This is a genomic window from Stutzerimonas kunmingensis, from assembly GCF_014764705.1.
Taxonomy (GTDB): Bacteria; Pseudomonadota; Gammaproteobacteria; order Pseudomonadales; family Pseudomonadaceae; genus Stutzerimonas.
In genome coordinates, this window is the sequence record NZ_JACXXG010000014.1 from 57672 (window position 1) to 109836 (window position 52165).

Annotated in this window: 47 protein-coding genes and 2 pseudogenes (1 of these 49 running past the window's edge); 33 read left to right on the top strand and 16 right to left on the bottom strand. The window is 60.8% G+C overall.

Going from position 1 to position 52165, the window contains the following annotated elements:
- Window positions 1-805, top strand: the 3' portion of a protein-coding gene (locus IEG05_RS12700) for a DUF6279 family lipoprotein (protein ID WP_191122160.1). 59 nt of this gene lie to the left of the window's left edge; the window shows 805 of its 864 coding nt (coding positions 60-864); its start codon lies beyond the left edge, outside the window; it ends in the stop codon at window positions 803-805.
- A gap of 171 nt (window positions 806-976) precedes the next feature.
- Here the strand turns inward: IEG05_RS12700 and IEG05_RS12705 are convergent, their stop codons facing one another.
- Window positions 977-5296: a DEAD/DEAH box helicase gene (locus IEG05_RS12705; protein WP_191122161.1), complete on the bottom strand. Its 4320-nt coding sequence runs from the start codon at window positions 5294-5296 to the stop codon at window positions 977-979.
- A 117-nt stretch (window positions 5297-5413) separates the two neighbouring features.
- On the opposite strand from IEG05_RS12705, the gene IEG05_RS12710 reads away from it, so the two are divergent.
- The gene (locus IEG05_RS12710) at window positions 5414-5719 is read left to right on the top strand and encodes a hypothetical protein (protein ID WP_014819807.1); all 306 of its coding nucleotides are present in this window, start codon (window positions 5414-5416) and stop codon (window positions 5717-5719) included.
- Window positions 5720-5728: 9 nt separating this feature from the next.
- Window positions 5729-6424: an SDR family oxidoreductase gene (locus IEG05_RS12715; protein WP_046619829.1), complete on the top strand. Its 696-nt coding sequence runs from the start codon at window positions 5729-5731 to the stop codon at window positions 6422-6424.
- A 2-nt stretch (window positions 6425-6426) separates the two neighbouring features.
- On the opposite strand, the gene IEG05_RS12720 is transcribed toward IEG05_RS12715, so the two are convergent.
- Complete coding sequence (locus tag IEG05_RS12720; RefSeq protein WP_046619830.1) at window positions 6427-7242, bottom strand: OBAP family protein; 816 nt, start codon at window positions 7240-7242, stop codon at window positions 6427-6429.
- A gap of 149 nt (window positions 7243-7391) precedes the next feature.
- On the opposite strand from IEG05_RS12720, the gene egtB reads away from it, so the two are divergent.
- Genes egtB through IEG05_RS12735 form a run of 3 tightly spaced genes read left to right on the top strand, consistent with a single transcriptional unit; the run spans window position 7392 to window position 11440 of the window.
- Window positions 7392-8687: an ergothioneine biosynthesis protein EgtB gene (gene egtB, locus IEG05_RS12725; RefSeq protein ID WP_014819804.1), complete on the top strand. Its 1296-nt coding sequence runs from the start codon at window positions 7392-7394 to the stop codon at window positions 8685-8687.
- Window positions 8688-8689: 2 nt separating this feature from the next.
- Entirely contained in the window at window positions 8690-9652 is a 963-nt protein-coding gene (egtD, locus tag IEG05_RS12730; RefSeq protein WP_044314594.1) for an L-histidine N(alpha)-methyltransferase, read from the top strand.
- Between the two features lie 3 nt (window positions 9653-9655).
- Window positions 9656-11440 (top strand): S8/S53 family peptidase, encoded by a 1785-nt coding sequence (locus IEG05_RS12735; RefSeq protein WP_046619832.1) that lies wholly within the window; start codon window positions 9656-9658, stop codon window positions 11438-11440.
- 6 nt (window positions 11441-11446) lie between these two features.
- On the opposite strand, the gene IEG05_RS12740 is transcribed toward IEG05_RS12735, so the two are convergent.
- A complete protein-coding gene (locus tag IEG05_RS12740; protein WP_046619836.1) occupies window positions 11447-11920 on the bottom strand; it encodes a MarR family winged helix-turn-helix transcriptional regulator in 474 nt (157 codons plus the stop codon).
- A 175-nt stretch (window positions 11921-12095) separates the two neighbouring features.
- Between IEG05_RS12740 and IEG05_RS12745 the strand changes: the two genes are divergently transcribed.
- The 5 genes from IEG05_RS12745 (at window position 12096) to IEG05_RS12765 (ending at window position 20282) form a co-directional block, all read left to right on the top strand.
- Window positions 12096-13868: an N-acetylglutaminylglutamine amidotransferase gene (locus tag IEG05_RS12745; RefSeq protein ID WP_046619837.1), complete on the top strand. Its 1773-nt coding sequence runs from the start codon at window positions 12096-12098 to the stop codon at window positions 13866-13868.
- Between the two features lie 135 nt (window positions 13869-14003).
- Entirely contained in the window at window positions 14004-15743 is a 1740-nt protein-coding gene (gene ngg, locus IEG05_RS12750) for an N-acetylglutaminylglutamine synthetase (RefSeq protein ID WP_046619839.1), read from the top strand.
- 119 nt (window positions 15744-15862) lie between these two features.
- A complete protein-coding gene (locus IEG05_RS12755; protein WP_003301243.1) occupies window positions 15863-17068 on the top strand; it encodes an osmoprotectant NAGGN system M42 family peptidase in 1206 nt (401 codons plus the stop codon).
- 194 nt (window positions 17069-17262) lie between these two features.
- Window positions 17263-20010 carry a hybrid sensor histidine kinase/response regulator gene (locus tag IEG05_RS12760; protein WP_191122162.1) on the top strand — a complete coding sequence of 916 codons (2748 nt, stop codon included), beginning with the start codon at window positions 17263-17265 and terminating at the stop codon, window positions 20008-20010.
- A 44-nt stretch (window positions 20011-20054) separates the two neighbouring features.
- Window positions 20055-20282 (top strand): YheU family protein, encoded by a 228-nt coding sequence (locus tag IEG05_RS12765; protein WP_003301246.1) that lies wholly within the window; start codon window positions 20055-20057, stop codon window positions 20280-20282.
- Window positions 20283-20297: 15 nt separating this feature from the next.
- Here the strand turns inward: IEG05_RS12765 and IEG05_RS12770 are convergent, their stop codons facing one another.
- The 5 genes from IEG05_RS12770 to IEG05_RS12790 form a co-directional block, all read right to left on the bottom strand.
- Window positions 20298-20726 (bottom strand): hypothetical protein, encoded by a 429-nt coding sequence (locus tag IEG05_RS12770; protein WP_003301247.1) that lies wholly within the window; start codon window positions 20724-20726, stop codon window positions 20298-20300.
- 114 nt (window positions 20727-20840) lie between these two features.
- A complete protein-coding gene (locus IEG05_RS12775; RefSeq protein ID WP_036999323.1) occupies window positions 20841-21971 on the bottom strand; it encodes an MFS transporter in 1131 nt (376 codons plus the stop codon).
- A gap of 128 nt (window positions 21972-22099) precedes the next feature.
- Window positions 22100-22909: an SDR family oxidoreductase gene (locus IEG05_RS12780; protein WP_003301250.1), complete on the bottom strand. Its 810-nt coding sequence runs from the start codon at window positions 22907-22909 to the stop codon at window positions 22100-22102.
- Window positions 22910-23149: 240 nt separating this feature from the next.
- Window positions 23150-24805, bottom strand: a complete 1656-nt coding sequence (locus tag IEG05_RS12785; RefSeq protein ID WP_003301252.1) for a cation acetate symporter — start codon at window positions 24803-24805, stop codon at window positions 23150-23152.
- Entirely contained in the window at window positions 24805-25119 is a 315-nt protein-coding gene (locus IEG05_RS12790; protein ID WP_003301253.1) for a DUF485 domain-containing protein, read from the bottom strand. The genes IEG05_RS12785 and IEG05_RS12790 overlap by 1 nt, the downstream gene beginning before the upstream one ends.
- Before the next feature lie 281 nt (window positions 25120-25400).
- On the opposite strand from IEG05_RS12790, the gene IEG05_RS12795 reads away from it, so the two are divergent.
- The 13 genes and pseudogenes from IEG05_RS12795 to IEG05_RS12855 all read left to right on the top strand — a co-directional run bounded on the left by IEG05_RS12795 (window position 25401) and on the right by IEG05_RS12855 (window position 36277).
- Entirely contained in the window at window positions 25401-25625 is a 225-nt protein-coding gene (locus IEG05_RS12795) for a DUF2061 domain-containing protein (protein WP_003301254.1), read from the top strand.
- 166 nt (window positions 25626-25791) lie between these two features.
- The gene (locus tag IEG05_RS12800; RefSeq protein WP_191122163.1) at window positions 25792-27084 is read left to right on the top strand and encodes an alpha/beta fold hydrolase family protein; all 1293 of its coding nucleotides are present in this window, start codon (window positions 25792-25794) and stop codon (window positions 27082-27084) included.
- 4 nt (window positions 27085-27088) lie between these two features.
- Window positions 27089-27844 (top strand): MlaA family lipoprotein, encoded by a 756-nt coding sequence (locus IEG05_RS12805; protein ID WP_003301258.1) that lies wholly within the window; start codon window positions 27089-27091, stop codon window positions 27842-27844.
- Window positions 27845-27938: 94 nt separating this feature from the next.
- Window positions 27939-28169: pseudogene (locus tag IEG05_RS12810) on the top strand (pirin family protein); the annotation flags it as partial.
- A gap of 172 nt (window positions 28170-28341) precedes the next feature.
- The gene (locus IEG05_RS12815) at window positions 28342-28797 is read left to right on the top strand and encodes a hypothetical protein (protein ID WP_191122164.1); all 456 of its coding nucleotides are present in this window, start codon (window positions 28342-28344) and stop codon (window positions 28795-28797) included.
- A 640-nt stretch (window positions 28798-29437) separates the two neighbouring features.
- Window positions 29438-29743, top strand: coding sequence for a hypothetical protein (locus IEG05_RS12820; RefSeq protein WP_191122165.1), 306 nt, complete (start codon window positions 29438-29440; stop codon window positions 29741-29743).
- Between the two features lie 675 nt (window positions 29744-30418).
- Window positions 30419-30595, top strand: a complete 177-nt coding sequence (locus IEG05_RS12825; protein ID WP_191122166.1) for a hypothetical protein — start codon at window positions 30419-30421, stop codon at window positions 30593-30595.
- Complete coding sequence (locus IEG05_RS12830) at window positions 30570-31847, top strand: primase-helicase family protein (protein ID WP_151320576.1); 1278 nt, start codon at window positions 30570-30572, stop codon at window positions 31845-31847. The genes IEG05_RS12825 and IEG05_RS12830 overlap by 26 nt, the downstream gene beginning before the upstream one ends.
- Window positions 31848-32193: 346 nt before the next feature.
- Window positions 32194-32679, top strand: a complete 486-nt coding sequence (locus IEG05_RS12835) for a hypothetical protein (RefSeq protein ID WP_191122167.1) — start codon at window positions 32194-32196, stop codon at window positions 32677-32679.
- The gene (locus IEG05_RS12840; RefSeq protein ID WP_191122168.1) at window positions 32679-32963 is read left to right on the top strand and encodes a hypothetical protein; all 285 of its coding nucleotides are present in this window, start codon (window positions 32679-32681) and stop codon (window positions 32961-32963) included. Before IEG05_RS12835 ends, IEG05_RS12840 begins: the two co-directional genes overlap by 1 nt.
- A 52-nt stretch (window positions 32964-33015) precedes the next feature.
- Window positions 33016-34986 (top strand): tape measure protein, encoded by a 1971-nt coding sequence (locus IEG05_RS12845; protein ID WP_191122169.1) that lies wholly within the window; start codon window positions 33016-33018, stop codon window positions 34984-34986.
- Between the two features lie 228 nt (window positions 34987-35214).
- Window positions 35215-35472 carry a hypothetical protein gene (locus IEG05_RS12850; protein WP_191122170.1) on the top strand — a complete coding sequence of 86 codons (258 nt, stop codon included), beginning with the start codon at window positions 35215-35217 and terminating at the stop codon, window positions 35470-35472.
- Window positions 35473-35560: 88 nt separating this feature from the next.
- A complete protein-coding gene (locus IEG05_RS12855) occupies window positions 35561-36277 on the top strand; it encodes a recombinase family protein (RefSeq protein ID WP_224742810.1) in 717 nt (238 codons plus the stop codon).
- A 361-nt stretch (window positions 36278-36638) separates the two neighbouring features.
- Here the strand turns inward: IEG05_RS12855 and IEG05_RS12860 are convergent, their stop codons facing one another.
- Window positions 36639-36953 (bottom strand): hypothetical protein, encoded by a 315-nt coding sequence (locus tag IEG05_RS12860; protein WP_191122171.1) that lies wholly within the window; start codon window positions 36951-36953, stop codon window positions 36639-36641.
- 52 nt (window positions 36954-37005) lie between these two features.
- Window positions 37006-38592 (bottom strand): recombinase family protein, encoded by a 1587-nt coding sequence (locus IEG05_RS12865; protein ID WP_191122172.1) that lies wholly within the window; start codon window positions 38590-38592, stop codon window positions 37006-37008.
- Between the two features lie 51 nt (window positions 38593-38643).
- Here IEG05_RS12865 and IEG05_RS12870 point away from each other — a divergent pair.
- Window positions 38644-39279: pseudogene (locus IEG05_RS12870) on the top strand (pirin family protein); the annotation flags it as partial.
- Between the two features lie 51 nt (window positions 39280-39330).
- Here IEG05_RS12870 and IEG05_RS12875 read toward each other — a convergent pair.
- Window positions 39331-40278, bottom strand: a complete 948-nt coding sequence (locus IEG05_RS12875) for a lipid A biosynthesis lauroyl acyltransferase (RefSeq protein WP_003301261.1) — start codon at window positions 40276-40278, stop codon at window positions 39331-39333.
- Between the two features lie 158 nt (window positions 40279-40436).
- Between IEG05_RS12875 and minC the strand changes: the two genes are divergently transcribed.
- The 6 genes from minC to IEG05_RS12905 all read left to right on the top strand — a co-directional run bounded on the left by minC (window position 40437) and on the right by IEG05_RS12905 (window position 45101).
- Window positions 40437-41162, top strand: a complete 726-nt coding sequence (minC, locus tag IEG05_RS12880; protein WP_003301263.1) for a septum site-determining protein MinC — start codon at window positions 40437-40439, stop codon at window positions 41160-41162.
- Between the two features lie 96 nt (window positions 41163-41258).
- A complete protein-coding gene (gene minD, locus IEG05_RS12885; RefSeq protein WP_003301265.1) occupies window positions 41259-42074 on the top strand; it encodes a septum site-determining protein MinD in 816 nt (271 codons plus the stop codon).
- Complete coding sequence (gene minE / locus IEG05_RS12890) at window positions 42071-42328, top strand: cell division topological specificity factor MinE (protein WP_003301267.1); 258 nt, start codon at window positions 42071-42073, stop codon at window positions 42326-42328. The genes minD and minE overlap by 4 nt, the downstream gene beginning before the upstream one ends.
- A 200-nt stretch (window positions 42329-42528) precedes the next feature.
- Window positions 42529-43164: an RluA family pseudouridine synthase gene (locus IEG05_RS12895; protein WP_003301268.1), complete on the top strand. Its 636-nt coding sequence runs from the start codon at window positions 42529-42531 to the stop codon at window positions 43162-43164.
- Entirely contained in the window at window positions 43146-43736 is a 591-nt protein-coding gene (locus IEG05_RS12900) for a class I SAM-dependent methyltransferase (protein ID WP_003285608.1), read from the top strand. Before IEG05_RS12895 ends, IEG05_RS12900 begins: the two co-directional genes overlap by 19 nt.
- A gap of 75 nt (window positions 43737-43811) precedes the next feature.
- Complete coding sequence (locus tag IEG05_RS12905; protein ID WP_003301269.1) at window positions 43812-45101, top strand: M18 family aminopeptidase; 1290 nt, start codon at window positions 43812-43814, stop codon at window positions 45099-45101.
- A 91-nt stretch (window positions 45102-45192) separates the two neighbouring features.
- Here IEG05_RS12905 and IEG05_RS12910 read toward each other — a convergent pair whose 3' ends face one another.
- Window positions 45193-46155, bottom strand: coding sequence for an NAD(P)H-quinone oxidoreductase (locus tag IEG05_RS12910; protein ID WP_003301271.1), 963 nt, complete (start codon window positions 46153-46155; stop codon window positions 45193-45195).
- A gap of 174 nt (window positions 46156-46329) precedes the next feature.
- Between IEG05_RS12910 and IEG05_RS12915 the strand changes: the two genes are divergently transcribed.
- Window positions 46330-48414 (top strand): carboxy terminal-processing peptidase, encoded by a 2085-nt coding sequence (locus IEG05_RS12915; RefSeq protein WP_003301272.1) that lies wholly within the window; start codon window positions 46330-46332, stop codon window positions 48412-48414.
- Window positions 48415-48513: 99 nt separating this feature from the next.
- The gene (locus tag IEG05_RS12920; protein ID WP_003301274.1) at window positions 48514-50310 is read left to right on the top strand and encodes a bifunctional diguanylate cyclase/phosphodiesterase; all 1797 of its coding nucleotides are present in this window, start codon (window positions 48514-48516) and stop codon (window positions 50308-50310) included.
- On the opposite strand, the gene IEG05_RS12925 is transcribed toward IEG05_RS12920, so the two are convergent.
- From IEG05_RS12925 to IEG05_RS12940, 4 genes are all read right to left on the bottom strand, one after another.
- Entirely contained in the window at window positions 50277-50744 is a 468-nt protein-coding gene (locus tag IEG05_RS12925; protein WP_003301275.1) for an SEL1-like repeat protein, read from the bottom strand. The two genes, IEG05_RS12920 and IEG05_RS12925, sit on opposite strands and share 34 nt — an antisense overlap.
- The gene (locus IEG05_RS12930; RefSeq protein WP_003301276.1) at window positions 50744-51112 is read right to left on the bottom strand and encodes a hypothetical protein; all 369 of its coding nucleotides are present in this window, start codon (window positions 51110-51112) and stop codon (window positions 50744-50746) included. The genes IEG05_RS12925 and IEG05_RS12930 overlap by 1 nt, the downstream gene beginning before the upstream one ends.
- The gene (locus IEG05_RS12935) at window positions 51109-51438 is read right to left on the bottom strand and encodes a helix-turn-helix domain-containing protein (RefSeq protein ID WP_003301278.1); all 330 of its coding nucleotides are present in this window, start codon (window positions 51436-51438) and stop codon (window positions 51109-51111) included. Before IEG05_RS12935 ends, IEG05_RS12930 begins: the two co-directional genes overlap by 4 nt.
- 159 nt (window positions 51439-51597) lie before the next feature.
- Window positions 51598-52047, bottom strand: a complete 450-nt coding sequence (locus IEG05_RS12940) for a DUF1232 domain-containing protein (protein WP_191122176.1) — start codon at window positions 52045-52047, stop codon at window positions 51598-51600.
- Window positions 52048-52165: the final 118 nt, after the last annotated feature.

Consider the following 52165-nt stretch of genomic DNA (forward strand, 5'->3'; position numbering starts at 1 on the left):
CTGCAGCCGCGCCACCCTGGTCTATCGCAACCTCGACATGGTCGTGCCCTGGACGCTCAACGACTATCTCGACCTCGATAACCGTCAGAAGGACGAGCTGCGCGAACGCCTGCGCGAGCACCTGGCCTGGCACTGCAGCACGCAATTGCCGGAACTGCTGGCCAACCTCGAACAGCTTGAGCGTGAAACTGCTGGCGGCCAGCTCGATCGCCGCGATCTCGAACCACAGTACCGCGACGTCCGCGACGCCATGCACAGCGTTGCCGTGGAGATCACCCCCACCGCAACGGACCTGCTGCGTGCCCTGAGCGACAAGCAGGTCGCCGAACTGCGCAACGCGCTGGAGGAAAACCGAGTGGAGTACCGGGAGAAATACCTGGCTCCGCCGCTGGACCGGCAGATTCGCGAGCGCGCCGAGCGTATGCAGGAGCGCCTGCAGTACTGGCTCGGCCAGTTGAACGCGGCCCAGCGTCAACGTGTGCTGCTCTGGTCTCACGCCTTGAACGAGCAGAACAGCCGCTGGCTGAGCAACCGCGAGCGCTGGCAAGAGCTGCTGTTGGCCGCGGTCGAGCAGCGCCACCGCGACGATTTCGATGACCGCATCGCGCAGCTGCTGCAGGAGCGCGAGGCGTTGCTGAGTACGAACGATCAGGCCGCGTTGCAGCGTGCCGAGCAGGCCGGATTGGACCTGGTGGCCGACCTCTATAGCCTCGCCGACGAAGGGCAGCGGACCCACCTCAGCGGGCGCCTGGCGCAGCTGCGCACCGACTTCAGCGACCTGAAATGCCTGGCGCCGACAGCCTGATCCCGGGTGCTTGGGCGGTGAGTGGGTTGAGGCAAGTTCGGATGAACATAGCTGCGAGGCAAGGCGCTGCGACGAGTCATAGTGATGCTATGGCAAGGAGCAGCAACACAGTATCGGAGCCATGGGCGCCGAAATTGACCAACTGAACGTACCAAACAGGCTACTAACTACTCAGCGTCTGGCCGGCGTCAGCAGGCGGCGCGCCTCGCGCTGGGCATCCTCGTCCAGTTCGACCAGCCATTGCGGCTTGCCCGCCGCCAGCACAGCCACCGGCAACCCGTCGCGAAAAAGGATCCGATTTGCCGCCAGGGCCGGCACCCTGGCGCCCGGCAACAAGGTGCCGAGCTGATTGAACGGATCGACCGCGGACACCGCCAGCATCTCGCCGGCCAGCGGCCGCTTGCGCACCTCGCGCAGCAAGCCAAGCGCCTCCGGCAGAGCGAACTGCTCGCCCGCCACCGCCTCAACAAAGCGCCCGCCGCGAATCTCGCCACGGGCTTCCAGCCGATGGTAGACCCGCAGCAGGTCGCGCCAGGGCGGCAACCAGTCCGCTTCACGCGCCAGCAGGCGCCAGCACACCACGCCGTAACGGCGCAGCAGCACACGGGCAATGTGCTCCAGTGCCTCTGCATCGAACGCTGGTGTTCTTGCCTCCTCTTCGCCCGCTCCAGACTTGCGCACCAGTGCCCAGCGGCCGGCGTCATCCATCCCGCCGATAAAGGCACCCCCGCGGCTTCGCCGGGCCGTGCGCGAGCGCTTGCTCGCCGGCGCCAGCAATGCGCGCAGACCGGCGAAGCTGTCGGCGTTTACCAAGCCCACCGCCACCAGCTCGCCAAGGGCATCCTCCAGTTCGCTGCGCAGCAGATGCGCGTCGTGCTGCAGCTCATCGAAGAACAGCGCGCCCTGGGCGTTCAGGCATTCGAGCACCCGCTGTGCCCGTGAAGACAGCTCCGGCGCCGGCGCATCGCTGGCCAGTGCATACCAGGTCGGTAACTGGCGCCGCGGCAGCAGCACGATCGGCGTGCCGCGCACCGGCCCGCCGCTGGCCCTGAGCCGCCCGGCCAGCCGTGTCCAGACAATGCAACCGGAGCGGCACAGCTCGTCCAGCCAGGTGCCACTATAGTCCTTCAGCCGCGCCGGCAAGAGATCGGCTTCCCACGCAGCGGCGGCGGCCTGAAAACCCTCCAGCTGTTCGACGACCGTGGCCAGCGCTTCGCGACCCTGCATGCGCGTGGTCGCGGACAGATGTTGCCAGTCGGCAAGAAAGCGCATGAAATCGACACGTTCGACCGGCTCGATCTCCCGCCGCAGACGCTTGACCGTGTAGCGATGGATACGCACCAGCAGATGCCGCTCGCACCACTCCTCCTCCACTGCGCCAGCGCTGAAACGCCCGCGCATCACGTAACCCTGACTTTCCAGACGGACCAACGCCGCCGCGACGGCAGAGGCCGGTAACGCCAGCGGCCGCGCGATCAACGCCACCGGCAGCGGGCCGAAGCCGCTCAGCCGCGCACGAATCAGCTCGACCAGTGCCGCCTCTTCCTCGATTGACTGATCGTAACCGCCAGGCGCCTGCAGATGCGGCTGGAACGGGGCCTGCGGATAGACCGCGCGCAGCAGCATCAGGCGCTCGAGCGGCAACCAGAGGACACGGTCGTGCGCCACCTGCATGCGTGTCGCGCGGCCGCCACGGGCCAGTTCGGCCAGCCATTCGCTCCATTGCAGCTGTGCGGCGGCCTCGGCCTCGGCAATGCAACCGAGCGCTGTCAGCGCCTCGTGCAACTCGTCGGCACTGCGCGCCTCGGGCCAGGCCTCCTCACGCACGGCGGCTATCGCTTCCGGGTCCAGCGCGCCCAGATCGTCAGCCGACTCCGGATCGCTCCAGCGCCGCGCGAGCACCGCCTGGGTGCGGCGCTCTTCCAGCGGTGCATCGTCGAGAAAGGCGTAAGGGCGCGCGCCGAGAATATCCATGGCCAGCGGCGACGGCGCGGGCAGATCACGCGCCAGCAGTTCAACCTGGCCGCCCTCCATGCGCCGCAGCAGCGCGAGCAAGCCTTCGCTATCCATAGCCTCGTGCAGGCAGTCATCGAGTGTCTGGCGTACAAGCGGATGATCGGGAATCTCGCGCTCGCCGACGATGTTTTCCAGGCAGGCAACTTGGTCGGGAAAGACCGTGGCCAGCAGATCGTCGCTCTTCATTCGCTGTAGCTGCGGCGCGACCTTGCGTCCGCCGGCCATGCGCGGCAACGCCAGTGCCGTGGTGGCGATCCAGCGCCAGCGCACACCGAACAGCGGCGCATCCAGCAGTGCCTGGATCAGCACCTGCTCGGCGCTGGCCGAATGCAGGTAGCGCCAGACTTCCGCCAGCGGAAAGCTGTGACTGGTGGACAGCGAAAGAATGATGGCGTCCTCGGTGGCCGCCGCCTGCAGCTCGAAGTTGAAGGTGCGGCAGAAGCGCTTGCGCAGTGCCAGCCCCCAGGCGCGATTGATGCGGCTGCCATAGGGCGAGTGAATGACCAGCTGGGTGCCGCCGGACTCGTCGAAGAAGCGCTCCATCACCAGCCGCTGCTGAGTCGGCAAGGCGCCAAGTGCGGAGCGGGCACGCGCCAGGTATTCGACGATCTGTCGCGCGGCGGTTTCCGTCAGGCCAAGGGTGCCGGTAAGCCAATCGATGGCGGGCGACAGGTCCACCCCGCCCACCGCCTCCCCCTCAGCCAACCGCCGATCAATCTCGTCACGCAGCCGCGCCACGGAAAAGGACAGCTCGTCGCTGCGCCCAGGCGCCTCGCCCAGCCAGAAGGGAATGCTCGGCGGCATGCCCTGGGCGTCCTCGACACGCACCCGCCCGGACTCGATCTTAAGGATGCGATACGACGTGTTACCCAGCTGGAACACATCGCCGGCCAGGCTCTCCACCGCGAAGTCCTCGTTCACCGTGCCGATATTCAGCCCCTGCGGCTCCAGCAGCACGGCATAGTCGGCGTTGTCGGCGATGGTGCCGCCGGAGGTCAGTGCGGTCAGCCGACCACCGCGTCGGCCACGCAGGCTGCGCGTCGCGAGATCACGGTGTAGATAGGCGCCGCGGGTTCCGTGGCGGGTGGTGTAACCCTCGGCGAGCATTCGCAGCAGTGCCTGGAAGGTCGCGTCGTCGACCGCGGCATAGGGCATCGCACGGCGGAACAGCTGGAGCAACGCTTCCTCCTTCCATTCCCGACAGGCCACCTCCGCGACGATCTGCTGGGCCAGCACATCCAGCGGCGCGTGCGGGATCTTCAGCGTGTCCAGCTCGCCACGACGCACGGCGTCGAGCAGCGCGGCACACTCGATCAGGTCGTCGCGGGAGCTGGGGAACAGCCGGCCCTTGGACACGCCGGCGACCTGGTGCCCGGCCCGCCCAACCCGCTGCAGAAAGGCCGAAATCGAGCGTGGCGAGCCAAGCTGGCAGACCAGTTCGACATCACCGATGTCGATGCCCAGCTCCAGCGAGGCAGTCGCGACCAGGACCCGCAACTCGCCGCGCTTGAGCTTCTGCTCGGCGCTCAGCCGCTGTTCGCGGGCCAGGCTGCCGTGATGCGCAGCGACCACCTCTGCCCCCAGCCGCTCGGCCAGATGCCGGGTGGTGCGCTCGGCCATGCGCCGCGTGTTGACGAACACCAGCGTAGTGCGATGCTCGCCAGCCAGTGCCGCGAGGCGGTCGTAGACCAGCGCCCAGGCATCGTTGCTCATCACCGCTTCCAGTGGCACCGACGGCACTTCCAGCGCCAGGTCGCGGGCGCGGCCATGGCCGATGTCGACAATCTCGCACGGTCGCTCGACGCCGACCAGAAAGCGCGCCACCGCATCGATCGGCTTCTGCGTCGCCGACAGGCCGACCCGCACCAGCGGCCGATTGCAGAGCGCTTCCAGTCGCTCCAGCGACAGCGCCAGATGGCTGCCACGCTTGTTGCCGGCGATGGCGTGAATCTCGTCGACGATCACGCTCCGCACACCGGCGAGCATTTCGCGCCCAGATGCCGAGCCGAGCAGCACATAGAGCGATTCCGGCGTGGTGACGAGGATATGCGGCACGCGCTTGCGCATGGCGTTGCGCTCGGCCTGCGGCGTGTCGCCGGTACGCACCGCGGTGCGGATTTCCAGCGCAGGTAGCCCCAGACGCGCCAGCTCGGCGGTGATCCCGGCGAGCGGCTTCTCCAGGTTGATATGGATGTCGTTGGACAAGGCCTTCAGTGGCGAGACATAGAGCACGCGCGTCGCGTCGGCCAGGCCGCCCTCGGCCAGCCCCTGCTGCACCAGACCATCGATGGCGGCGAGAAAGGCGGTCAGCGTCTTGCCCGAGCCAGTCGGCGCGGCCACCAGGGTCGAACGACCGGCACGAATAAGGGGCCAGGCAGCCGCCTGGGCCGGCGTCGGTGCGGGAAAACTGCGGGAAAACCAGCCCGCCACGGCGGGGTGGAAACGGCCAAGTGGATCGACGGATGACGTGGTCATGCCGATGAATATGGTGGCGCCCCAGCCTTTGCACAAGCGACAGCCGGTCGGCGGTCGGGAAACGGCCATGGGATATGGCGGTCAACTTGATACATCCGCAACGCAACGGAGATGACCATGACCACCACCCCGCTCAGCCTCGACAACGCCATGCAACTGGCCTCAGAAGCCTTCCTGCCCTGTGGTTGCGTGACCAGCGCCAACCCCGAGGACGACAGTTTCGGCTTCACCGTGATGAACGGCAGCGGCGAGGAAATCACCCGCGTGGCGCAGGTGCGCGACTACGCCGACCCGCTGCGCATGGCACAGGTGATCGAGCAGACCCGTCAGGAGCTGATCGACAAGGGTTGCACCCTCGAACCCTGGAGCATGCCGTTCATCACCGACGACAGCGCCATTCCGGAAACCACGCCGAACTACTGAGGAGCGGCCATGAGCGATCACGTGCTGCTGATCACCGGCGCCTCATCCGGTATCGGCGCGGCAACCGCACGTCTGGCAGCGGCGGCCGGCTACCGGCTGGCGCTCGCCGCACGCTCCGAGGACAAGCTGCGGCAGCTGGTCGATGAAATCGGGCCGCAGCGCGCCCTCGCCATTCGCTGCGACGTGACCGATTACGCCGAGCAACAAGCCATGGTGCAACGCGTGCTCGATCACTACGGCCAGCTCGATGCGGTCTACGCCAACGCCGGCATCCCCGGCAGCGAGGGCGGTTTCAGCGGTGCCGATCCCGAAGTCTGGAAAACCATGCTGCTGACCAACGTCTACGGCGTCGGCCTGACCCTGCGCTGCGCGCTGGCCGCCTTGAAGGCCAGCCGCGGTCATTTGCTGCTCACCGGTTCGGCGGCCGGGCGCTTCGTCATTCCCGGCTCGATGTACAGCGCCAGCAAATGGGCGGTGACCGGGATGGGTCTGAGCGTGCGCGAAGAACTGCGCGGCAGCGGTGTGCGGGTCACTCTGATCGAGCCGGGCATGGTCGACACGCCGCTGTTCGACGAACCGCCAGCCTATGCTCTGCAACCGGAGGATGTCGGCCGCGCAGTGGTCTATGCCCTGTCTCAGCCGGCCCATGTAGACGTCAACGAAATCCTGATTCGCCCGACGCCCCCGGTCGACGGCGATCAGTAACCTCAGCGTTTATCGCTGCGCTGTTGCTGTTGTTGCAGGCGTCCCGACTCGATGATTTCCGCCCGCCCGGCCCCATCGCCGTGGCGATGCCCGCCGGCCCCCCGCACCCGCTGCAGCGGAATCACTTCACCTTTCTCCCAGGCATTTGCCGCCGGATCGACCGTCGGCTGCGGGATCGACTCGCGACTGCGACGGATCGCCTGGGTATCCACGTCGAGACGGTCGTCACGGGCCTGTTCCAGCGCCGGGTCCAGCTGGCCATCCGCGGTAAATCCCTTCATCAGCGCCGGAATTCCATAGGGCAGTTCCTTGTCGCGGTCGGTATGCCAGGTGTGCCACGTCTTGCCATAGGTGCTGACCACCTGTTCCATCAGCTGCTTTTCCGCGACCTGCGGCAGGCCGGGGGCGACCAGCGCGCCGGACTTCACCTCGTAATCGTGGCTGTGCCAGAGCATCTTCTCATCGTCGGGCAGTGTCGCGAACAGGCGCGCGCTGATGATGTATTCGACGCCCATGAGCTTGGCATCGCTGCCATTGCCGTCGTAGATCAGCGCCTGCATCACGTCCTCGTTCAGCCGCGTGACGTAGTGGTGGGCCTCCATTTGCCCGTCCATGTCGCCGTTATAGAAGTGAAAGCCGTTGAGGTAAGCGCTCACAGCATTCAGCGGCGCCTTGCCCTGCAACAGCTTTGCGCCGGCCTCGAGGGTGCGCGTCTCGGCGCTTTTCGGCGCGCCCGCGGCGTCGGTGTAGGACGCCGTATTGTGTTGCCCGCAGGCAGCCAACAGCGCTGCGGAACCCAAAACTGACAACTTTCGCATGGTTCGATCCCCTGCTTTGCTCATACAGAGTGACCAGGGCGCCGCCGGTTCTTCTTCAACTTTGCCGGGCCGGCCGGCAGAAACTTTTGCCCGCTGCGCCGGGTCGCTATGGGAGGCCGTTTCGGTCGTCAAACCCGAGGGGGACAGCCATGGGCAACCTGGCAGAGCAGCCACATTCGCATCCGGTACTCGCCGAACTCGACCTGTTGCTGCAGCGTTACCGGCAGGTACGCGCCACCAGCGAGGCGATCTGCACGCCGCTGCAGGTCGAGGATTACGTCATCCAGAGCACGCCGGAAGTCAGCCCGCCGAAATGGCACTTGGCGCACGTCAGCTGGTTCTTCGAGACCTTTCTGCTGTTGCCTTATCTGCCTGGTTACCGGCGGCTGAACGAGGCCTACGACTACCTGTTCAACTCCTACTACCAGACCCATGGCCTGCCCTTTCCGCGGGCACGGCGCGGTGTGCTGTCCCGCCCGGGAGTGGACGAGATCTATCGCTATCGCCGCCACGTCGACCAGGCCATGGGCGAACTGCTGAGCAATCCGCCGCGCGAGCAGGCTGCCGAAATCGTCCGCCGCGTCGGCCTCGGCCTGCAGCATGAGCAGCAGCACCAGGAACTGCTGCTGATGGACATCAAGCACATCCTCGCGCAGAACCCGCTGCACCCGGTTTATCGCGACGATCTCGCCCAGCCCCGGCCCAGCAGCCCCGAGCGCCCGCGCTGGCATGAATACGCCGGCGGTGTGCAGCACATCGGGCATGCCGGCAGCGATTTCGCCTTCGATTGCGAAACCCCGCGACATCGCCAGTTCGTCGAGGATTTCCAGCTTGCCGAACGATTGGTGAGCAACCGCGAATACCTGTCGTTCATCACTGACGGCGGTTATGCCCGCCCGGAGCTGTGGCTGTCGGACGGCTGGGACCTGATCCAGCAGGCCGGCTGGAACGCTCCGCTGTACTGGCTGCGCGAGGACGCCAGCTGGCACGAGATGACCCTTGGTGGCCTGCGCCCGCTGGACCTGGAGGCACCGGTCTGTCACATCAGCTATTACGAGGCCGATGCCTTCGCACGCTGGGCCGGTGCGCGGCTGCCGAGCGAAGCGGAATGGGAAGTCGCCGCCGCCGACCAGCCATTGCGCGGCAACTTCCTTGAAAGCGACTACCTGCAACCGGTCGCCGCGCCGCCCGGCCATGACGGCCCGAGGCAGCTGTTCGGCGATGTCTGGGAGTGGACCGCCAGCGCCTACCTGCCCTATCCGGGTTTTCGCCCGCTGGAGGGCAGCCTCGGCGAGTACAACGGCAAGTTCATGTCCGGCCAGATGGTCTTGCGTGGCGGTTGCTGCGCCACGCCGGAATCCCACCTACGGGTCACCTACCGCAACTTCTTCCAGCCGGCCATGCGCTGGCAGTTCGCCGGGCTGCGCCTGGCCAGAGGGCTCTGAACATGGCGCTGGCAATTCACTTTCACGATCAGCTGCAACAGCCACACGACGCCTCGCTGCGCGACGAAACCCTCGCCGGGTTCGCCGCGAGCCCGAAATGGGCCTCGCCAAAGTTCTTCTATGACCGCCGCGGGTCCGAGCTGTTCGAGCAGATCTGCCAGCAGCCCGAGTACTACATCACCCGCACTGAGGAGCAGATTCTCGCCGAGGCTGCCAACGACATCCTCGACATCGCCGGCCCTCACAGCGACCTGATCGAGCTGGGCAGCGGTGCCAGTCGCAAGGTACGCCTGCTGCTGGAGGCACTGCACCCGACCAGCTATCTGGGCATCGACATCTCCGAGGACTTCCTGCTCAGCAGCACCCAGCGGCTGGCGGCGGACTACCCGTGGCTGGAGGTGCATGCCGCCTGTACCGACTTTTCCAACGAGCTGAACCTGCCGGATGATTTCTCCAGCGAGCACCCGCTGATGTTCTTCCCCGGTTCCAGCATCGGCAACTTCACCCCGGGCGAGGCCGCGGCCTTTCTGCAGCGTTTGCACGATGTGCTGCCGGCCGGCGGCGGCCTAGTGATCGGCGTCGATCTGGTCAAGGACCGAGCGGTGCTGGAGGCTGCCTACAACGACCGCGCCCATGTCACCGCTGCCTTCAACCTCAACCTGCTGCAGCGCATCCGCAACGAGCTGGACAGCGACATCGACCCGTCACGCTTCGTCCATCGCGCCTTCTTCAACGAGGCCGAATCGCGCATTGAGATGCACCTGATCAGCCCCGATGCGCAGGACGTGACCATCGAAGGCCGGCGCTTCCACTTCGATGCTGGGGAAAGCCTGCACACGGAAAACTCCTACAAGTACACGCTGGAATCCTTCGCTGCCCTGGCCGATGCCGCCGGCTTCGCCTGTCGCGGTCAGTGGACCGACCGGCGCGGGCTGTTCAGCGTCAACTACCTCGAGCGACGTTGAACCATGCCAGAACGCGCCTCCACCCTGTTCACCCTCGGCCTCGGCCTCGGGTTATTGAGCGCCCTCGCCGCCTTTCCGGCAGCTGCAGAAGATCCCATCCGCATCACCCAGCTCAAGCGCTGCGGCGACCTCTTCGCCGAGGATTCGCTGAGCTGGTGCCTGAGCGCCAAAGGCCTGCCCCGCGGCGGGGTGCAGCTGTACCTCAACGGCGAGCGAGTGGCTGCCGACACGCTCCAACGCGACGGCAAGCAGCTGCGCCTGACCCTAGCGGCGGACGCGGTGCGCAGCGGCCCGCTGTGGCTGGAACGCGACGGGCAACGCAGCAATCCGGTCTGGCTCTCGGCTGGTCGCAGCCAGGTGCTCGCCGCCAAACCCGATGAAGTGGCGCGCAACATGGATGACCTGACCACCTACGTAGACCTCGTCAGCCTGATCATCGAGGAGGATCACGAAGGCCTGGACAAGGCGCGGCAGCTCGCCGAGAAGTACGGCGCCAAGGTGGTCGGCGCCATACCGCCGCTGAACACCTATCAGCTGCGCCTACCAGTGAAAGATCTGACCGAGCGCGACGCCATGGTGCTGCGCTTGGGCAGCGAGGTAGGCGTGGATGCCGTGGTGATCGAGGAATCGGCAGCCGAGAACGACGAGCAGGAAACCGGCAAGACCGCGGATCAGAAGCGTCTGCAGAACCGGGAGTGGGCCGCCAACCGCTTCCTCGATGCGGTGGACTACTACCGCGAACGCATTCCCGCCGGCCTGCGCGCCGGCGAAAAACAGCCGGTGCGTATCGGCATCATCGAGCGTGCGGTGGACTTCGATGCACCGCATTTTGCCGAGTACCTCGGACCCTGCGATCCACAGCAGCAGCGCACCTGCCTCTACGCCCGCGACGCAGACCGGCCGGACAATCACGGCAGCAGCGTCGCCGGCATCCTCGCCGCCCACGCCAGCGATGCCCGCGACCAGGGATTTCTCAGTGCACTGGACGGTACCGGGCCGGGCTTCGAGGTGATCGTCGAGCGCAACTCGGACGCCGGCATCACGGCCAACGTCGCGGCCTCGGTGAATCTGGTGGAGGACGGCGCGCGCATCCTCAACTGGAGTTGGGGCATCCACCGCATTGGCACGGTGGATGTGGAAGGCGAGCCGGTGGATTCGCTGCTGCGCTCGGGAATTGCCATGAGCGGCTACGAGGAGCTGCTGGAGGAATTCTTCCTCTGGTTGCGCCGCGAACATCCCGACGTGCTGGTGATCAACTCCGCCGGCAATGGCTCGGCCCACTCCGGGCGTGACGACTATCGACTGCCCTCCTCGTTCATCACCGAGCAGTTGCTGGTGGTCGGCGGCCATGAGCGCAACGACAGGAAAAAGGTCTCGGTGGAGCACCCGGACTACGTACGCAAGCGCAAATCCTCCAATGTCGACATGCGCGTGGATATCACCGCTGCGGCCTGCACCCGTGCCGCCACGCTCGATCCCGAGCAGCGCGGCGACGTGCATTGCGGCACCTCCTATGCCACGCCGCTGGTTGCCGGCGCGGTGGGCGCGATGCTTTCGGTCAATCCTGGGCTGGAGCCGGATCAGGTGCGCGAACTGCTGCGCCGCAGCGCCATGACCATCGGCCGCGACTCGGATTTCGAACCCGCCGAGGCGGATGACCTTACCGCGCCGATTCTGCCGTCGGAACGCGGCTATCGGCTGGATGATCGCGATGTCGGTCGCTCGGCACGGCTGGACATGCGCAAGGCGCTGGAGCTGACAGTGGAAAGCCTTAAGAACTCGCGCTAGCGGCGCTCACTCCATGTCGCCGCACAGCTCGGCGGCACGCAGCAGCGCGGCGGTCAGCGCGTGGCGCTCCCATTGTGGCAGGGCGGCGAAACGTGCGCGGAACTCCGGAGACAACAGCGCAGGCGCCTGCTGCAACAAGGCGCGGCCGTTATCGCTGAGCAGCAGCCACTGGCGGCGACGGTCCTGATCGTCGCGCTGGCGCTGCAACAGGCCGCGCTCCTCCAGCCGGTCGATCTGACCGGAAAGCGTGGCTGCGGTAAGGCTGACGCGCCGACTCAGGTCACTTGCGGTCAACTGCCCTTCGCTAGCCAGCACCTGCAGGATCATCAGCTGCACAGGGCTCAGCCCGCCGTAACGCGCCAGCCGTTTGGCATGCACTTCGGCGTCTTGCTGCAACCGGCGCATGGCCTGAAACAGCGGCATTTCGAAGGCTTCTAGCTCGACACTATTGATTTCGCTTGAAACTGTTTCTTCCGCCATATTCAGTCTTTCTTGCTACAACTAACTTTGACATCAAAGCATTTTTTTGTTTTGGTGTAAAAAGCTGACTGACCTGTTCCCGGCCGCATCGGCGCCGCTGCGCTGATTCGAAAGGCTGAACTTAGCGGGTGACGGGCCAGTCACACTCCCCAACGGCAAAACCGGTAAGGATCTTATGTGTGGCATAGCTGGAGAACTTCGTTTCGATAACCGCCCGGCCGATCTGGCTGCGGTTGAACGCATCACTCAACACCTGACTGCGCGCGGCCCCGACGCGTGCGGTTTCCACAGCCAGGGCCCACTCGCCCTGGGTCATCGGCGCCTGAAGATCATGGATCTGTGCGAGGCGTCCGGCCAGCCGATGATCGACTCGGCCCTCGGCCTGTCGATGGTCTTCAACGGCGCCATCTACAACTACCCCGAATTGCGCGCAGAGCTGGAAGGCCTGGGCTACCGCTTCTTCTCCGAAGGCGATACCGAAGTGCTGCTCAAGGGCTTCCATGCCTGGGGCGAAGCGCTGCTGCCGCGGCTGAACGGCATGTTCGCCTTTGCCATCTGGGAGCGCGACAGCCAGCAGCTGTTCATCGCCCGCGACCGTCTCGGCGTCAAGCCGCTGTACCTGTCGCGCACCGACCAGCGCCTGCGCTTCGCCTCGTCGCTGCCGGCACTGCTCAAGGGCGGCGACATAGCGGGTGTTTTGAATCCGGTGGCGCTGAATCACTACATGAGTTTCCACGCCGTGGTTCCGGCACCGGACACGCTGATCGCCGGTATCGAGAAATTGCCGCCGGCGAGCTGGATGCGCGTCGACGCCAATGGCGCGACCACCACCCAGCGCTGGTGGGAGCTTGAATTCGGCGCCCGTGAAGAGGAGCGCAACTACAGCTTCGAAGACTGGAAACAGCGCACCCTGGACACCATGCGCGAGGCGGTGGCGATCCGTCAGCGCGCCGCGGTGGATGTCGGCGTACTGCTCTCCGGCGGTGTCGACTCCAGCCTGCTGGTCGGCCTGCTGCGCGAAGCCGGTGTGGCGGACAACCTGCTGACGTTCTCTATCGGCTTCGAAGATGCCGGCGGCGAGCGCGGCGACGAGTTCAAGTACTCGGATCTGATCGCCAAGCACTACAACACGCGTCATCACCAGCTGCGTATTCAGGAAAAGGAAATCCTCGAACAGCTGCCGGCCGCCTTCCAGGCGATGAGCGAGCCGATGGTCAGCCATGACTGCATCGCCTTCTACCTGCTCTCGCGGGAAGTGGCCAAGCACTGCAAGGTGGTGCAGAGCGGCCAGGGTGCGGACGAACTGTTCGCCGGCTACCACTGGTATCCGCTGGTGGACGGCGCCGAAGACCCGGTGGCGGCCTACCTCGCCGCGTTCCGCGATCGCACGTACGAGGAATATGCCGTGACCGTGCAGCAGCAGTGGGTCCAGGGCGACTTCTCCGGCGACTTCGTCCGTCAGCACTTCGCCCAGCCCGGCGCCGACGCGGCGGTGGACAAGGCGCTGCGTATCGACAGCACGGTGATGCTGGTCGATGACCCGGTCAAGCGCGTCGACAACATGACCATGGCCTGGGGCTTGGAGGCGCGCACGCCGTTCCTCGACTACCGCGTTGCCGAACTGTCGGCGCGCATCCCGGCCAGGTTCAAGCTGCCCGAGGGCGGCAAGTATGTGCTCAAGGAAGCGGCGCGCCAGGTGATTCCTGCCGAGGTGATCGACCGGCCTAAGGGCTACTTCCCGGTGCCGGGCCTCAAGCACTTGCAGGGTGCGACACTGAACTGGGTTCGCGAGATGCTGCTCGACCCCAGCCAGGAGCGCGGCCTCTACAACCCGCAGGCACTGGAGAAGCTGCTCGCCGATCCGGATGGCCAGCTCACGCCGCTGCGCGGTTCAAAACTCTGGCAGCTGGCGGCGGTCAACTTATGGTTGAGCGAGCAAGGCCTTTGACGGTGGCCGATGCAGGCGCCAGGCCACGACGGCCCCGATAACCCGCTCACGAACGGCTGCGGTTGCCACGCGCCACGGGGGCGAGCACATCGCCCCGCCGCTGCCTGTTCGTGACTTAGCATCAAGGAACGCACCATGCAGAAGTCCCAAGCCTACGGTCAGCGTCTGTTGCGCGGACAGGCTCCGACCTACCAGCGGCTGCAGGCACGCTTCGCCGAGGACGGTCAGGAGGAGCCCTGCGGCGCGGTGATCCTGCATTGCGGCTGGGGTCGCATTCTGGTCGGCCACACCTACTCCGATCCCGCCCAACTCGCTGCCGAACTGCTCAACGAGCAGGCGGGCGAGCGCGATATCGCGCTGTACGTCGCCGCGCCACATCAGGTGCTGTCCTATGCACCGCAGCAACTCTTCCTCGACCCCTCCGATACCCTGCGTATCTGGTTCACCGACTACCGCCCTTCGCAGAAGCGTTTCCGCGGTTTCTGCGTGCGTCGTGCCCAGAGCGAAGCGGACTGGCAGGCCATCAACGGTCTGTACCAGGCGCGCGGCATGATGCCCGTCGACCCGGAGCGCTGCACCCCGCGCGAACAGGGCGGCCCGGTGTACTGGCTGGCCGAGGACGAGACCTCCGGGCAGATCATCGGCAGTGTGATGGGCATCGACCACCACCGCGCCTTCAACGATCCGGAAAACGGCTCCAGCCTGTGGTGCCTGGCGGTTTCGCCAAGCTGCCCGCGGCCGGGCGTCGGCGAGGCGCTGGTGCGTCACCTGATCGAACACTACATGGGCCGCGGCCTGGCCTATCTCGATCTGTCGGTGCTGCACGACAACCAGCAAGCCAAGGCGCTGTACGCCAAGCTGGGCTTCCGCGACCTGCAGACCTTCACCGTCAAGCGCAAGAACAGCTTCAACCAGCCGCTGTTCCTCGGCCCTGGCCCGGAAGCAAAGCTCAACCCCTACGCCAAGATCATCGTCGACGAGGCCCGGCGGCGCGGTATCGAGATCGAGATCAACGATGCCGAAGCCGGCCTGTTCACCCTGACCCAGGGCGGCCGGCGGGTACGCTGCCGAGAGTCGCTATCCGACCTGACCTCGGCTGTCAGCATGACGCTTTGCCAGGACAAGCGCCTGACCCACCGCACCCTGTCCCAGGCGGGCATCTGCCTGCCAGCGCAACAGCTGGCTGCCGGCCCGAAGGAAAATGCCACGTTCCTCGCCGAGCACGGCAGCGTGGTGGTCAAGCCGGTGGATGGCGAACAGGGCATGGGCGTCGCCGTGGACCTGCGCGATGCGACCGAAATGGAAGACGCCATCCAGCGCGCCCGGCAGTACGACAGCCGCGTGCTGCTGGAAAGCTTTCATCCGGGGTTCGACCTGCGCATCGTGGTGATCGGCTTCGAGGTGGTCGCCGCGGCGATACGCCGCCCGGCGGAAGTCATCGGAGATGGCCGCACCAGCATCGGTTCGCTGATCGAGAAGCAGAGCCGCCGGCGCCAGGCCGCTACCGGCGGTGAGAGTTCCATTCCGCTGGATGAGGAAACCCAGCGCTGCCTGCGCGACGCCGGCTTCGACTTCGAAAGCGTATTGCCGGACGGACACCGGCTCGCGGTGCGCCGCACCGCCAACCTGCATACCGGTGGCACGCTGGAAGACGTCACCGCGCAACTGCACCCCGAGCTGGTCGACGCCGCCGTACGCGCCGCCCGCGCACTGGACATCCCGGTGGTGGGCCTGGACCTGCTGGTGCCGGCACCGGACCAGCCGGAGTACGTCTTCATCGAGGCCAACGAGCGCGTCGGCCTGGCCAATCATCAGCCGCAGCCGACCGCCGAACGCTTCATCGACCTGCTCTTCCCACTCAGCACCGCAGGTTGAGTCTGGCGCGACCCGGCGCCAAGCCGGGTCGCCACAGGTCGTTCGTCACTATGGCGGGTCCCGCTCTCCGACATTCACTCCATCCGGTGGCTGAAAAGGCACCGTCAACAGGAGCTCTCATGACCGCAAAACTCCCCGAACCCGATCTCAACTACATGCAACGCGTGTTGCTGGAGATGCTCGCCATCCCCAGCCCCACCGGATTCACCGACACAATTGTGCGCTATGTTGCCGAGCGCCTGGCCGAGCTGGGCATCCCCTACGAGCTGACCCGCCGCGGGACCATCCGCGCCACACTCAAGGGCCGGCGCTACAGCCCGGATCGCGCCGTCGCGGCGCACCTGGACACCATCGGCGCCATTGTTCGCGAGATTCAGGATACCGGCCGCCTGGGCCTGGCGCCGGTGGGCTGCTGGTCGAGCCGCTTCGCCGAGGGCAGCCGCGTCAGTGTCTTCACCGATACCGGAGTTATCCGCGGTAGCGTACTGCCGCTGCTCGCATCGGGGCATGCCTTCAATACCGCCGTGGATGAAGCACCGGTGAGCTGGGACCACGTCGAGCTGCGCCTGGACGCCTATACCTACAGCCGCAACGAAACCTGCGCGCTGGGGGTCAACGTCGGTGATTTCGTCGCCTTCGATCCGATGCCGGAATTCACCGAGAACGGCTACATCAGCGCCCGCCACCTGGATGACAAGGCTGGCGTCGCCGCGCTGCTGGCGGCACTGAAGGCCATCGTCGAAAGCGGCCGCGAACCACCCATCGATGTACATCCGCTGTTCACCATCACCGAGGAAACCGGCTCCGGAGCCGCCGGCGCCCTGCCCTGGGATGTCAGCGAGTTCGTCGGGATCGACATCGCGCCGGCGGCCAAGGGCCAGGCCTCCAGTGAGCACGCGGTAACTGTGGCGATGCAGGATTCCGGCGGCCCCTACGACTTTCATCTGTCGCGCCACCTGCTAAAGCTCGCCAGCGAGAACGAGATCCCGGTGCGCCGCGACCTGTTCCGCTACTACCACAGCGACGCCCAGTCGGCGGTCGAAGCGGGACACGACATCCGCACCGCGCTGCTGGCCTTCGGCTGCGATGCCACCCATGGCTACGAACGCACCCACATCGACAGCCTCGCGGCGATGAGCCGCCTGCTCTGCGGCTACATGCTCAGCCAGCCGGTCTTCGCCAGCGACTCCCAACACTCGAAGGACTCGCTGGAACGTTTCAGCCATCAACTGGAACACGATGCGCAGATGGAGAACGACACCCGCGTGCCACCCGTCGACACACTGATCGGGCGCCAGCACCACCCCCAGGAGCGTGAAAGTTGAGTCATTGGCTTACGTGACCAGGCGCCTGCTTCGCGCAGCAGACGCTTGCCGCTCGGCGCGTAACTCGGCAAAGTTAACCGGACAAGGACGTGCGGCACTCTGAAGGCGCCATGTAGAGCCCAAGGAATCGGTACCGTCACATCGCTCTACTAATATGTGTCGCCCATTCGGGCGCGCCTCTTCCGGAACGTAACATGACGCCGCGTTCATGCCTGGCTTTGCTGCTGTTTTGCCTGTCGCTCCAAGCCTGGGCAATCTCGCCCGTCGTGTTCGATTCACCCGACCTGCGCAAGTCACTCGGAAGCGGCACCCTCTACCTCGAGGACCCGGATGGCGCGCTGGATGTCGATGAAGTCATGGCATTCGCGGACGAGCGCATGCGCACCGTCGAGAGCGGCCATGTGAACGAGGGCAAGAACAGCTCGACATGGTGGTTACGCGCCAGACTGGTCAACGAGTTGGACGCACCGCTCGGCGGCTTCGTCGAAATCAACTACCCGCTGCTCGACCACATCGAGCTGTTCCTGCAGTACCCCGACGGCAGCACCAGCAGGCAGCTGACCGGGGATCGCTACCCCTTCGCGGATCGTCCGGTAAAGGTCAGCGACTTCTGGTTTCCCGTCGATCTGCCTCCGGGCGAAACCACCCTTCTGTTGCGCATCAAGACCACCAGCACGCTCTACGTGCCGCTGTACTTCAGCAGCTACAACGCCAGCGCGGCCCAGCAACAGGAGTTGAGCGGCATCAGCGGCGCCTTCTACGGCGTGCTGTTCGCGATGTTCTGCTACAACCTGTTCCTCTTCGCCTCGCTGCGCGAGCCGGCGTACTTCTGGTATCTGGTCTACACCCTCAACGTCGGACTGTTCGCGCTCTCCTTCGACGGCCTGCTGGTCAAATGGCTGGCCGACGACGGCGGGCTGGTGGCCATGGGCATCTACGTCCTGATGTTCAGCCATTGCCTGATCGCCATTCAGTTCAGCCGCCACTTCCTGCACACCCGCGAGCTCTTTCCACGGCTCGACCTGGTGCTGCGCTGCACGCTGCTGATCGCCCTCGGCAGCATGGTTTCCGGGCTGCTGCTGGACGTGCAGACCTGGAGCATCCTGGCCAGCATCACGGTGATCGCCGCCTCGGTCGGCCTGCTTGCCACCGGCGCCTTCGTCTGGCGTCGCGGCGTGCGCTATGGCGTCTACTACACGCTGGCCTGGGGCGTGCTGCTGGCCTCGTTCATTCTGGTCACGGCCGGCTCGTTGGGTTTCGAACTGTTCGGCCTGTACGGCGCGGCGGTGGTCAAGGCCAGCGTCGCTTTCGAACTGATCACCCTGTCCATCGGCCTGGCCGATCGCATCAACCTGCTCAAGGAAGAGGGCTACCGCTCGCGTGAGGCCGCCGAGCGGGCCGCCAGCGAGAATGAAGCCAAGAGCCGCTTCCTGGCCAAGATGAGTCACGAGATCCGCACTCCGCTCAATGGCGTGCTCGGCATGCTGCAACTGCTGCGTGAAACGCCGCTGGACCGCAGCCAGCAGTTCTATCTGGATACCATCTCCAGCTCCGGCAACTCGCTGATGGCGGTGATCAACGACATCCTCGACTACGCCCGGATAGGCTCCGGCAAGCTCAGCCTGGAAGACATCGACTTCGATCTGGAAATCCTGATTTCCGAAACCATCCGGCTGTTCACCGCGCAGGCGCTGGAGAAACAGCTGAGCCTGCACGTAGGCCTGGAGCCCGGCGTACCGCGACGGATTCGTGGCGACCCCACGCGACTCAAACAGATTCTGATGAACCTGCTGAGCAATGCGCTGAAATTCACCGAGCACGGCCACGTACTGCTCGAAGTCTCCTGCCGCCAGACTCAGGAAGGCACCCGGCGCCTGGTGTTCTGCGTCAGCGACAGCGGTATCGGCATGCGTCAGGAAGTGCTGGCGCAGTTGTTCGAATCCTTCTCCCAGGGCGACTCGAGCACCACTCGACGTTACGGTGGCAGCGGATTGGGCCTGGCGATCAGCAAGGAACTGGTGGAAATGATGAATGGCCATATCGAGGTGCAGAGCGCACCGGGCCGCGGCAGCCGCTTCTGTTTCGAAATCCCGCTGCAAAGCGCCAGCGATGTGGAAGACCCGCTGAACCACCTGCTCGGCGGCCGCCCGGCGCTGCTCGCTTCGCAGGATACCGAGGGCCTCGAGGCGTTGAGCCATCTGCTGCGGCGCTGGGGCATGCGCACCGAGCGCTGCCAGACCCCGGAATGCCTGCCGGACTACCTATCGGACTTCACCGCCCCGCCACTGATGGTTCTGCTGGCGCCCTGGCCGGGCAGTCCGGCGCAGTGGCTGGAGCGTCTTCGCCCGCATCTGGAGGCGAATCAGCGGGTGCTGATGCTCTATTCGCCGGTCCACGAGCCGCCACCGCCATCGCCCGGGTTACGTCTGATCAGCCTGGCGCTACCGCTGCAGAGCACGCCGCTGCGTGAGGCGTCGCAGGCGCTATACACTCCAGCGCCTCAGCAGGCTAGCGAAGCGACCGACGTTGCACCAGCAGAGCAGCCACCCCGCGAACCCTGCATTCTGGTCGCCGAGGACAATCCGGTGAATCAGATGGTGGTGCGCGGCCTGCTGAAAAAGCGCGGTTACGCGGTTCAGCTCGCCGACAACGGACGCCAGGCCGTGGACCTCTATCGTCGCGATCCGGAAGCCGTGCAACTGATCCTGATGGACTGCGAAATGCCGGAGCTTGATGGCTTCGAAGCCAGCCGGCGGATACGCAAGCTGGAAGCGGAGCTTGAATTACAGGCCGTGCCGATCATCGCCGTGACCGCCCACGTACTGGCAGAGCACCGTCAGCGCGGCCTGGAATCGGGTATGGATGAATTCATCGGTAAACCTCTGGAGAGCCGGCAGCTGTATGCTTGCCTGGACAGCTACCTGCAGGGCGGCGCGAGCTAACGTCCGCCGGCCTTGTGGCAAACCGGCTCACCCGAAGAAATCCCATGCTCATACCGCACGACCAGCTCGAACCGGACACCCTGACCCGCCTAATAGAAGATTTCGTCACCCGCGACGGCACCGATAATGGTGACGAAACCCCGCTTGAAACCCGGGTGACACGGGTGCGCCGCGCGCTGGACAAGGGGGAGGCGGTGATCGTCTTCGACCCCGACAGTCAGCAATGCCAGCTGGCCCTCAGGCGCGATGTGCCGCGCGAGTGGCTGGACTGAACGCCGCCGCGCGCTTCAGCCGAACAGACCGCTCTCGCGCTCCCAGGCACAGCGCATGCGCAGGTCGCTCTGCTGCGGACTGTGGCTGCCGGTATCGGTTTCCCAGCGAAAGGTGTGGGTGCCGTTGAGCTCGGTTTCCAGGTGCACCACCGCGCTGGTCCAGTACAACTGCTTGAGCAGCTCCTCGAAACGCTGGACCCAGAGCGCCCACTCGTACTCCACTGCGCGGTAGCTGGCACCGAAGTGGATCACCTGGGTCTGGTACAGGCCCAGTTCCTCGTTACGGCAGAAGGAAAACATCTCGCGACCGATGAAGGGCCAGGCCTCGCCCTGCGGCAACGCCTGCACGGCAGCCAGATTGTTCGCCCGGCGCTGGCGGCACTGCTCGGGGTCGGCGGAAGGCCAATCACGGATGCAGCCATAAACGATGGATTCAGACTCCACTCGAAACTCCGAAACGCAGGGATGAACTGGGACGGCGAGCTTTCTAGCACAGCGCGGCGGGCGGGTCACCCGCGGCTTGGGAAGTGGTGAAACAGGCCACAGCCTCGGGACGGTTCAGCGATCCTGATGCCGTGGCCGCAGGCGCATCGCCAACAACGACATGCATGCCGCCATGCCGGTGAGGACCAGGAACGGCATGCGATAGTCACCCGCCAGATCACGCCCGAGCCCGGCCAGTACCGGCGTCAGGCACGCCAGGCAGTAGCCGGTGCAGAGCATCATCGCGGTCAGCCGGCTGACCGCCAACGGAGTATTGGCTTCGTACATCGGCGAGATCAGCGCCAGGGAGAAGGTGCCGTTGAGCGCGACGCCGAGCAGCATGCAGACCAGCAGGGGTTGCCAGCTCGGTGCTAAAGCGATTGCTGCCAGGCAAAGGGTCGCCAACCCGCCGCACGCCGCCATGATTCGATGCCGATTGCCCAGCCGCTGCGCCAGCCAGGGCATGGCAAAGGCGCTCGGCAGGCCGATGAGCATGAAGCCACTGAAGAACGCATTACTTTGCAGCAGGCTGTAGCCAACCTCGTGATAACGAGCCACCAGCCAAGTGGCCAGCGCGTAGAACAGCCCGGCCTGAAGGGCGAAGTAGACACTGAGCAGCCAGGCCCGAGGCTCCTTCCAGGGCAAACCGGCACGACTCTCGCTGGCGGCTTCCGGCTGATTGGGCAAGCGCGACCAGATCAGCAGCGCAGCCAGGGCCGGCAGCGCCCAGAGCGCCAGGCCACGCGTCCAGTCCTGCCCCATCACCTCGGTGGCCGGCGCCGTCACCACTACGCCGAGGGTGCCGCCGACCGCCATGCTCAGCGAGTACCAGGCGGCGGTCTGGCCCATGCGTTCGAGGAAGTAGCGCTTGATGAAACCGGACAGCAGCGGCCCGGCGACGGCGATCCCGGCGCCAACCAGCCCGGCGGTGCCGATCAGCAGAACGGCATCGTGGCCGAACAGCCGCAACAGCAATGCCACGCCGATCAGCCCGAGGCACAGCGCGATGCTGCACTCCAGCCCGAAACGCACGGCCAGCCGCGGCGCCAGGGGGGCGAGCAAGCCCATCAGCAGAACCGGCAAGGCCGTGGTGAGACTGATCAGACCGCGAGAAAGCGAAAGCTCTTCGGCGATGCGCTCGATCAGCGGAGCGAAGGAGGTAATACCTGGGCGCAGGTTGATGGCAGCCAGGACCAGCGCCAGCATCAGCAGCCCGCGGGAGGGGAAATTCACAAGCGATCCATAGGGTTACGGCGAAAAAAGCCGGACAGGCAACCCTACTCCCCGCCTCTCCCCGAGGCAACCGCAGCGGCCGCCGAAGCGGCCGGGCAGTCTCAGAGCGCCTTGCTCTTGGCGCGTTTCTTTTCGGCCAGCAGCGCCATCTCGTCGTAGATCGCCTGAGGGTTCTGCTGCTTGACCTTCCAGGCCATACGGCCCTCGTCGTGCGGCAGGATCATGAACTCGCCCTTGGCGACCTGCTGGTGGATGTAGTCAGCGATGTCCGCCGCAGTAATCGGCGAGGACTCCAGCAGCTTGCCGATCTGCGCCTTCACGTTCGGCGTCGGGCCGCGGAAGGAATCCAGCAGGTTGGTCTGGAAGAACGACGGGCAGACCACATGCACGCCGACCTCGGCCTGGCGCAGCTCGACCAGCAGGCTTTCCGACAGCGCCACCACACCGGCCTTCGCCACGTTGTAGTTGCTCATGCCCGGTGCCTGCATCAGCGCCGCCATCGACGCGATGTTGATGATCTTGCCCTTGCTCTTCTGTACTAGCGGCAGGAACGCCTTGCAGCCCTTGACCACGCCCATCAGGTTGATCGCGATCTGCCAGTCCCAGTCCTCCAGCGACAGCTCGTCGAAGAAGCCGCCGGAAGCCACACCGGCATTGTTGACCACGATATCGATGCCGCCAAGCTTCTCCTCGCAGGCCTGGGCGAAGGCGATCAGCTGGCTGTAGTCACGCACGTCGCAGCGCATGGTGAAGCCGTCACCGCCCGCTTCGCGGACCATTTTCAGGGTTTCCGCCAGGCCGCTTTCGTTGACATCGGAAAGCGCCAGCTGCCAGCCCTCACGCGCCCAGCGCAGGGCAATCTCGCGACCGAGCCCGGAGCCGGCACCGGTAATCATCATGCGGTTGTGCATCGTTGTGCTGCCTTTTGTTGTTCGGGTAGTGGCAGCGAGTCTAGCGAATGCCGGGGCACGGACCGGCATCCATCAGACTGCTGAATGCCCTTGGCAAACCCGCGGCTCATGGGGCTGACCGCGCGGTCCCGGGCAGGCAATATGGCGGCAGCATGGGCTCGCTATAGCTGCACGAGCGACCTGCGCCACGAATAAAAAAAGGGCAGCCCGAGGGCTGCCCTTGTTTCTGCCAGCATTGCGTCAGTGCGCGACGGCACCGGTGGCACCCAGGCCGGTCTGCGAACGAACGAACTGGGCGAAGAAGCGCTCGCGCTCCTCACCGGCACGCTTGGACTTGTCGGTGACCGAGAAGAACCAGATGCCGATGAACGCGGCGGCCATCGAGAACAGCGCCGGGTATTTGTAGGGGAAGATCGCCTCGGCATAACCGAACACGTCGACCCATACGGTCGGGCTGATGATGGTCAGCAGCAACGCAGTGAACAGCCCCAGCGAGCCACCGAACAGCGCGCCGCGGGTGCTCAGGCCCTTCCAGTACATGGAAAGGAACAGCACCGGGAAGTTGCAGCTGGCGGCGATGGAGAATGCCAGGCCGACCATGAAGGCGATGTTCTGCTTCTCGAAGATGATGCCGAGCAGAATCGCCACCACACCCAGAGTCAGGGTAGTCAGCTTGGTCACGCGCATCTCGTCCTCTTCCCTCGCCTTGCCCTGCTTGATCACGCAGGCATAGAGGTCATGTGAAACCGCCGAGGCACCTGCCAGGGTCAGACCCGCCACGACGGCGAGAATGGTGGCGAAGGCGACCGCGGAGATGAAGCCGAGGAACAGGTTGCCGCCCACCGCGCTGGCCAGGTGGATGGCGACCATGTTGGTGCCGCCGACGATGGCGCCGGTCACGTCCTTGAAGTCCGGGTTGGTGCTGACCAGCAGGATCGCGCCGAAGCCGATGATGAAGGTCAGGATGTAGAAGTAGCCGATGAAGCCGGTGGCGTAGAACACGCTCTTGCGCGCTTCCTTGGCGTCGGACACGGTGAAGAAGCGCATCAGGATGTGCGGCAGGCCAGCGGTGCCGAACATCAGCGCCAGGCCGAGGGAGATCGCCGAGATCGGATCGGAAACCAGGCCGCCCGGGCTCATGATCTGAGCGCCTTTCTCGTGGATCTTCACTGCTTCAGCGAACAGGCTGCCAAAGTCGAAACCGACACTCTTCATCACCATGATGGCCATGAAGGAGGCACCGGACAGCAGCAGGACCGCCTTGATGATCTGCACCCAGGTGGTGGCGAGCATGCCGCCGAACAGCACGTACATGACCATCAGCACACCGACCAGCACCACGGCTACGTAGTAGTCCAGGCCGAACAGCAGCTGGATCAGCTTGCCGGCGCCGACCATCTGCGCGATCAGGTAGAAGGCCACCACGATCAGCGAGCCGAATGCCGAGAGCAGACGGATCTGAGTCTGGCCCAGGCGATAGGACGCCACGTCGGAGAAGGTGAACTTGCCCAGGTTGCGCAGGCGCTCGGCCATCAGGAAGAGGATGATCGGCCAGCCGACGAGGAAGCCGATGGAGTAGATCAGGCCGTCGTAGCCACTGGTGTAGACCAGCGCGGAAATGCCCAGGAAGGATGCCGCCGACATGAAGTCGCCGGCGATCGCCAGGCCGTTCTGGAAGCCGGTGATGCTACCACCCGCGGTGTAGTAGTCAGCCGTGGAGGTGTTGCGCTTGGCAGCCCACTTGGTGATGCCCATGGTGAACACGATGAACACCACGAACATGATGATGGCGGTGTAGTTGGTGGCCTGTTTCTGGACTTCGCCGGTGATGGCATCAGCGAGAAGCACAGGCGAGACTGCCAACAGCAGGGCAGTCATCAGAAAACGCAGGATCATTATTGCTGTGCCTCGTTGAGGATTTCCTGGTTGATGCGATCGAACTCACCATTGGCACGCTGCACATAGACACCGGTCAGGATGAACGCCATGAAGATCACCCCGACGCCAACCGGGATACCCCAGGTGGTCACGGTATTGGCGGACAGCGGAATGCCGAGGATCTTTGGCTCGAAGGCGATCAGCAGGATGAACGCCAGGTAGGCGCTGAGCATGACCGCCGATAGCAGCCAGGCAAATCGGCCACGCTTGGCAACCAGCTCCTGGAAACGCGGATTGGCATAGATCTGCCGGTAAACATTTTCATTGTGCATTGGAATCTGTCTCCACGGTCGCTACCCCCCGGTGGGAGCAGGGGCGGCTACTTTAGGCTTGGGTCGGATGAACACCACCCGACTTTGGTCTGAATGCAGTTCACAAAAACACCCGCCGTAGAGCCGTTCAGCCGCGGAAAATGGGGCGCCGCAACAAATCCACATACAAATAGTGTGGCGCTATGTCGCACATGAGAAACGTTGATTTCAGACATTGCCCGGGCTCGACCAGACTCTCTCCAACGCGAGAACGATTCTCGGCTGCACAAGGAGACGGGGCCATGCTGAAGACCGTGACGTTCACCCTGATGCACTTCTGCATCGCCTTTTCGGTGACCTATGCACTGACTGGCAGCATCGCCATTGGCGGCCTGGTCGCCACCGTCGAACCGCTGTGCAACTCGGTAGGCTTCTACTTCCACGAGAAGCTCTGGCAGCGTTTTGAACGCAGTCCGGCAGGCAAGATGGCCATCCCCAAACATGCCTGGCTGCACCATCACGCCTGAGGCCGTCGTCATTTCTCATCCTGCGCAGGGATCGAATCCGCAACCGCGCTGCCATAGTGAAGTTGGCTTGCGTTGTGCGGCCGATGCAGTTCTATTGGGACAGGTAGCGCGGGACGCCGTCGCTGCCTTGCCACAGGCCAACCGGGCCTGTTAACGGAGAAGCACCATGCAGCTGTTGTTGCGCCTGACCGCCCTGCTCGTCCTGGTCGTTGCGCCTGTCCACGCCGCCGATCTGACTGTCGAGGAGTACGGCTTCCCGCTGTCCAACCCCTTCGAAGCCACCATCGCCGGTACGCCCATCGAGCTACGCGCCGAAGTGCCGACCGATGACGATATCGACCAGGCCGACTACAACCTGCGTCTGCGTCCCGAACGCGAGATCACCCTGCCGGACAACTTCTGGCCGGTCAAAAAGCTGCGTTATCGGCTCGCTCGGCAAAGCGGCCCCGCGCCACTCATGTTCATCCTTTCCGGTACCGGCGCGCGCTATTCGGCAGGCAAGACCGAAGCCCTGAAGCGTCTGTTCTACGGCGCCGGCTACCATGTGGTGCAGCTATCGTCACCGACCAGTTATGACTTCATGTCTGCCGCTTCGCGCTATGCAACGCCGGGTATCAGCAGCGACGACGCTAAGGACCTGTACCGGGTCATGCAGGCGGTTCGCGCGCAGCACCACAAGCTGCCCGTGACCGAATACCACCTCACCGGCTACAGCCTCGGCGCCCTGAATGCCGCGTTCGTCAGCCAGCTGGACGAAACCCGTCGCAGCTTCAACTTCAAGCGCGTGCTGCTGCTGAATCCGCCGGTCAACCTCTACACCTCGGTCAGCAACCTGGACAAGCTGGTGCAGACCCGCGTCGAAGGCATTAACGACCACACCACCTTCTACGAAGTGATTCTGGAAAAGCTCACGCGCTATTACCGTCAGAAGGGCTATATCGACCTCGACGAGGCCGTTCTCTACGACTTCCAGCAATCGAACCTGAAGCTCAGCGACGAGCAGATGGCGATGCTCATCGGTTCGGTGTTCCGCTTCTCCGCCGCGGATATCACCTTCACCTCCGACCTGATCAACCGTCGCGGCCTGATCACGCCGCCCGAGTATCCGATCAACGAAGGCACCCGTCTGGAGCCGTTCTTCAAGCGCGCACTGCTGTGCAGCTTCGACTGCTACATCACCGAGCAGGTGATTCCGATGTGGCGCGCCCAGTACGACGGCGGCAGCCTGACCCAGCTGATCCAGCAGGTCAGCCTGTACGCGCTGGAGGATTACCTGCGCCAGAGTCCGAAGATCGCCGTCATGCACAACGCCGACGACCTGATCCTCGGCGAGGGTGACCTCGGCTTCCTGCGTCGTACCTTCGGTGATCGCCTGACCCTTTATCCGCGAGGCGGCCACTGCGGCAACCTCAACTACCGCGTAAACACTCAACACATGCTGGAGTTCTTCCGTGGCTAAAGGAATGCTGCTGCCGTTGATTCTGGCCAGTGGTCTGGCCTTCGCCGACACGCCGAAGGTGGATGAGGATGGTTTCACCCATCCGCTGCGCAATCTGGAGTTCAATCCCGGTCTGGATCAGCGCGAGTTCGAGCGCGCCACCTTCCAGGCACTGGACGTCTACGATCCGTTCGAGTCGGTCAACCGGCGCATCTACCACTTCAACTATCGGCTCGATCAGTGGGTGATGCTGCCGGTGGTGCGCGGCTATCGCTACGTCACGCCGCGGCCGGTGCGCACTGGCGTGAGCAATTTCTTCAGCAACCTCGGCGAAGTGCCGACGCTGTTCAACAGCCTGGCTCAGCTCAAGGGCCAGCGCGCGGCGAACGCCACCGCACGTTTCCTGTTCAACAGCATCCTGGGTGTGGGCGGCCTCTGGGACCCGGCAACGCGTATGGGGCTGCCGCGTCAGAGCGAAGATTTCGGCCAGACCCTCGGTTATTGGGGCGTTCCCCAGGGTCCGTACCTGATTCTTCCGGCGCTGGGCCCGTCCAACCTGCGCGACACCACGGGCCGCGTGGCCGACTTCGCCGTCGAGCGGCAGGTGGAGTTTCTGCAGTATTCCGAAACCACCGGCGGCGAGTTGAGCCTGACGGCGCTGCGGGCCGTCAATGCGCGGCATGTCACCAGCTTCCGCTACGGTCAGCTCAATTCGCCGTTTGAATACGAGAAGGTGCGCTACGTCTACAGCCGGGCGCGGGACTTGCTGGTAGAGGAATAACCCACTTTATCGATTGTTTGTAGCGATATTACGCACCCATTGATCGAAGCAACCCACCTACTCTTGGCGAATTCAACCCGAGAGGCATTCGATCATGTTCCAGCGTGAAATTCTTTCCATCACCAGCGGCCGTGCCACGTCCGATGGCGCCGGCGTCAGCCTGGCCCGCGTCTTCGGCGGCGCTGCCCCGGAGCGCTTCGATCCGTTCCTGATGCTCGACGAGTTCGGTTCCAACGACCCTGACGAGTACATTGCCGGCTTCCCGCCCCACCCACATCGCGGCTTCGAAACCATCACCTACATGCTCGAACATAGGTGCAGATACACAACGTAAATTCACCGCACTACTAATGCACACCTTCTGAAAATCAGAGTACACTCTTTTTCCGTGTCACCCCTTGCTGCGCCTATCGCGTAGCCAGATGACACACAGCCCCCACCATCACAGATCGAGGGTAGGTTTAGGAAAGAGTTTGATTCACAGGAGGATGTACTAGGTGACTGAAGCTTCAGAGGACAAGACCAAGAGAAAATATCTCTCGATGCTCCGTGCCTATCCTTGGCACCATCAGCATTCTGTCTTCTATACAGATGAACCAACCTCCATTGCCCTGCTCGATGACATGATCGCGTTTAAGCAGCTCCTACGCCGTCGCTATCCTCAACACCCGTTCCTAATACGAATCCAGCTCCTGAACCGGGAGAAGAAGCCCCAAGCCTTCCTGTCGATCTTGGCCCCAGCACGCATTGAAGACATTCAGGACATTGCAGACAAAACATTCTCGGCTGATGTGGTGGTGCTGGGACGTGTCTGCACAGAACAGCGATTAGAGCGGATGGCATCTGTTATCAAAGCTCAGAAACCACATAACCTCGAACGCTTCTTTAACAAGCATCAGGTTAGAAGATGGTCATTGCTGAACAAGCATTTGGTAATGAATAACGATGTTTAAGCTACACACCCGATGTTTATTGCCTCCTGCACTACCAGATATGAAATAATTACAAATTAGTTGATTTTATACCCCATATAGTATTGTAATTTTAGAAAAACATGATATACTCATCCCATCAGCTAAAGAATTGTTTTTTACGCTTAGCTCGCAATAAGACATACCAGCAAATGTATGTGTTATTTACGCCAAAGTGATAATTACTCCTTTAGAGCTATATACAAAATCGCACTTCCGTGGTTATAATAGGCTGAAGGGATAGGAAAAATAAAAATCAAACTTTTCTTCTCTTTTGTGACTTCTCCTATTTTCTAAGCGTCTAAGTAGTATATCCCGGAAAACATACCCCACTCTTGTGGGTCTTGTGCTTTCTACAGTTTGTGTTCCTCTCCTCACGGACTCTGACATATGGTCTTGTTGAGGTGTTAAAAGAAGCTTTCCCGGCTTCTCTGCTTTAGCTTTCTGGTTTGAGGGAGCTTGGTAGTTGTTCAATGACGTAGGTTGCTCCTTTTGTTTTGCCGAACAGTTTAAGGGGCTTCTTTCCCCCTACGTTATTTTTATAAGGCGTCTGCAAAGGCGCCTCTTTTTTAAATCTTTATTTGAATATCTTGAATATCAAAGTTAATTTGAGGAGATTCCTATGCCTTTAGAAATTGAAAAGCACTGCATCTGGTGCAATGCGAAGATGAAAACAAAGCGAGCGGACAAGCGCGTCTGTTCTTCAAAATGTCAGAACGAAATGTCATATGTCCACCGCCGTGATTATGGCTGGTTGACTAACGAAGAGTTTAGGCAAGTCATCCATAACCATATGGAGAACGGAACACACATCAATCCAGAACATCCGCTGGCGAGGCTTGACGCTGCCCTGGCTGAGTTTATTCGAGCCACCACAGCAGTTATTGAAGCTGCTACAGAACAAGAAGAAGGAGTATTTAATGCCTAAATGCGTAATGTGCGATACCGAGCTTACAGGCCGATCAGACCAGTTCCTTTGCAGCAACCGATGCACCCTGCAAAGATTCAGGCTTCGACAGAAAGCAACACAAGATTTCAAAGACTTGCTGATTAAGATCAAGTCTAAAGAAGCCCTTCACCTACTTGTGCAAGATTTACAGAATATGCTTGCAGAAGAACAAGTAAACGCAGACTGATACACAGCATTTACTACTATTTTTGATGCTGTAAATCAACGATCCGTGCAACACCATCCCAACGCTAATTCATATCAAACATCGTTTGACGGGAGTGTATTGCCGAAAGAAAGGAGAAACGACAATTGCGAAATGAAATATTCATCGGCTCGAAGAGCTATTCAAAAGAAACGTTGCTTTTGGATACATCATTGCTTTGCCTTCTACAGAAGATGGCACGGGATACGGACAAGAGCGTCAGCGAGATTATCAACAACGTATTAGAGCGAGGTTTGGACAATGCCACGATTCAATGAACAAGATTACAAGCGACTGAACCTGTTCATCTCAAACGAGATGTTTGCAGAGTTTCAAGAACTGAATGTTGGCAAAAGTATCCCGGCTATTTGTGTCAGGTTGCTGAAAAGCCACTTACTTGACCTTCAGCTCAAAGCTGAATTTGCACGACTGAATAAGGAGCAGTAGTTATGCGCACACATCTGAACGACCGCAGTAAAGACGAGCTGATTGCAGTTATGCAGGCCCTCGGATTCACCAGCACCAACCACACACTAAACGTCATCATCACCCAAGCTTACAAACAAATCGTCCTAAACTCTCAACGCGAGGTAAACACCAATGAGCAACAAAGTAGTCAACATTGACACCGCACGCGACACCGGTCTTGAGTACATCAAAAACAGATTCGTGCAGATTCCCAATATCAAGAGTCGTGCCGCGTTGATTCTCGACACCACAAATTTTGTTGAAGATATGAGTCTTAGCTTTCTGCACCGTTGTTACGTGCAAAACGGTGGTAAATTTGCCGGTAAAACTCAGCGAGCAACAGAGGACTATCTTGTAGCGTGCCTGCCATTCTGTGCAGAAAAAGTATTCATACCTAATGCCCCTCGGATTGTTGGGCACAAGTTGAATCTCTGGCATCCGCACCCCGTAAACGCATCGGGCAATGTGGTTACTAAAGAAGATGTTCCGCTGTACATTGAGTTTATGGAGCGCCTGTTCCCATTGGCTGATGAACGCCGCTTTATGCATTGGTGGATCGCTCACGCAGTTGTTAGACCTGAACGCAAGATCGTAGCAACGCCTGTGTTACGGAGCCCCCAGGGCACCGGTAAATCGTTCCTGACTGAGACTTTGCTGTTTTCCCTTATGGGACGCAACGCGGCAGTTGGCGACCTTGATCAGATCACCGGGCAGTTCCAAGACTTTGTTGTAGGCAAGACGGTTATCGCTTTGGACGAAGTTTATTGTGATAAGAAGCGTACTGTTGACGCGCTGAAGGTTTTCCAGTCGAACGACAAGGTTCTGATTAACCAAAAGCATAAGGCAGCGTATAGCATCGACAACTTTGTAAACTTCATAATCAACAGCAACGACTATGACCCTGTTGTATTTGAAAGCCACGACCGTCGATTCTTTATCCCGCAGTACATTGAACACCGCGAGAGCGCAGCAGAAACGCAGCAGTTCATCGAGACATTTGCAAACTGGATTACAAACAAAGGAGGCGCACAGGTGATTAGAGACTTCCTCGAAACCATCAACCTCGATGCTTACAACCCCAAAGCACCGGCACCGATGACAGCGAGCAAGCAAGCTCGCATTGGGTACAACTTCGAAGACCGCTTGATTCAGGCCGTAGAAGATTTGATTGCTAATGCCGAAGTCGTTAAGACGACTGAAGTACACAATCGTCTGCTGATGATGGATAACGAGTTTTCGAACATTAAGGTGCGGAAGGTGGCCGCGACGTTGGAACAGTGCGGGTGCGTCATCAAGAAGACGACGAATTGCAATTATCAGATCACACCACTTGGAAAATCTCGTGGATTGTCTGCTAACACCGCCCCCAAGGTACTCGAAGAGCGTACAGCCGACCTGAATGCCTTCTAATTATGGAGGATATTATGGAGCTATGGAGGATACTATGGATAATTAAAAAAAGTGCCTCCATACCTGTAAACCCCGTGCAATGCGGGCTTTAGAGATATTATGGAGCTATGGAGGATCAGGTGCATTTAATATTGAATTATTTGTAGGTAAGTCAATAAGAGCGAAAGCATTGAGCGAATATTGACGTAGACGTAGCGATAGCGAAGTCTAAGATTGCTTTTCCCGCCTTTCCAAGCGTCTCCCCCAAAAAACTAAACATCAAAGAATTTGGCTCATTCCGAGTCAATGCCCCGGACTCCTATTGTCCGGTTTTTATATAAACCATAAGTAAAAGAGGAAACAAAATATGACTACCAAGCAAAACAGCAAGCTTCACGTCCAACAGCCCCGAATTCTGGATCAGGGCGAGCTTGATGCTCGAATTGAAAAGGCAATTGAGCGTTACAAGGGTTCTCACGCTGCCTGCCATCGCGTAGATGAGCCAATCCTGATTCGATATACAGAAAAAGTTATTGAGCTTATTTCTCAAGGTTACACATTCAACACCAAGCTTCCTTGCCGGTCTGGTCCTAATGTATATGCGGGCTATTTCAATAAGCCTGCAAACCTTCAAGAAGAAGAGATCGAAGCTCTCAAGCTTGAAGTAGAAGAGAAGTATCGAAACGAAGTTGCCGAAGCAAATACCGCTAACGAAGAATTGTTGGCTCAGCAGCTTTATGAAGCTGAGAAACGAAAGTTAGAGGAAGCAGAACGCACAAAGGATGAAAAGCTTCGTGAGCAGGCCCGTAAGGAAGCCGCTGACTACTTCGCCTCTATTAAGGAGAACAAATAATGGCTGACGTTAACTATATGATGAAGGGTATCGAACGTGCGATGGAACGTCAGAAGAAACAAGCTCTTGTTGCAGAGAAACAACCTCCTGTAGCTGCTAAAGCTCCCAAGAAAGTAGAAGAGCCTGAGCTTAAATCGAATCTCACTCAAGAAGAGGTGCAGTATTACGTGAATATGATTCACGAAGCGAACGCTCGTTCTCCAAGTCATCCAAACAACCCCACCAATCGCATCATTCGGGAAAGGTTGGAAGCAATGGGCCTTCAACCCACCAGCGCAGAATAAAGGAAAGGGGGCATTGCGCCCCCTTCCCAAACACAAACAAAGGATAAAATAAATGACTCGTCCCGTTTCATCGTTCTATGCCCAGATCGGCATACAAACACGGCTCCAAGATTTACGAAGAGTTGATCGCTATCTGAAACTCCTCGAAAGCAAAGTAAAGAAGACAACAGCAGCTCTTCAAAAAGACTTCAGCAAGAATTTCACTCTCCCTGCTCTGAACGTTAAGAAATTCAAATTCGATAGCCTCGCTCTACAACGCGGAGCACAGACAGAACTTAACCGCGTAGGTCGCTTGCTTGAATTGAAGGTGTCTAACATCACCCTCGATCAAGGCCGCATCAATCGCCAAGTAAGTCAGGTTCTCACTCGCGCAAGCTCCAAAGCTCGAATGGACATCAAGAGCGTGTTGGGGACCCACGGAGGGGCGAACATTCATTGGCCCGGAGCAGGCTATTCTCCACGCCTTCCCCATATGCCTAATACACAGAGCCTTGGGCAATATGCCGGGGCCGCAGGCTTTGGAGGTGGATTAGGTGCAAGTCTCCCAATGCTGGGGGGTCCCGTTGGTCTTGCTGTAGCTGGTGTGACAGCAGGCGGATATATGGCCTATCGGCAGGTATCTCAGCTTAAACGCTCTCAAACAGACGTAGAGGCCAGTCGCGTAAAGCTCGATGTGGCTTCAGGCTATCGGGATCGAAAGGACATCGACAGACAGAACGAAGAGTTTTTCAGCCTCGCTAATATGACTGGTAGCGATGCTATGTCCCTGGTCGATAGCTATAGCCAGATGATGAAGACGCTTCAGGCGATCGGCCTGTCTTCTGAAAAGAGCTTCGACCTTTATAAGAATATGTCTCTGTTTGCCAAGTCCACTGGTGCAGACAGTCAGCAGATGAGTCGAGCCGCCACGGCCATTGGTCAAATCTACGGTAAGGGTTTCGTAGCACGGGAAGAGCTACAGCTTCAGTTGGCAGATGCCCTGCCGAGTGCCAAAAAATACTTGATGGACGTATACGCCAAGGAGACAGGCAACAGCAGCTTTGAAAGCTTCGACAAGGCGCTAACAGATAAGAAGATCACCACTCAGATGCTTGAACAAGCATTCAGGGAGGCCGCTAAGGCAGGAATGCCCAACGTCCAGCAATACGCCAACACAGCGCAAGGGATGGAAAACCAATATGCCAACCAAGTGCTACAGGAACAGATGCGCAGGACGCTGGATGATGAGATGGTTCCTGCTGCTAAACGATTCACAGCAGCACAGCAAGAATTGCACACCGCCACCGTTCCCCTCAGAGACGCAATGTACAGCCTTGGAGCTGGTGCCCTGTCAGCTACAGCCAGCCTAGTGTCTTGGGGAGCCAAGCTGACAACGGATTTCAATCAATCCCCAGCTATGCAGAAGCAGGCGAGCTACGAACAACGCAGTGAAGCTGTTATGGCTTCAAGCATGGGGCGCGGCCTCTTGAGTGTTCCGAACATTACGAAGCTGCAAGAGAAGCCACGTCAGCCCATCACACCAATGCTCTACAAGCGTCCAGATTGGCAGAAGGAGTCAGACCGCTACATGCCTAAGCTTTCTGCTGATTGGGGCATCCCTGCCGCCAAGCTTGAGCAGATGTTAGCTAAACAAGACCCTCTGAAGGTGCTGGCATTGCAGGATGTTAGTCGTTGGAACAAGCCACCGGCTTTGTCTATGCCATCAACGGCAAGTATCACAAAGCTACAAGAGAAACCCCGCCAGCCCATCACTCCAATGCTTTACCCGAAGCCAGAATGGCAACAGGCGGCAGAAGCCTACGCCCCTTCAAGCCCTGATGCTCTGATGCAGCAGTTCACCCAGCGCAGCAACGTGAGTGTTCAATCGTCTGTCAGCTTCCAGCAGGGAGCTTTCCAGATACAGACACAAGCAACAGATGCTCAAACCCTCGCCGCTGAGCTACAGCCACTGATCCAAGAGCAATTCGACGTATCCCTTCAACGCACGCTCAGCGAAGTGGATGCCTCGTTCGGCAGTAAATGAGTAGCACGCCACATACGTGCTATAAACCCCAGTAAACATACAAAGCTGTATTTAAAAAGGCAGGGATAAACACGCTCTGCCTTCCCGGCTATTCCCCATAGCAGGGCTACAACGCTGATGTTACTTAATAACATTCAATATTGTGTTAAGCCGTTTCTGACTCCAAAGTCAAATAAATGCTAAACATTTTCAATCCAAGAATATAAATCCCCAATAAAGGAGAGATAATTGATTACTTTTGCTAATAGCCTTCAAATCTGCAACATCTTTGCCCTGTCCACCGTCTTGCTGGTGATCTGGTCTTTGCCATCGGCTGCTGACCTAAAGGCCACCAATAGCCGCGTCAGCGAGCTTGAGCTACGCCAGACAAACAGCCTTGTGTATTTGGAAGGACGCCATAACAGCCTTGAGGCGAAGGTCATTGACCTATCGAACAGCACAGATCGTCGCCTTGATCGTCTGGAAGCCCGCACCAAACAAAAATAGAATCGCAATTTACATAGCTTGAACGAACGTCCGAGCCGGTGTAATATAGTTCCTAGCAGTGTAAACGCAGTGTTAAGGAGCCTGAGCAATGGAAACCAAATCCCCGATCCAAGTGATTGCCTACCTTCGAGTATCGACAAAGGGTCAAGGGGAATCCGGCTTAGGTTTGGAAGCTCAACGCCAATACATCGAGACGGCAGCAGCGCAGCAAGGATGGGAAGTGGTTGCTGAATACATCGACGTTAACGTGTCTGGCTGTGTGCATCCTCTTGACCGTCCAGAAGGCTCTAAAGCATTCGCACACAAGCTTCCGGTAGTGGTTGCCAAGCTCGACCGTCTGAGCCGTGACGTCGCGGACATTGCCGCACTCATGAAAGCGGTGGACTTCAAGGTCGCCACAATGCCCAACGCCGACACCATGCAACTCCATCTGTTCGCCATGCTTGCTGAGCAAGAACGAAAGTTCATCAGCCAACGCACCAAGGACGCTCTGAAAAGCCTCGCTAAGCGTGCAGAAGCTGGGGAAGCGGCAGCGGTGGAAAAGGTAGAACGTCGCTCAGAAGCCCTCGCCAAAGGCCGTACAAAGGTCAATCAATCTAAAGGCGGGGAGTCAACCAAGGCCAAGGCCGAAGCGTTCGCTGAAAGCATCCGTGACACTGTAGAACTGTGCATCCTTCGTGGCACCAAGACACTTGCTGGCGTTGCCGAATGCTTGAATACCAAGGGAGTGACAACCGCTAAGGGTGGGCAATGGTCCCCTGTGCAGGTCAGTCGAGTGATGCAGAAGCTTGCTTTGACCTTCTGAACAGCCTCCCTCAAGCCCTGCTATCTGGTGGGGCTTGCTGCTATCCCTCAAATCCCTTCGCGAATGCCCCTTAGAGGCTCGCTGAGCACGCTAGAACGTGCGTTCTCTTCGTTTCCTTTGCGTGTTATCCCTTCAAACAATCGCTCAATAGCGCTCACTGTAGCCCTACGCTCGATATTTTAAATTCGTGTGATTGGTCAAAAAGTGATCAGCGGGCGCGAGTTAAGCCGGTCATATCCCGAGCGGGGAATTTCAGCAAACGTTCTGCATATAGGAGAGGAATCAGGGGATGTGATATTTGCTACGGGAGAATCCCCCACACCTGTGCAAAGCATGGGGATTTTCTGACAGGGGGGTTGGGTTACTCGTCTTTTTGTGCTAGTTGTGCTTCAAGCTCTCGAACACGCTTTTCGAGAAAGGCAATGTACCGGGTCTGTACGTCATCAGGCATTAGTGATTTTGTAAACTCAGTGAACAGCCCAGAATCACCCCCTACACTGTTCGATCTGCTGACCTGCCGTACAGGTTCACCCTCGGCCTTGATCCACTTAGACATCACCGCATAGCTTGGCTTTCCTTGTTGCGAACAAAAGCGGCTGAGGCTCATACCACTTGCTTGATATTCTTCAATCAATGCTTGCTTCTGCTCATCAGCGTAGCGAATACCCTTTACCATTGTGTTAGTCCTTTTCATGTAGGTGGCGCTAAGGTATCACACGATATTTTCCCTACGCATCATCGCCGCGCCTGCGGTGGCCCCGAGCAATCAGAGACAGCAGGTCATTGAACTCCGGTGTCGGCTCTGGCAGAGGCTGCTTGTTCACCCTATCAAGAAGCTCTTGATGCTCTGGACGTAGCATCAGCAGTCGATATTCCTGCCCTAAATCTTCATACACATAACTTTTTGCAGAACGATCATACCCCTTGTATTTCCAAGGGTGCTCATCCCCACTCACCCAAATTTCCCCATTAGAGAAGCAAGTGATTGAGTATTCCGCCTGCTGAAGCAATGCGTTGAGCTTGATTGGATCGTTTGCCAGATAGTCATGCTCCACGTTGATGATCGTATTGGTGGACACGGCATCATCAGTAGAGCGATCAAGGATCAGGCGTTCGTCTTGTAGCTGCTTTCTCTGCGCCTGTAGCTGCTCAAGCTGTTCTTGTATCTCTGGCACCAGCCCGATTGCTGCGATGGTGTTAGCAAGGTTTCCGATCCTCTTGGACAGGTCTTCAAGCTCGCCTTCTATCTCGATCTTTCGTTTCTGGTGTTCAGTGAGCAACTGGCCTGCCAACGCACGTTCCACATACGGCAGAGAAGTTTTCACACGGATGTGTTCGAGAAGCTGCTTAGGGATGGATTTAGAATTGCTGCACCCGTCCAGCGTCAGACGCGCCCGGCTTGTGCATTGCATTGTGGCTCCGGTGTTGGGGTGCTTCTTGACGTTGAAGTTTCGCCCGCAATGTCCACATTTCACTAGGCCAGTCAGGAGGTACGCTGTTGGTGCGCTACGCTTCTGATCCTTGTTGCGGCTTAGCTGCTCCTGCACACGGTAGAACAGCTCCTTCGGTACAACGGGTTCGTAGACGTTCGGAATCTCGCCCCAATTGCCAATGGCCGTGGTGTTCGTCAGCCACCTTTTAACAGTGGTGCCATTGATGGTTTGCAGTAGCTCGTGTCCTGACTCACGTAACCGGCGACAGATACGCCGCTCGCCCAACCCTGCCGCATAGTCCTCGAATGCCTGCCTTACAAGCGGTGCAACGGATTCGATTAGCTTTCCTTCCTTGTCGATCCACATCGGCGTGTGACGCTTTACAGCCTTACCTTCCTTAGCTGCTCGTTTCTTCTTGTCGTAAGCGGCATTGATGAGGTCGGACAGTCTTTCACTATAGATGTATGCCTGCTGCACCTTCGCCACGAGCAGGAACAGGTGATTGCTGTTCGCTGACTTCTGATCGTATGTCAGCGCATCATCGAGCGTGACGATCATCACCCCTGCCTGAAGAATCCTTCCTAATAGAGGAAGCATCTCTAATGGTTCAAGTCGCCCGGTGCGGTCGATAGCCTCGACAAGAATGCAATCCCCCGGCTGGATAACTCCCGCTTCAACAGCGGCCAAGAGTTTGCCAAATCCATTCTCAAGGTGTTCGCCCTTCCAACCACTGCGCCCCAGGTCTTCAAAGCTCGTGAGGCTGAGAGTGTAATCAGGATGGGATGCCAGCCACTGAGCCACCCTTGTTTGTTGGCGTTCAAGGCTCGACCCCCGCGCTTGCTTGGCTGAAGAAAAACGGACGTATGAGAATGCAGTGGGCATGGGATGCTGATTCCGAGCTAACCAAGATAGCCATTGTATCATTGCCCCGGTCTTCTCGAAGGACGCATGCGCCACGAGGATCACATGGGCAATGTGGGGTTGCTGGAGAGCGGTGGCGTGCAGTGGATGACCGCCGCGCGCGGCGTCATCCATAGCGAGATGCCGCAGCAGCAGGAAGGCACCATGCGCGGCTTCCAGCTATGGTTGAACCTGCCCTCCCACGCCAAGCTCGGCGATCCGGACTATCGGGATTTCGCCCCGGCCGAAATACCGCAACTCGCCCTGCCGGGCGGCGTGCAGGCCAAGGTCATCGCCGGCGCGTTCAAGGCCGGCGATATCGAACAGCACGGGATCGTGCAGCGGCCCGATACCGAGCCTCTGCTGTTCGACCTGCAGCTTTCAGCCGAGAGTGCCGTCTCGCCGCAAGTACCGGATGGCCATCGGTTGTTGCTCTACGTCTATGAAGGGACGCTGCGGGTGGGTGAGCAGGCGGTGAGCAAAGGCCAGTTGGTTCAGATGTCCCAGGACGGCGAGCTCAATCTGTCCAGCGAACGTGGCGCCCGGCTGATGCTGCTGGCAGGCCGCCCACTCGGTGAGCCGATCGTGCAGTACGGGCCATTCGTGATGAACAGCCGCGAGGAGATCGAGCAGGCGCTGCGAGACTTCCGGGACGGTACGTTGGCCTGACCTGCGCGATCTGCCCGGGAAGACGCCAGGCCTGGCGCAAATGGCAGTCCACTAGACGGCCGAACGCGTCTTCCTCTTTTTATACAAGCTGGGCTCGCCTACCGGGCGGGTCTTGAAGCGGCGATGCGCCCAGAGGTACTGCTCGGGTACCGCACTGACCGCCTCTTCTATCCACTGGTTGATCCGCAGACAGTCCGCCTCTTCACTTTCACCCGGGAAGTCCTGCAGCGGCGGATGGATCACCAGTCGATACCCCGAACCGTCCGCCAGGCGTTCCTGGGTGAAGGGTATGACCCGCGCCCTGCCCAGCCGGGCAAACTTGGTGGTGGCGGTGACGGTCGCCGCCTGGACGCCAAACAGCGGTACGAACAGGCTCTGTTTTCGCCCATAGTCCTGGTCCGGCGCGTACCAAATGGCGCGCCCTGCGCGCAATACCTTGAGCATCGCCCGCACATCCTCGCGCTCGATGGCACTCGCATCACGGTTGTGCCGTTCGCGCCCGCGACGCTGGATGAAGTCGAAAAGCGGATTCTTGTGCTCGCGGTACATGCCGTCGATCGTGTGCCGCTGGCCAAGCAGCGCGGCGCCGATCTCCAGCGTAGTGAAATGCAGCGCCATCAGGATCACACCCTGCCCTGCAGCCTGAGCCTGCTGCAGATGCTCGAGCCCATCGATCCTGGCCAGGCGCTGCAGGCGTGCCTGCGGCCACCACCAGCTCATGGCCATCTCGAAGAAGGCAATGCCGTTGGAGGCAAAGTTCTCCCGCAACAGACGCTCGCGTTGCGCCTGACTCAGTTCGGGGAAACACAGCTCCAGATTGCGCCGAGCGATGTAGCGACGCGAACCGGCGAAGCGAAACATCAGTGCGCCAAGCCCGCGACCCAGTTTCAAGAGAACCGAATATGGCAACTGGACCAGCAGCCACAGCACGCCCAGGCCCAGCCACAGCGGCCAGAAGCGCGGGTGCAGGAAGTACGCACGAAACTGAGGACGATCCATGAATATCTCGACAACCGATGAAGCGACGCATTCTAGCGGCAAACGCCTGCGCTGACCGAACCCAAGCGCACCGACGATCGCTTCACGGGCCGCTCGCGGGTTGCAGGCAGCGACGCGCCCCGCTATAAGTCCTCGCCATTTACCGCAGCAGACAGACCATGAGCCAAGCCGACCTCACCGATCAGTCCCCAGCCTTCCAGCTCAAGGGCAGCATGCTCGCCATCACCGTGCTGGAACTCGCCAGCAACGACATCGAGCGTCTCGACGAGCAACTCGCGGCCAAGGTCGAGCAGGCGCCGGACTTCTTCAATAACACCCCGCTGGTCCTGGCCTTGGACAAGCTGCCGGAGGCGGCTCGCGAGATCGATATCGCTGCGCTGGTCAGCCTGTGCCGCAAGCATCGTCTGCGTACCCTGGCCCTGCGCGCCAGCGAACCGTCCCACCTCGAGGCGGCCGCGGTGCTCGATCTGCCGGTGCTGCCGCCTTCCGGTGCTCGTGAGCGGCAGGTCGACCTGAGCTCGAAAACCCCGGCCAAACCAGCCGAGCCGGTCTATCGCCCGACCCGCGTCGTGACCACCCCCATCCGCGGCGGCCAGCAGGTCTACGCGCAAGGCGGCGACCTCATCGTTCTCGCTCCCGTGAGCCCCGGTGCGGAACTTCTCGCCGATGGCAACATCCATGTCTACGGTCCGCTTCGAGGTCGCGCCTTGGCAGGTATCAAAGGCGACACTTCGGCGCGGATCTTCTGTCAGCAACTCACCGCTGAAATGGTCTCCATCGCCGGCCAGTACAAGGTAGCCGAGGACCTGCGACGCGATCCTCTCTGGGCTGAAGCGGTACAGATCAGCCTCTCCGGCGACGTGTTGAACATCACCCGCCTTTAACGGATACTGCCGCGAATTTTCAAGGACCAAACGGGCAATCCTGACGCTGAAATCGGCGAAAGGTCCCGATTTTTTAAATATTTAGGGTGAATCACCTTGGCCAAGATCATCGTAGTCACTTCCGGCAAAGGTGGCGTTGGTAAAACCACCACCAGCGCCGCCATCGGTACCGGCCTCGCTCTGCGCGGCCACAAGACTGTCATCGTCGACTTCGACGTCGGTCTGCGGAACCTCGACTTGATCATGGGCTGCGAACGCCGGGTGGTTTACGACTTCGTCAACGTCATCAATGGCGACGCAACCCTGACCCAGGCCCTGATCAAGGACAAGCGTCTCGAGAACCTCTACGTGCTGGCGGCCAGCCAGACACGCGACAAAGACGCGCTGACCCAGGAAGGCGTTGGCAAGGTCATCGACGAGCTGGGCAAGAATTTCGAATACGTCATCTGCGACTCCCCGGCCGGTATCGAGAAGGGCGCGCACCTGGCGATGTACTTCGCCGACGAAGCCATCGTCGTCACCAACCCGGAAGTCTCTTCGGTTCGCGATTCCGACCGCATGCTCGGCCTCCTCGCGAGCAAGTCGCGTCGCGCCGAGAACGGCGAAGAACCGATCCGGGAGCATCTGCTGCTGACCCGCTACAACCCCGAGCGTGTCACCAAGGGCGAAATGCTCGGTGTCGAAGACGTCGAGGAAATCCTCTCCATCCGCCTGCTGGGCGTGATCCCCGAGTCGCAGGCAGTACTCAAGGCTTCCAACCAGGGTATCCCGGTGATTCTCGACGACCAGAGCGACGCCGGCCAGGCGTATAGCGACGCCGTGGACCGTCTGCTCGGCAAGGAAGTCGCGCACCGTTTCCTCGACGTCAAGAAGCCGGGCTTCCTGCAACGACTTTTCGGAGGCCGCGAATGAACCTTTTCGACTTCTTCCGTGAACGCAAGAAGAAGGAAACCCCAGCCGCGATCGCCAAGGAGCGTCTGCAGATCATCGTCGCCCACGAGCGTGGCCAGCGCACCGAGCCGGACTACCTGCCGGCCCTGCAAAAAGAGCTGGTCGAGGTGATCCGCAAGTACGTCAACATCGACAGCGATCAGGTCCAGGTTGCACTCGAGGACCAGGGCAGCTGCTCGATTCTCGAACTGAACATCACCCTACCGGATCGCTGAGAACCCACACACGATCTGCTGCGCGTCGGTTCTGCTGCGTTAAAAACAGGCTCGGAATGCTCATTTACTTCAGTCAACTCCGCTTCCTCGCCTGTTTTTGCCTTGCAGGACTCTAGCTCGCTAGACCGTGAATAGGCTCTGAACACCGGCGTACAGAAACGGCGGCCCACGGGTCGCCGTCTTCGTTTGTGGAAAAGCGAATGCCTCTAAGCGCTATCGAGATCGTCCATCAGGACGCTGCCCTGCTGGTCATCAACAAGCCGACCCTGCTGCTGTCCGTACCGGGCCGCGCCGAAGACAACCGTGACTGCCTGGTGACCCGCCTGCAGGAAAACGGCTATCCCGAAGTGCGCATCGTGCACCGCCTGGACTGGGAAACCTCCGGGCTTATCGTGCTTGCCCGCGACGCTGATACGCACCGTGAGCTGTCTCGTCAGTTCCATGATCGTGAAACCGAAAAGGCCTACGCCGCGCTGTGCTGGGGCGAGCCGGAACAGGACAGCGGCAGTATCGACCTGCCGCTTCGCTACGATCCGCCGACCAAACCGCGTCACGTGGTCGATCATGAGCTGGGCAAGCATGCCCTGACTTTCTGGCGCGTGCTTGAACGCTGTGGCGATTACAGCCGCGTCGAGCTGACACCTATCACCGGCCGCTCTCACCAATTGCGAGTACATATGCTGTCGATCGGGCACCCACTACTCGGCGATCGCTTATACGCACATGAACAGGCACTGAAAGCCCACGAACGGCTGTGCCTACACGCCAGCATGCTCGCACTGACTCATCCGCAAACCGGCGAGCGACTACGCTTCGAATGCCCGGCACCGTTCTGATGGAGCGTTTTCTCGAAGCGACCCAGGGCGCACCAGCGCACCCAACCCTTCGCAAGGCGCTCGACCTATGGAGCGCCTCCCCTGGCCAGGCTCTGGACCTGGGGTGCGGCGCCGGACGCGATAGTCTGGCTCTGCTGCGTGCTGGCTGGAAGGTGGTCGCTGTAGACCAGTCTGCAGATGCTCTGGAAGTCCTGCGCGTGCAGGCCGACCCCAGCTTGTCAGGTAGGCTCACCACTCGGTGCCAGCCATTCGAGAACGAGACGCCGCTACCGATCGCTGATCTAGTGAACGCAAGCTTCGCGCTGCCATTCTGCAAGCCGGAAGCATTCAACGATTTCTGGGCACGGATAACCCAATGCCTACGCCCGGGCGGCGTGTTCGCCGGGCACTTCTTCGGGCCGCACGACAGCTGGGCGGCGAAGGGCTACACCATTCACGGTCGCGAGCGGTTGCTACGGAAATTCGAAAGCTGGACGCTAGTGGAGCTCAACGAGTTCGAGTTCGACGGCAAGACCGCGGTAGGTCACAGCAAGCACTGGCACCTGTTCGAAGTAATCGCTCGACGCCACTGAGTCCCAAGCCCGTAAAGGACTGCTGCCGCACATTGCAATGGGATAGACTTCGATGCTTGCAGTCCGGAGTCCGAAATGCGCAAAGCTCTCAACCAAGGCCTGATCGAATATCTGCAGGCGTCCCCTACCCCGTTCCATGCCACCCAGAATCTCGCCCAAGCGCTACAGGCCGCCGGCTACCGTGCGCTGGACGAGCGCGAGGTCTGGCATACCGAGGCGGGCGGGCGTTATTACGTCACCCGCAACGACTCGGCCATCATCGCCTTCCAGCTGGGCAGCAAAGCGCTCGTCGAACACGGCCTGCGCTTGGTTGGCGCCCATACCGACAGCCCGTGCCTGCGAGTCAAGCCGCAGCCTGAGCTGCAGCGCCAGGGCTTCTGGCAGCTGGGTGTCGAGGTGTATGGCGGCGCCCTGCTCGCTCCTTGGTTCGACCGCGATCTGTCGCTGGCCGGCCGTGTCACCTACAGCCGTGATGGCCGCATCGAAAGCCAGCTGATCGACTTCAAGGTTCCGATCGCGACGATTCCGAACCTGGCGATTCACCTCAATCGGGAAGCCAATCAGGGCTGGGCCATCAACGCGCAGAACGAGCTACCGCCGATTCTGGCCCAGATCGCCAGCCAGGAAAGCCCAGACTTCCGCGCACTCCTCGCCGATCAGCTCGGCCGTGAACATGGGCTGGTCGCCGACGTGGTGCTGGACTTCGAACTGAGCTTCTACGACACCCAGAGCGCCGCGGTCATCGGCCTGCACGGTGACTTCATCGCCGGCGCCCGTCTGGACAATCTGCTCTCGTGCTTTGCGGGTTTGCAGGCCTTGCTGAACGCCGAACCCGAGCACACCTGCGTGCTGGTCTGCACCGATCACGAGGAAGTCGGCTCGACCTCGCTGTGCGGCGCGGATGGCCCGTTCCTGGAGCAGGTCTTGCGCCGTGTGCTGCCGGATGAAGACGACTTCCAGCGCGCCATCAGCCATTCCCTGCTGATCTCCGCCGACAATGCCCACGCGGTGCACCCGAACTACGCCGACAAGCACGATGGCAATCACGGGCCGAAGCTCAACGCCGGCCCGGTGATCAAGGTGAACAATAACCAGCGCTACGCCACCAGCAGCGAAACCGCCGGATTCTTCCGCCATCTCTGCCTGGAAAACGAAGTGCCGGTGCAGAGTTTCGTCACCCGCAGCGACATGGGTTGCGGCTCCACGATCGGCCCGATCACGGCCAGTCAGCTAGGTGTGCGTACCGTCGACATCGGCCTGCCGACCTTCGCCATGCACTCGATCCGCGAGCTTGCGGGTAGCCAGGACCTGGCGCACCTGGTCAAGGTACTGACCGCGTTCTACGCCAGCAGCCAGTTGCCTTGAACCGCACCGGGCAGGTCTGCAGCACTGCAAACCTGCTCGATCCATCAAGGCAAAGCGAAATCTGGCTCCGTCTACATCAGGACGATGCGGATCAGGAAAGCGCGCTATCGATCACCAGGGCCACCTTGCCGGACACGGTGTTGCTGGCCAGCGTTTCGAATGCAGCCTCCACATCACCGATGGCAAAGGTTCGCTCCAGACGCGGCGAAAGCTTGCCCTGGGTGAACAGCGGCCAGACCTTCTCTTCCATTTCCGCCAGCAGCCCGGCCTTGTAATCGGCGTCGCGACTGCGCAGGGTCGAGCCGATCAACTGGATGCGCTTGGCCAGCAAACCAGCCAGATCCATCTCGGCCTTGCGTCCGCCCATCAAGCCGATCATCACCCAACGCCCATCCATCGCCAGCAGCTGCATATTCAATGCGGCGTACTTGGCACCGACCGGGTCGAGGATCATGTCGAACGGACCAAAATCGCGTAGCGCTTCGAGCGAGTCACCACGCAGCACACCACCCTGAGCACCGAGCGACTCACAGTAGGCCAGCCGCTCGGCCGAGCCGACACTGACCCAGCAGGGATTGCCGAAAGCCTTGCACAACTGGATCGCCGCCGAGCCGACACCACTGGCGCCAGCGTGCAGCAGCACCTTGTCGCCGGCCAGCAAAGCGCCCAGGCGATAGAGATTGAGCCAGGCCGTGGCATATACCTCCGGGATAACCGCAGCTTCATGCAGCGACATGCCCTCGGGAACCGGCAGCGCATGACGGGCCTCGACCACCACCTCCTCGGCCATGCCACCACCAGCCAGCAGCGTGCACACGCGATCGCCCACCTTCCAGCGGCTGCGCCCACTGACCTCGGCGACCACCCCTGCGCATTCCAGCCCCAGGATGTCGGTGACACCTGCCGGCGGCGGATAGTGTCCGCCTCGCTGCAGTAAGTCTGCACGGTTCAGCCCGGCAGCAGCCACACGGATACGGATTTCGCCATCGCCGCACGCCGAAGCCGGTCGCTCGGCCCACTCCAGATGCCCCTCGATACCTTGCAATGCCTTCATGCTGCCTCCATAGTGGTTCCTATCTATGCCCACCCAACTGATCGCTCGCTGGCCTTCTTTGACCACCTCAACCATCGGGCTTGTGCTTTCCACCGCCGGACGGAAAACCGAACCGGCGCCTACTTTAGATGGCCTAATATGCGTTATTCCCTAGCCTTACGTCGCCCCCAAGCCATGAAACGTACGCTGACCTGCACCGTTCTCGCCGTCCTTTTCGGCCTTCACGCTTCCCTGGCGATGGCCAAAGCCGTCAGCACGCCGGAGAACTGGGACTACCTGCAACCCGATCGTGACCAGGTCATAGCCAGCCTGAACGTCGTCGAACTGCTCAAGCGCCATCACTACAACAAGCCGCCGCTGAACGACGCGCGTTCGGCAAAGATCTTCGACAGCTACATACAGATGCTCGATCCCTCGCGCAGCTATTTCCTGGCATCCGACCTCGAAGAGTTCGGCAAGTGGCGCAACCAGTTCGACGACTTCCTCAAGGGCGGCAATCTCGAACCCGGTTTCATCATCTACTCCCGTCATCTCGAGCGCTTGCAGAACCGGTTGAACTACGCCCTGAGCCTGCTCGACAAGGGCGTCGACAGCTTCGACTTCAGTGTCGACGAGGAGCTGCTGGTCGACCGTGAGAAGGCCGCCTGGGCCAAGGACACCGCAGAGCTGGATGACCTGTGGCGCAAGCGGGTAAAGGACGAGGTATTGCGTCTGAAGATCGCCGGCAAGGAGCCGAAGGCCATCGAGGAACTGCTGACCAAACGCTACAAGAACCAGCTATCGCGCCTGAACCAGACCCGTGGCGAGGACGTTTTCCAGACCTACATCAACGCCTTCGCGCAGACCTACGATCCGCACACCCAATACCTGTCGCCGGACAGCGCGGAGAATTTCGACATCAACATGAGCCTGTCGCTCGAGGGCATCGGCGCGGTGCTGCAGAGTGACAACGAGCACGTGAAGATCGTACGCCTGGTGCCGGCCGGCCCGGCGGAGAAGAGCAAGCAGCTGGCGCCAGCGGACAAGATTGTCGGCGTCGGCCAGGCCAACGATGAGATGGTCGACGTCATCGGCTGGCGCCTGGATGAGGTGGTCAAGCTCATCCGCGGCCCGAAGGGTTCCGTCGTGCGCCTGGAAGTCATCCCGGCGAGCAACGCGCCGAATGACCAGAGCAGCAAGGTCGTCGCCATCACCCGCGAAGCGGTAAAGCTCGAGGAGCAGGCAGCGAAGAAGTCGGTGCTGAACCTGGAACACCAGGGGCAGAACTTCAAGCTCGGCGTGATCGAAATTCCGGCGTTCTACCTCGACTTCAAGGCACTGCGCGCCGGGGACCAGAACTACAAGAGCACCACGCGTGACGTTAAAAAACTGCTCTCCGAACTGGAAGCAGAGAAAGTCGACGGCGTGGTCATCGACCTGCGCAACAACGGCGGCGGCTCACTGCAAGAGGCCACCGAGCTCACCGGCCTATTCATCGATCAGGGTCCGACTGTGCTGGTACGCAACAGCGATGGCCGCGTAGACGTGCTTGCCGATGAACAGACAGGCGCGCTGTACAAGGGGCCGCTGGCCGTCCTCGTCAACCGTCTTTCGGCATCGGCCTCGGAGATCTTCGCCGGCGCGATGCAGGACTACCACCGGGCCTTAATCCTCGGTGGCCAGACCTTCGGCAAGGGCACCGTGCAGACGATCCAGCCTCTCAACCATGGTGAGCTGAAACTGACCCTGGCCAAGTTTTACCGCGTATCCGGGCAGAGCACTCAGCATCAGGGTGTGATTCCCGACATCAGCTACCCTGCCGATGTCGACACCAAGGAAATCGGTGAGAGTGCGCTGCCGGAAGCGCTGCCTTGGGACAGCATCCGCGCGGCGATCAATCCGGACATGAACCCGTTCAAGCCGTTCCTCGCCGAGCTGAAGGCACGCCACGAAGCACGCACCGGCGAGAACCCGGACTTCGTCTTCACCCGCGATCGTCTGGCGCTTGCCCAGGAGCTGATGCACGAAACCACCGTCAGCCTCAATGAAGAAAAGCGGCGTGCACAACAGGCCGATATCGAGAAGCGTCAGCTGGCCTTGGAGAATGCATTGCGCCTGGCCAAAGGTGAGGAGCCACTGGCAAAGCTGGAGAAGGAAGACGAAAACACGCCTCACGCGGAAGCGGACAAACCAAAGCCGGAAGATGATGCCTACCTCTCCGAGAGCGGGCGAATTCTGCTCGATTACCTCGGTCTCAGCTCGGCGATGGCCAAGCACTGAATCGAGTGGAATGCTGCAATGTCATCAAATTGACATCACGACATCGTGAAATGAAAGGGCCGCGCTGCGGCCCTTTTCTTTTCACACCCAGAGACCTCCATGACAGTCACCGAGCAGTTGAGCACGCTGGGACATATCCTTGCTCACGGCGACATCACCACCCTGTTCCAACCCATCGTCTCGCTTTCGGAGCGGCGCATTCTCGGTTATGAAGCACTCAGCCGTGGACCATCCAACGGCCCGCTGCACTCCCCGATCAATTTGCTCGCCACAGCACGCCACGCCGGCCGGCTCAACGAACTGGAGATGACCTGCCGCGAAACAGCGTGCCGGCGTTACAGCCAGGGGGCGCTACGCGGCAAGCTCTTTCTCAACGCCTCACCGGAAACGCTACTTGACGCGACCCACAAGCCCGGGCGCACGCTCGAGCTGCTGCACACCTATGGCATTTCCGCGGACAACGTGGTCATCGAGCTGACCGAGCAGGCACCGGCCGACGATCTCGAGCTGCTGGACAAGGCGCTTCATCACTATCGCTCGATGGGCTTCAGCATAGCGCTCGACGACCTTGGTGCCGGATATTCGAGTTTGCGCCTGTGGTCCGAGCTGCGACCCGACTATGTGAAGATCGACCGCTATTTCATCGACGGCATCCATCTCGACCCCGTGAAGCGCGAGTTCGTCGAATCCATCCTGAAGATCGCCCGCGCATCGCGTGCCCACGTCATCGCCGAAGGTATCGAACTGCGCGAGGAACTGGCGGTGCTGGCCGGCATGGGTATCGATCTGGTGCAGGGCTATCTGCTTGGACGTCCGCTGGAGTTGCCTGCCCAGGACATCGACGAGGTCCTGCCACCCCCGGAGGCCCAGCAGGCGGTCCTGGGCGAGGAGTCCGGCAACCTGTCCGGACTGCTTATCAGACAACCCGCCATGGCCGCAGAACGTCCGGTTGCTGAAATGCTCGAGGCGTTTCGACTGCAGCCGGCCCTGAACTCGATCGCAGTTTTGGACGTTGACGCCAGGCCGGTCGGCATACTTCACCGCAATCTCATTTCCGACGCGCTGCTCAAGCCCTACGCCACCGATCTGCTGGCACGCAAACCGCTTAGCCGCCTGATGAGCACGGATTTCCTCGCCGTCGAGCTCGACCAGTCGTTGCAACAGGTCAGCCGCTTGCTCACCAGTCGGGCGCGCCAAAGAATCGAGGAAGACTTCGTCATCACACAGGCCGGTCAATACCTCGGTCTGGGCCGCGTCATCGATGTTCTGAGGTTGATAACCGAACTGAAGATTCAGCAGGCGCGCCACGCCAATCCCCTGACACTGTTGCCGGGCAACGTACCCATCCAGCAGTGCCTGACCCGCCTGTTGCTACAGCGACGTAGGGCGATGGTCTGTTACGTCGACATCGACAACTTCAAACCTTTCAACGATCTGTATGGCTACGCCAAAGGCGATGAAGTGCTGCTGTGCCTGGCCCAATGTCTGAACGACCGGGTCGACCCTCAGATGGATTTCGTCGGCCATATTGGCGGGGATGATTTCATGCTGGTGCTGAGCGGTCACGACTGGGAGCAGCGCATTGCCGACTTGCACAGCGCCTTCGCGCTTCGCAGCAGCGCCTTCTACCAGCCAGAACACCTCGCGGCCGGCTGCTTTATTTCCACCAGCCGTGACGGGCGTAAACAGCGCTATGCCCTGCTGTCACTCTCGATCGGGATCGTCAGCGTGCACCCGGAGCACACTGACCGCCTGGATGCAGGCAGGCTCGCCGCCCTTGCTTCGGAGGCCAAGCGCTTTGCCAAACAGGTGAACGGCCCGAGCTTCCACCTGATCGATGCAGGGCAGCCAACGCAGGATGCCTACAACCCCAGTTGCTCCGCCTTCGCCTTGTAACGATCTGCCTGCTGGGGGTCTGCGGCCAGGCCGTGGCCGCCGGCACGATACAGTTGCTCGAGGCGAACCGCCGCCAGTGGATGCCCTGCCTCGGCCGCCTGGGACCACCAGCGCGCCGCCTCACTGCCATCCGGGCCGTGGGAGGCATCTTCGCTGAGGCTGATGACGCCCATCTGATATGCCGCTTTCACATCTCCCGCCTTGGCCGCCAGCCTTAGAAGGCGAACGCCTTCCAGCTTGGCACCATAGCCGCGCCCGCGGAAATACAGGATATGACCGTAGAAACTCTGCGCCGACACGTCGCCCAGCGCCGCCATCCGCGCGAATTGCCCTTCCATCCAACGCCAGATCTTCGGCTGCTGAACCGCGTAGTGCGACGTCATCAATTTGCGGGCAGTTAAATAACCGAGCCTTGCACGCAGCCTGCCCAGCATCAGAGTTCCTCCGAATAAACGAACTCGAAAACGCGCGCCACTTCTCCCGCATGCCAGGATGCAGCGGCGGCACCGTCCGCCGGCCCCGAGAAGCGTCCCAACCGCGCAGCACACTCGAAAAAGCCCGTGCGGGGCAAACGACTAGCACCCTGACTGATGACCAGTGCGCTGCGCAACGGGCGCTCCGAGCGGGCGTCCAGCGCAGCGAGGTGCTCCAGCGCGGCGGTAAGGGTTCGCATGGCGGGTGTGGGCAACTGGAGCCGCTCGACCAGCGCACGGTAGGTCACCAGATGTCTCTGCCGGCGAGCGGCATCCAGTTCGGCAAGCAGCGCCTGCCAGTGGTGCCGGCTGATGGATACTGACGTCAAGCGTCGCCCTCCCAGCCGGCAATTTCCAACGCACGTGCCTGTGCTCGACGAATCGCAGTATCGGGTTCGCGCTCTCCCGCCTCGATCAGCCCCAGGTAGGCTGGACTGATCCCCACAGCGCGCGCCAACGCCTCTTGTGAAAGCCCCTTGGCCTCACGCAGAGCGCTCAGCTCGACCAGGGACGGACGTGACTGAGCGCCACTGGGTGCGACATCAGTGGCAACGGCCGATTTGACACCGACCGCATTCAAAAGCGCCTGGTACTCGTCCCACGGCAGTACGGCGTATTCCGGCGAGCCGTCACGCATGATGACCTGTACATTCATCCGTATTTTCCCCAGGCGTCTTCGATCAGATGCGGAATCTTAACAGCCCTTGCCGCTCCTTGAAGCTACCAACCTGCCGCATGCGTTAGTGAATCGGGATAGAGACCGCAAATGCTCATCCGGCACCGACAAACGGCGGCGCTACACACGCCGCTGCTATCAGCTCGGCTGGCCGCCGGCCTTCGGTTCGTCCAACGCAGGCAAGCGTTGAAGCGATGCCTGCCGATCCGCAGTCTGGGCCTGCCTCCAGACCTTGAACGCCTCCAACTCACCAGACCACTTGCGCATTACCCAGCCCAGCACAGCCAGATCGTCGACGAACCCAAGACCAGGCAGCCAATCCGGGATGGCGTCGATTGGCGACAGGAAGTAGAGCAAGCCGGCCACCACAGCTATCAATGCATTAGGACTGATGGCCCGGTACTCGCCACGCCACCAAGCTACGCAAAGCGCCTGTAAAAGCGCCAGATCTTCTCGCAATCCTTTGAACAGCCCTCTTTTCGAAGAGGATTTGCGGGCCACCGCAAAGAGTAACGCGGGGATCTTTCCGCGTTTGATCAGACGCTGCGCGAGCGGAAAATATCGGATGAAATTCCAGGGAGTGCGGATTCCACGCCATTCGGACACTCAGCCCACGCTGATCCGGACACCTGTTCCACGATCATTCGGACAGGCAGTCGGAGCGCAGCGACGCAGGGGTTGCATTGTTAGTCTGAGGCGCCCGGCG

What these genes read in the sequence shown, in the direction of transcription:
- IEG05_RS12805 (WP_003301258.1), top strand. Translation starts at nt 27,089, where the DNA reads ATGCTGCTGCCGTTGATTCTGGCCAGTGGTCTGGCCTTCGCCGACACG.
- IEG05_RS12740 (WP_046619836.1), bottom strand. Translation starts at nt 11,920, where the DNA reads ATGGCGGAAGAAACAGTTTCAAGCGAAATCAATAGTGTCGAGCTAGAA.
- IEG05_RS12720 (WP_046619830.1), bottom strand. Translation starts at nt 7,242, where the DNA reads ATGCGAAAGTTGTCAGTTTTGGGTTCCGCAGCGCTGTTGGCTGCCTGC.
- minE (WP_003301267.1), top strand. Translation starts at nt 42,071, where the DNA reads ATGAACCTTTTCGACTTCTTCCGTGAACGCAAGAAGAAGGAAACCCCA.
- IEG05_RS12915 (WP_003301272.1), top strand. Translation starts at nt 46,330, where the DNA reads ATGAAACGTACGCTGACCTGCACCGTTCTCGCCGTCCTTTTCGGCCTT.
- IEG05_RS12735 (WP_046619832.1), top strand. Translation starts at nt 9,656, where the DNA reads ATGCCAGAACGCGCCTCCACCCTGTTCACCCTCGGCCTCGGCCTCGGG.
- IEG05_RS12875 (WP_003301261.1), bottom strand. Translation starts at nt 40,278, where the DNA reads ATGGATCGTCCTCAGTTTCGTGCGTACTTCCTGCACCCGCGCTTCTGG.
- IEG05_RS12925 (WP_003301275.1), bottom strand. Translation starts at nt 50,744, where the DNA reads ATGCTGGGCAGGCTGCGTGCAAGGCTCGGTTATTTAACTGCCCGCAAA.
- IEG05_RS12935 (WP_003301278.1), bottom strand. Translation starts at nt 51,438, where the DNA reads ATGAATGTACAGGTCATCATGCGTGACGGCTCGCCGGAATACGCCGTA.
- IEG05_RS12710 (WP_014819807.1), top strand. Translation starts at nt 5,414, where the DNA reads ATGACCACCACCCCGCTCAGCCTCGACAACGCCATGCAACTGGCCTCA.
- IEG05_RS12860 (WP_191122171.1), bottom strand. Translation starts at nt 36,953, where the DNA reads ATGGTAAAGGGTATTCGCTACGCTGATGAGCAGAAGCAAGCATTGATT.
- IEG05_RS12855 (WP_224742810.1), top strand. Translation starts at nt 35,561, where the DNA reads ATGGAAACCAAATCCCCGATCCAAGTGATTGCCTACCTTCGAGTATCG.
- IEG05_RS12800 (WP_191122163.1), top strand. Translation starts at nt 25,792, where the DNA reads ATGCAGCTGTTGTTGCGCCTGACCGCCCTGCTCGTCCTGGTCGTTGCG.
- IEG05_RS12790 (WP_003301253.1), bottom strand. Translation starts at nt 25,119, where the DNA reads ATGCACAATGAAAATGTTTACCGGCAGATCTATGCCAATCCGCGTTTC.
- IEG05_RS12845 (WP_191122169.1), top strand. Translation starts at nt 33,016, where the DNA reads ATGACTCGTCCCGTTTCATCGTTCTATGCCCAGATCGGCATACAAACA.
- IEG05_RS12920 (WP_003301274.1), top strand. Translation starts at nt 48,514, where the DNA reads ATGACAGTCACCGAGCAGTTGAGCACGCTGGGACATATCCTTGCTCAC.
- IEG05_RS12830 (WP_151320576.1), top strand. Translation starts at nt 30,570, where the DNA reads ATGAGCAACAAAGTAGTCAACATTGACACCGCACGCGACACCGGTCTT.
- ngg (WP_046619839.1), top strand. Translation starts at nt 14,004, where the DNA reads ATGCAGAAGTCCCAAGCCTACGGTCAGCGTCTGTTGCGCGGACAGGCT.
- egtB (WP_014819804.1), top strand. Translation starts at nt 7,392, where the DNA reads ATGGGCAACCTGGCAGAGCAGCCACATTCGCATCCGGTACTCGCCGAA.
- IEG05_RS12835 (WP_191122167.1), top strand. Translation starts at nt 32,194, where the DNA reads ATGACTACCAAGCAAAACAGCAAGCTTCACGTCCAACAGCCCCGAATT.
- IEG05_RS12895 (WP_003301268.1), top strand. Translation starts at nt 42,529, where the DNA reads ATGCCTCTAAGCGCTATCGAGATCGTCCATCAGGACGCTGCCCTGCTG.
- IEG05_RS12905 (WP_003301269.1), top strand. Translation starts at nt 43,812, where the DNA reads ATGCGCAAAGCTCTCAACCAAGGCCTGATCGAATATCTGCAGGCGTCC.
- IEG05_RS12900 (WP_003285608.1), top strand. Translation starts at nt 43,146, where the DNA reads ATGCCCGGCACCGTTCTGATGGAGCGTTTTCTCGAAGCGACCCAGGGC.
- IEG05_RS12840 (WP_191122168.1), top strand. Translation starts at nt 32,679, where the DNA reads ATGGCTGACGTTAACTATATGATGAAGGGTATCGAACGTGCGATGGAA.
- IEG05_RS12765 (WP_003301246.1), top strand. Translation starts at nt 20,055, where the DNA reads ATGCTCATACCGCACGACCAGCTCGAACCGGACACCCTGACCCGCCTA.
- minC (WP_003301263.1), top strand. Translation starts at nt 40,437, where the DNA reads ATGAGCCAAGCCGACCTCACCGATCAGTCCCCAGCCTTCCAGCTCAAG.
- IEG05_RS12760 (WP_191122162.1), top strand. Translation starts at nt 17,263, where the DNA reads ATGACGCCGCGTTCATGCCTGGCTTTGCTGCTGTTTTGCCTGTCGCTC.
- IEG05_RS12775 (WP_036999323.1), bottom strand. Translation starts at nt 21,971, where the DNA reads ATGCTGGCGCTGGTCCTGGCTGCCATCAACCTGCGCCCAGGTATTACC.
- IEG05_RS12755 (WP_003301243.1), top strand. Translation starts at nt 15,863, where the DNA reads ATGACCGCAAAACTCCCCGAACCCGATCTCAACTACATGCAACGCGTG.
- IEG05_RS12910 (WP_003301271.1), bottom strand. Translation starts at nt 46,155, where the DNA reads ATGAAGGCATTGCAAGGTATCGAGGGGCATCTGGAGTGGGCCGAGCGA.
- IEG05_RS12715 (WP_046619829.1), top strand. Translation starts at nt 5,729, where the DNA reads ATGAGCGATCACGTGCTGCTGATCACCGGCGCCTCATCCGGTATCGGC.
- egtD (WP_044314594.1), top strand. Translation starts at nt 8,690, where the DNA reads ATGGCGCTGGCAATTCACTTTCACGATCAGCTGCAACAGCCACACGAC.
- IEG05_RS12785 (WP_003301252.1), bottom strand. Translation starts at nt 24,805, where the DNA reads ATGATCCTGCGTTTTCTGATGACTGCCCTGCTGTTGGCAGTCTCGCCT.
- IEG05_RS12745 (WP_046619837.1), top strand. Translation starts at nt 12,096, where the DNA reads ATGTGTGGCATAGCTGGAGAACTTCGTTTCGATAACCGCCCGGCCGAT.
- IEG05_RS12705 (WP_191122161.1), bottom strand. Translation starts at nt 5,296, where the DNA reads ATGACCACGTCATCCGTCGATCCACTTGGCCGTTTCCACCCCGCCGTG.
- IEG05_RS12820 (WP_191122165.1), top strand. Translation starts at nt 29,438, where the DNA reads ATGCCTTTAGAAATTGAAAAGCACTGCATCTGGTGCAATGCGAAGATG.
- IEG05_RS12825 (WP_191122166.1), top strand. Translation starts at nt 30,419, where the DNA reads ATGCGCACACATCTGAACGACCGCAGTAAAGACGAGCTGATTGCAGTT.
- IEG05_RS12865 (WP_191122172.1), bottom strand. Translation starts at nt 38,592, where the DNA reads ATGCCCACTGCATTCTCATACGTCCGTTTTTCTTCAGCCAAGCAAGCG.
- IEG05_RS12795 (WP_003301254.1), top strand. Translation starts at nt 25,401, where the DNA reads ATGCTGAAGACCGTGACGTTCACCCTGATGCACTTCTGCATCGCCTTT.
- IEG05_RS12780 (WP_003301250.1), bottom strand. Translation starts at nt 22,909, where the DNA reads ATGCACAACCGCATGATGATTACCGGTGCCGGCTCCGGGCTCGGTCGC.